The organism is Geobacter sp. OR-1, from assembly GCF_000813145.1.
GTDB lineage: Bacteria > Desulfobacterota > Desulfuromonadia > Geobacterales > DSM-12255 > Geoanaerobacter.
This window is the reverse complement of record NZ_BAZF01000002.1, coordinates 230685-286906: the sequence shown is the minus strand read 5'-3', so window position 1 is coordinate 286906 and position 56222 is coordinate 230685. Positions and strand designations below refer to the sequence as shown.

Here is a 56222-nt window from a genome sequence, read left to right as displayed (position 1 = left end):
TCATTTCTGTTCGTCAGGGCGAATGATTTAAGGTCTGGCGGCAATGTGCCGGTTCGATATGTTTTCATCGGTAATCTCCTTTCACTGGGGCAGACACGCCTCCATGAATGGAGATTTCCCATGGGGAGCGTGATGCCCCCTGGTGGGGTTGGTTCAGGCCGCTTGAGCTGCGAGCGGCGTGAATGGTTTGATTTCAAGTTTGACGAAACCGGCTTTTGGCTTCGTGACCTGGTCGAAGATATCCGGATAGTTTCTCTTGAGCTTGAAACTGTCGATCATTACCGACTCTGCCACTGATGTGACGTTGATCAGTATGCCGTCTGATGCACCTTTGAATGCGCCATCCGCAAAGGTGAGAATGTCGTTCTTCAGGATGTCCAGTCGGGTATCGAGAGCTTTTTTCTGTTCGTTCAGCACCAGGTACTTCCTGCCGGCTTCCAATATCTCACTTGGGAGATCCAGACCGACGGCATGGGAAGGACAACCGGTGCGAAACGGACAATAACCGCAGAGTATGCCCGGCTCAGTTCGAGGTGCACAATCGCCCCGCATTGCCGCAAGGATGTGCTGACCTTTTTCCATAAGCTGATTGAACACCAGCTTGTTAGGCGTATAGCTGTTGAATTCCCGGTATGTTCCCGCATTGAGGTCAACCACCAGAATTGATCCACCGATTTCCACCTCCGGATCGAGGGTGAGTTGCAGCAGGCCCATCTGGACATGCAGCTGATCCACCCATGATGCATAGGGTTCGTCGGGGATGCCGTCGGTCGACTTCATCTCCACAATGTGAAGCCGTTTAGTCTGCCGGTTCGCATAGAACAGAAAGTCAATATGACATCTGATCTCAGGAAACTGCGGATGCTTCACTTCGACTTCTTCATTGAAGAGGGCGCCGCCGGTCTTGAAGAACTCGGCATACATGGCTTGCGCAGCGTGGCCACGGGAAAAACGGAGTAGTGTCTTGATGTCATGACCTTTCGGAGACTGCTTACCGAGTGCTGCTTTACGCGGACAGCCAGCAATGTCGGAGGCTCCGACGTATATAGTTCGGTCACCAAGATGAGATGATTGTTTTTGCTGATGGGTCGGAATAGCCCGTCCCAGAAATGCAGCGAGTTTGCTCATGGCTATCTCCTTTCAGATCAGAAATGGAATCGCGCCGACTGCGGTGAGTAGCGAGCCGAAGATGACACCGGTAATGATCCGGGTGACGTCGATGCTGACCTGGAGGTTCATCTTGGGAGCATAGACCGGCACCTGATAGCCTTTGACAGTTACGTATTTGATGATGTGAGTATTCATGATCTTGTCTCCTGTCTGTGGGTTGTACCCGGCAGAGGAGACAAGACACCCCCGGTAGGGAGAAAGTCGTTGTCTCCCTGCAGAAGTAGGTTGTGAGTGAGGTTCAGTCTGGAACGTCAGGCGTTACCGGTACTGCCAGCATTTGCCTTTGCCGTCCCATTTGAAGCCGTGGTCTTTCAGCCATTGGCGGGCTGAAGAGTCGTTGAAGTCCGGGAAGGCGGAGATCTCCGATTCATCTGCGGAGAGTTCCATCCTGATCCCCTTGGCCGTCAGATACCCGATGATCTCGGAAGTCGAAACCGGTTCGGCTTCGTGAGATGTTTGGGAGCTGTCCGGTTTGGCAGTATGCGGAGTCCCGGAGGTGGTGCTGGTGCTGCCGGCACTGTTTCCTCCGTTGTTATCCGTCTGTCCGTAAAGGTCAGGATCTTCCTCGATATCCTGGGTGAAGATGTCCGAGGCGGCGGTTGAGGTAAGTACTGCATCCACTAATCCCCGCTTCTTGGCCATTTTCAGGCAAGTGTTGTAATAGTCCGCCGGATTGTCGTGTTCGACCTTTTCTCCCTGGCGGGCAATCATCCAGTTGCCGCTCTCATCCTTTTTTGCACTGAAGCCGCGTCCACCGATGATCTCTTGCGCCTTTGCCGGGTTCTCCTTGCGAAGATCCCAGTATTTGTTTGGCACTGGTCTGTTTGTCAGTTCTATCGGTCCGACACGGTAACGGTACTTGCTTTCCATTGTCGAACAGGAACCGACACCTGTACCGAGACGCTGGCCTGCCGGTGAGTAGAGCGTCACTTTGATGCGATACTCCCGATGGCCGAGATGCAGGTCGATGGTTTCCACATCCACGTCGTTTGCCAGTCTGAAGGTAAGCATGAGTTTTTCGGCGCCCGGTTTGAGAAGAACTGCTTTGTCTCCGCAGCCGGGAATGGTGCCGTAGTGCTCGCCTGATTTCATGACGTCACGCATGACGTACTGGATCAGGTTTACCTGGGCCTTCAGTTCACTGATGTTGACGGCGTGGTGAGTGAGGGATGATGCGGTGGGGTTGATGGGAATGATTTGAGCTGATGCATTCATCTTTCTGTCTCCTTTTCTGTGGGTTGTGTCCGACAGAGAAGACAGACCAATCCCTTTGGGGATTTGGTACTGTCTCCCCGTAGGACTGTTGCGTTGTGGTTACTGGTTGTTAGAACGGATCGGTGTCATCGTGCGGAATGTCCTCATGTGCCTGGCTGCTTGATGGCTGGTCGTCATTCCCGTCGGGAATGCTGCCATTTTTACTACCAAGCATAAGAAGCTTGTCGCCGATGATCTCGGTTGTGTAACGATCCTTACCGTCCCGATCTTGCCATTTGCGGGTCTTGAGTTTGCCGTCGAGATAGACACTCTTTCCTTTCGACAGGTACTCGCCAGCTACTTCTGCGAGACGTGCGTAGAGGACGATGTTGTGCCACTCGGTCCGGATCTCCCATTCGCCGCTTTTGGTTTTTACCTTCTCACTGGTCGCGAGTGAAAAACTTGCGACAGCGGTGCCTCCTGGTGTGTACCTGATTTCAGGATCACGTCCCAGGTTGCCAATGAGTTCTACGCGGTTCAAACTTGCCATACTGCCTCCTTGTTGGTTTTCCCGAAGCAAAGAGACAATGGTCTGTCCCGGAGGGAGAGAACAAGTGTCTCCCGGTCGGGATGTGGTGAAAGTATCCGCCGCTTAAAAAGCTTGTCGCGGAAGAGTAACAAAAAACCCACTCCGGCAAGTGCCAGAACGGGTCGTTATTCTTTATCAATATTTGATTTGCCAGGCAGAGTCCGAAAAGGACGTACCTGTACCTTGTATTTAAGTCGCTTTACCCAAACGACTATTCGGAAGGCATATGAGCCTGTACCGAAGTTCATCCGAAAAGGGGCAAATGCGGCCTGGTCTTTCCGAATAGTTCATCCCTGCCGGGGCGATTCTTCCTCGGGCTATCCGAAGAAGTTTGTCCGGTAGCATAAAGCTAGCGGAGTCTCTTTCTTTGAAAGAGTCTATAATGTTTGAATAGTTAACAATTAAACTAGAATGTGTCAATAGAATCATTATATGATAACTATCCTGAAACATGGAGAAAAGTATTGAAAGAAAACTAGCTGATCAGTCGACAGGAGCAGCGACTAGTTCGGAGTCGGTACCATTCCCAGTTTTACCCGGATTGATTTCACAATCTTTTCACAATTCGTTCATAATTGCTACATGGTCTCGTGTTATCTTTTCAAAAAATAGAATCAAATAGATCAAACTGATAAAGCAAGGATGCTTTTTCCCAAATGAATTTGAAAATGAGACGCATAACAGCATTCGCCCTGCTCCTGACAATCATGCTGGGATTGGTCACGGTCTGTCATGCCAACAATAGTAGCACTCATGATGCAAAAACATCCCTATCCTCTAGCCAGGCACAGGGCACGGAAAACCTTAATCAGGCTCATGGTGATTGTTGTCCCTCAGAGCCTGGAAAGTCACAATCTGACCATGGCTGCGGGCACGCTTGCCACGGTCTCTGCCATGCACCTCTTGTCGGTTCACCTGTTGTCTTTACCTTTGCATTGTCATTCAGCAGTCTCAAACCATCCGAGATTTCCTGTTATTTCCCCAAGGTCTATCTTCCCCTCTTTGTTCCACCTGATTCAGCACACGCCTGACATTCCTTTCCCTGTAACAAATTAAAAGTAAAGCCATCTAATTACGGTTGGTGTGTTTCTGCACATCATCGTGACTGGCAAATTGTCTGGAGGTTCCACCATGTCTTTAACAACACTGGTGCGCGGAACTGTTCTTTTCCTGTTGCTGTCGGCATTTGCCTGTCTGCCGGCACTGGCCGGACCCGTTCCACGCAGTATCAATGAAATAGTTGCACTGGCCTTGAAACATAGTGCCGAGCTGATTGCTTTGGAAAAGGAAGCGTCAGCAAAACAATCGTTGTCGATTCAAGCCGGTACGATCAGCAACCCGACTCTGGAGCTTCAAGGCGTCACCGGCAGCCTGACCGGCAGTCCGGAGGAACGTTCCGTGTCAATCGGAATCAATCAAGAACTACCCTTGAACAACAAGCTGCTATTACGAAGGGAAGTGATTCTGCGAGATGCGGAAGCAGCACACTATCAGCGGAATAACGCAGCACGTTTGCTACAGGATGAGATTATCGCCCTGACATTGGATTATTCACTCACTGCCAAACGTCAGGAACTTGCGGCCGAACTGGTAAAACTCAATCGCGAACTGGTCGTCGTAGCAGAAGAACGCTTCAAGGCGGGTGATATCCCTGAGCTGGATTTTAATCTTGCAAAGGTTGAGTTGGCGCGAGCCCAAACACGTTTATTGGAAGCAGAGAGGGATAAAGACCCACATCGGGTAAAAATAGCGTCATTGACCGGTCTGGAAGGAGCCGACATCAATCTGTCCGAAATGTTTATCTCTCCAAAACTTTCCCAAGGTGTGCAGGAACTGGTTAAACAGGCGCTAGTCTTTCGGCCTGACCTTCTGATGCTGGCCCGCGAACGTGAAAAGGCAGAAATTGAAGCACACCTGTCCGAAGCCGAAGCGCTCCCCAATCTCACAGCAGGACTCTTTGTCCAATGGCAGCGGGGCACAACCGAGATTGGAGGCATGTCATCGGTTAATAGTGACACCCAGTTAGGATTGCGCCTGTCCATGCCGATACCGGTATTCGATCGCAATCAGGGTGGAAGACATGCTGCGCGGGCACACCAGGATTCAGCCGATTCCCGAAAACTCGCCTTGGAAAGAAATATTACCGCTGAGGTTGAAGCAGCTGTTTCGCGGGTGACGGCATCGGAACGGATCCTCGCCATGTTTGAGCAAGGAATCATCCCGCAACTGACGGAGAATCTGAAGTTGACCCAGGAGGCCTACCGGATCGGCGAAGTAGGGATCCTCTCGGTCATAGATGAGCAGAAGAAATTCTTTGAGGTCAGCGACAGTTATTTAGTGGCTATATACGGCAGGCAAATGGCGTTCCTGAAACTGGAAACAGCAATGGCAACAGAACTAAGCGGAGGTATGCAGTGAACAAAAAAATAATAATAGGAATTATCATGGCTGTTGCCTTGGGCGGCGGCTTCCTTTATCGGTTCGCAAATCTCAAAAGCAGCAGTGAGCAATCTGAAAAAAAGGAAGCCGGCCACGGAGAAGAAAAAGCTGGTGAACATGAAGGCGGCAAGGAGAAAGAAGGGAAGGAAGGTCAAGATGAGCACAAAGAGTCGGGCAGCGTCAAGATGACCGCTGACATGCAGAAACAGAACGGGGTAGTCGTCGCCCCGGCAAAAAAACAGCGCCTTGGAGGCATGATCAACGCTACCGGTAAGGTGGAGGCAAATGCCGACCGGATCGCCCATGTCTCACCACGCATACCCGGAAAAATAGTCAGCGTCAAAGCCTCACTGGGCGATAGCGTTGCAGCAGGACAGTCATTAGCAACGCTGGACAGTGTCGAACTGGGTGAAGCAATTAATCGTTACCATCAATCAAGGACCAGGTTTGCCCTGGCGCAGACCAACATGGAACGGATTAAGGGGCTGGTGGCAAAGAAAATTGCTGCCCGCAAGGAGATTCTCCAGGCCGAGACGGAATTCAAAATAGCTCAAACAGAGTTGCAGACCGACGAAGATCGCTTGTCACTCTATGGGATCTCGACGGCCGACCATAGGGATGGACAGCGTAAAAGACCGCCACTTATGGTTCGCTCCCCCATTGGTGGCGTGATTACCGAGAAGCGTGCCATCGTTGGGGAACTCTCCGACCCATCCAAAAGCCTTTATACCGTTGCAGACCTTGCCACAGTCTGGGTGATGATTGACATCAACGAGAAGGATCTGGCCAAGGTTAGTAAGGGGCAGGCGGCAATTGTTACTGTCGGAGCCTTCCCGGAGCAAAAATTTCGTGGCCGGATCAATCACGTTGCCGATGTGCTGGAGCAGGCTACCCGTACAGTAAAGGCGCGGATCGAGGTTGGAAATCCGGGCCGGAAGCTGAAGCCGGAAATGTTTGCCACGGCGGAGTTGGTGCTGCCTGCCGACAGTGCCCCGGTACTTGCGGTTCCTGAAGATGCCCTGCAGGAGGTTGACGGCAAAAACGTGCTCTTCGTTGTAGATGACAAGGGAATCGAGTTCGAACCCCGCAAAGTGGAGCCGGGCCGCGTTGCAGGCGGCATGGTTGAGATTGTATCCGGGTTGAAGGAAGGTGAACGCTATGCCGCCAAGGGGGCGTTCATTTTGAAGTCGGAACTCAAAAAAGGCGAACTTGAGGGAGACGCACACTAATGCTCGAAAAACTAATTGGATACACCTTAAAGCAAAAAGGGATGGTCATATTCCTTGCGCTGCTGATTATCGTATGCGGATTGTATTCCTATCTGAGATTACCGATAGATGCTTTCCCGGACGTAACAAACATTCAGGTGGAAGTAATCAGCCATGCGGATGGCCTGTCAGCGATAGAGATCGAGCGGAATGTTACCTATCCGATCGAGATGGCAATGCGCGGCCTGCCGGACATCGAGCAGATGCGTTCCGTTACAAAATTCGGTCTCTCCATCGTGACGGTTGTTTTCAAGGACAATGTGGATATCTATTTTGCCCGGCAACTGGTGTTCGAGCGGTTGGCGGAAGCGCGTGAGAAGGTTCCCAAGGGTGTTGAAGTAGCCATGGGGCCTATCGGCACGGCGATGGGGGAAATCTACCAGTATACCCTTGAAGGGAAGATGCCTGATGACCCGCAGCAGAAGATAGCCTGGCTGACCAACATGAGAACTATTCAGGAATGGATTGTCACCCCTCAGTTGAAAACTGTTGCCGGAGTAAACGAGATAAACTCCTTCGGTGGCTATTTCAAACAGTACCAGGTGATAGTATCGCCAGAAAAGCTCGTAAAGTACGCCATAACAGTTGATGATGTGTATTCAGCCATTGGCAGCAACAACGAAAACGTTGGCGGCAATCTTCTTGAACGGGGGACAGACCAGTACATCGTCCGCGGGGTCGGATTGATAAAGGATCTCAACGACATTGAAAACATTGTCCTGAAATCCGCCGGTGGCACGCCAACGTACATTCGGGATGTGGCACAGGTCAAGGTCGGCGAAGCAGTGCGCATGGGCGCTGCCATGAAGGATGGCAAGGATGAATGCGTCGGCGGTATCGTCATGATGCTGCGCGGCGAAAACAGCCACGATGTCGTGCGCCGGGTTGCTGCCAAAGTAACGGAAATGAATGAAAATAATGTCCTGCCTGAAGGGATCAAGCTCGTTCCTTATTACGACAGGAGCGACATTGTCAAGGCGAGTGTCAGCACGGTCAATAAGGCATTGCTGGAAGGCTCCATTCTGGTGCTGATTGTTCTGTATCTCCTGCTGAACAGCATTCGGGGGAGCATCGTTGTTCTCATAGCGTTACCGCTCTCACTGCTGGCGACTTTCATTGTCATGAAACTCACCGGAATAACGGCAAACCTGATGTCTCTCGGAGGTCTGGCAATCTCCATCGGTATGATCATCGACACAACCATCATTCAGGTTGAAAACGTCCAGCGGCACCTGAGCGATGAGGGGGGGAAGCATCCCAGGTTAATGACTGTGCTCAAAGCGGTTATGGAGGTCAGAAAGCCGAGCATCTTCGGCGAGCTTATCATTGCGCTCACCTTTATCCCTATTCTCTCACTGGAAGGGATTGAAGGGAAGATGTTCACTCCGTTGGCAATAACCGTGGCAATTGCACTGCTCGCCTCACTCTTCCTTTCAATTTTCGTTATTCCGGTTCTCTGTATACTGTTTCTGAAACCGCACCCGGAAAAAGAGAGCTACATCATGAAGCATGCGAGCAGACTTTATCTGCCGCTGCTCGAATATGCCATGAACAGAAGGCAGATAGTTTTGACTGTTGCGGGGCTGCTTCTGGTTTCTTCGCTATTTCTGGTAACAAGGTTGGGAACGGAGTTTATCCCGATTATGGACGAAGGTTCTTTTGACATGGATATTGCCATGCTACCCGGTGTTTCTCTGGCCAAGGCGATGGGAGTAAATCAACTGGCAGCAGCAAAACTGAAGAAGTTCCCGGAGCTTGATACTATTGTAGGGCGAACCGGGCAGACCGGCGTGGCCCTTGACACCAGAGGCTCTGATAAAACAGGGTATGTGGGAATATTCAAACCAAAGAGCGAATGGAAACGGGATATATCCAAGGAAGAGCTGACTAACGAAATGCGCAAGTCGCTGGAATCTGTAGCAGGGATTACCTTCGGATTCAGCCAGCCGATTCAGTGCCGGATAGACGAACTGGTTGCCGGAACCCGTGCGCAGCTGATTCTCAAGCTGTTTGGTGAAGATATTGAAGTGCTGAGTGAAAAATCAGCTGAAATAGCCAAGGTTCTCTCCACAATAAAAGGTGGGACTGATCTTAGTGCGGAAAAAGTTACAGGGCAGCCATATCTGACCGTTAATATCGACAGATCGAAAATCGCCCGCTATGGACTGAATATCAGTGATGTTCAGAAGGTAATTGAAATTGCAGTAGCCGGAAAGGCTGCATCACAGCTGTACGAGGAAAATCGAAGCTTCGATATATCTGTCCGTTTGCCTGAAGAAAAAAGGAACTCTCTGGAAGCTATCAAGAACTTGATGATCACCACAAAAACCGGGATGAATGTACCGCTGGAACAGCTTGCCGATGTGAAAATGATCGAAGGGCCGGCTCAGATAAGCCGTCAGGATGGGGTGAGAAGGATCGGCATTGAGATGAATATCACTGGCAGGGATATAGGCAGTTTCGTTGCCGAGGCTAAACAGAAGATCAAAAATGGTGTCAAACTCCCTGCCGGATATTATATCACCTGGGGTGGCCAGTTCGAGAACCAGCAGAGGGCAATGAAGAGGCTGATGATCATCGGACCGGTTGCTGTTGGATTGATTCTGTTGCTGTTGTATCTCACCTTCAGATCGATCCGGCTGGCGCTGCTGGTAATTTCCAATCTCCCGTTTGCTTTGATCGGCGGAGTTTTCGCCCTCTTCATCTCCGGTCAATATCTGTCGGTGCCGGCGTCAGTCGGATTCGTCGTCCTGTTCGGGGTTGCCGTTCTGAACGGGCTTGTCCTGGTATCGCGCATTTCGCAACTGCGTGATGAAGGGCTTGAACTACAGGAAGCAATACGGAAAGGGAGCCTTGACCGGTTGCGTCCGGTACTGATGACCGCATCCATATCCATTTTCAGCCTGATACCGATGCTTCTCGCCGGCGGGGCAGGATCTGAAATCCAGAAGCCGCTGGCTACTGTTGTTGTCGGCGGGCTGGTGACCTCAACCTTTTTGACATTACTGATAATTCCTTCAGTGTACAGTTGGTTTGAAAGGCGAAAAGTTGAGGAAGAAATCTAAATACAGAAATCAGACGTAATGAAATTCAATCTCTTCGGGTCAATTCCTCGTAGCTCGCTTCGATGAGAGATGTCAAATACTTGTTAGAGTCCTCGCAGTTTGCTGCGGGGAAGTTCTTAGCTTGTTTACGCCACACTATATTGAAAGGAAATTACAGTCATGAATAAAACAATTCTGGTATTTTCGATGTTTATGAGTTTAGTTATTTTGGAAGGCTGTGCAGGCAATAAGAAGTTGGTTAATTCAATGAGCTTTAGCACTAGTCAGAGCGTTTTCCAGGAAATTAATGAAAACGCTTCGCCAGTTTCCGGCTACGTTGTCCTCCGTATCTATTCTTCCTTTAAGACGCACAAGCCCGGAATCTATTCAATAAAAGACGTTCATGGTACACAGGAATACACGCTTCTGGTGAATATTGATGGCCAAGCAATCACATTAAGAGGTCGAATTAGTGAAGAAAAAAGTGGTACTCGGCCCATGGGAGATCCTGAGGGAGGCGAAGGAGTTAGGTACATTTTTGAAAAGAAAATACGCCTCAAAACAGGAGTGCATAAACTTGTCATTGCGCTGCCCGTTGATGATCTCGTTGCAGAGAGAGAAGTGGATTTGCCAGAAGGAGAAAACAACTCGCTTACAGTTGAGCCAATATATGGAGCTGTTCCAGGGAAACCTCGACCTGGGACGTATGGGCTTTCAAGTTACAAGGAAGGAATAAAGTCATTTCGCTTATTGCTCAACGGGGAATAATTTCGCTTACCTCTCAATGATTTTCGGTTTGCGACGATTTATATAAAAATGAATAACAACGTTCGAGGCCAGAGTTAAAAAACAATGTGTAGGGGGAATTTATGATTTTATCAAGAGTATTGCCCTATTTTATCCTCGCAGGCTTTGTACTCTTAACCCGGCCTGGATTTGCGGAAGAGGTGAAAAAGATACAGGACAATTCATTTCTTCTGGAAGAGGCCTACAATCAGGAAGACGGTGTCATACAGCACATTCAGGTTTTTCAATACCTGAAAAAATCAAAAGATTGGAGCTATAAATTTACTCAGGAGTGGCCTGTTCCAAAACAGGCCCATCAGCTCTCTTACGATATACCGGTTAACCATGTGCATGAGGGGGACAATACCGGCATTGGCGATATACAGATGAACTATCGTTATCAGGCCATCTTCCAAGATAAAATAGCCTTGGCCCCACGTTTTTCACTCATTCTTCCCACCGGCGATTACAAGAAAGAGCTGGGGACTGACACAGTCGGTTATCAAGTGAACTTACCCCTAAGTGTAGAGCTTTCCGACAAGTTTGTTACTCACTGGAACATGGGCGCGACGTTTACTCCGGATGCAAAGGATGCCGCTGGTACCAAGTCAAATGTACGAGGATTCAATTATGGGGCAAGCTTGATTTATCTGGTAAATGAGAACTTTAACCTGATGCTTGAAACAGCAGGAACCACTACTGAAACAGTACCCCAACATGGAGTAACAACAACCGAAAGCACTTTTTTCATCAATCCGGGAGTGCGATTCGCGATCAACTTCAAATCAGGTTTGCAAGTTGTGCCTGGGTTATCAGTGCCAATTGGCATTGGGCCTTCGGAAGGAGAATATGGCGGACTCGTTTATCTTTCCTTCGAACATCCGTTGTTTTGACGGATTCAAAACTGATGGGGGGTAGCAGAAGTTTCTCCCCATCAGTTCAATGCCTGGGCAAACCGAAATCGCTTTCTTCCTTCCCTTATTATGTTTAAAGCCACTTTTCGAAAAGGGTTTGTAAACCCATGGGTGGCGTGTAATCCAAAGACATAAACTCACACATTTCCGCAATCAGCTGGTTGATCTCCTTCGCTCCGGACATCGAGGATTGCTGGTGGCTGTTTTGATTTTATTCGTTTCAGCAGTTCTTGGGGCTGCATTGGCGTTTTTCCTTCTATCGTTATTATGTCTTTCAATAATTTCAGATTAACTCAAAGTCCTCATAACATCACGCAAGGTTGATAGTTTGTACGGTTTCTGTATAAACCCGGCCAATCCTTTGCCGGCAAATTTCTGCGTAACCTCGTACTCACTGTAACCGCTGGACATGATCACCTTTACATCAGGGGTGAGCATCCTCAACTCACGAAATGTCTGTTCTCCGTCAAGGTGAGGCATGGTTAGGTCTAATATGACAACGTAGATGTCGTTTCGGCTCTTGAAGATATCAAGGGCTTCCTTCCCATCGCTGGCAGTGACAACTTCAAAACCCAACTCCTGCAACATTTCACGGCCTATGCCGCGAATCGTTTCCTCATCATCAGCTATCAGCACCACGCCTTTACCTTGCCAGGAGTCAGCGTGAGTTTCGGCATCGAACAGCTCGACCGGTTTGCTGCTGGCAGGAAGCAATATTTTGAAGCTGGTTCCCTTGCCAGATTCACTGTAAACCTTGATCGCCCCTTTATGGCCACGCACAATCCCTTGCACCGCAGCCATTCCCAAGCCTCTGCTTCGATGTTAACAGCATGGATAATCTCCAGGCCGGCAAGTTCCTGCGTCAGTTCATCCAGCGACATCAGCATATCGAGAGATTTCGGTCCACCGGTGTCGTAGGTAAGCTGTTCCTTGCTGAATGCTTCCAGCACAAAAACGCCACCGGACTTCAGCCCCCGCACAGCAGCTTGATGGAGCGGAATGCGGATGGCTGATGGTAGATGGCAATAAATGGCGATGATTCCGTTCCATTGCTCCGGTTCTATCTGAAACTGGCTTAGATCGGCATGTATCATTGTAATGGAGACACCCCGTTCCGCAGCGAATTTTTTAGCTTTGCGCAAAGCGACCTCTGACCCGTCAACACCTGTTACCTCATATCCCAGCGATGCCAGAAAAACGGCATTTCTCCCTTCACCCTCGGCAAGCGAGAGAATTTTCCCGGTCGGAATCTTGTCTACTATTGATACGAGAAAATCATTTGGAGCAGTACCGTAGGCAAAGCCCGGCTCGCTGTAACGTTCATCCCAGTTCATGGTTCTCAATGGCCCCCCAGTCAGTATACACACTATGATTTGTTATCTTGATTTCATGCAGCCTCTTGTCAAGAAACTTTATGTTCACGGAACAGCAGGCTACTGGAAACGACAAAAACGATTCCCACAAGAATTGCAGCCTTGCCATAGAGTGAAACCCCGGCCGATGTAGAAGCAATCCCCCATGATTGGGCGAGCGCTCCGCCAATGAACATTCCGATCACCACGAGACCTGCATCCGCATCACCCTCACCGGATTTGATCAATTGCCGGAACGGACAACCACCGATAATCACTGAAATCCATCCTACCAATCCCATGCCGAGGAAACTCCAGAGATAATCCAAGTGCGCACCCGGCTGTCCGTACAGGCTTGGGTGGAATCTGCCTGTCACTAAGCTCAGCGCGAGCGATGCCCCAATAAAGGCTAACAATCCCCAGACGGCAGATACCCTGAAACCCATGAGGAAGGTATCGCGGATGCTGCCGGTAATACAGAAACGGCTGCGCTGCGCGAGCACGCCGAGTCCGGTACCTGCCGCCAGTGCAATCATCCAGGGTGCGTGTTGTGCGGCGCTCCCTTTAGAGGAAAACAGCAGAAAGCCGGGTCGAGCCAGGAAAAATATCAGCAGAGATAGAAATAATACGGGTATAAGGTGACCGCTGTTTCCTTTACTGGTATTCGGAGTTGTCAACTCCACTCCCTTACCAAGTCCTTTAAGGCCAAACCAGACACCGGTAAGAAGGCCTAAAACACCGGCAACGGCGGTCAGATCGCCAGCTGTCAGTCGGAGGAAGAGTTTAATCGGGCAGCCGATGAAGACGGCGCAGCCAAAGATCATGAACATGCCCATGAAAAGCCGTGACAGAGGTACGCTTCCGCCTCGGGAGTTGAATTCTCGGAATAAAAGAGCACTGGCTGTCGATCCAAGAACGAATCCAATTAATTCGGGACGAAGATACTGCATGTTCGGGTTGTCGTGGAGGCCAAGAGCACCTGCGCTGTTTTCAATGAAACAGGAAACACAAATTCCGGAATTTTCCGGATTTCCCCATACTGACAACATGACGCCGAGTCCGCCGAGAAGGGCTCCAACTACCACTACGGTCCATAATTCTCTGCTGCGCATCATTTACTCACATCCTCCGGCAAGACGACTTTTAAGGTAGTTATTTTTCTGCACCAAAGTAGCAATGTTTGGATTTGCAGGACTGGCCGCAGCACGTTCATGGATACTTTTTGTTCCTTCATCCACAAGGCGTTGTATTTGTGGACGTCGTGACAAAGGACTTTTGTCATCCACATAATCTCCGTTGAGCTTGACTCCTTCAACAATTGAGGAAATCGCCTCATCCAGTGCCCCAGCGTCCCCTAAAATCTGACCCTTCAGGATATAGCCATGCGCCTCTCCGGGGTAGGTTCGGATGAGTTCGTTAAGTTTCAAGAGTGCCTCTTGCTGGTGTCCATTTGTTCTCAGATTTTCCACTGGCCCGAAGAGCTTGTTGATCAGTTCAACACGGGCACGGTAGGTCATTTCACGGTCCATAGCCTTGTTCAGTTCCTTGGAACCATTTTGCCCGGCGCTACTGGGAGCGTTTATGCTCAGGATGAAAGTGAGGGCAACAAGAGAAGCGAGGAGAACAAACCAGAGAAGTCTGTCAAATTTGTCACGTACCATATTCAAGCATCCTCAAACGTATTTTGCATGGCTTATACAATATTCCATGTTTTCAATCATGGTATTAAAAAGTGGAGAATCACGAAATTTGTCCGTGGTTCTCCACTGTCCAACATTTTACATCTCAGCAGGGATGAACATTTGCACTACCTACAACCTTTGGCGCAACATAGCCCCTTTTCATCCATCATCACCTCCTTTCGAATTGCAGTGAATCAGGAGGTTGTTACGGTTTTGCGATACCGGCATCCTCCATGAAATCCTTGGCATTGTCTCCCCGTAGATTTTCAGCAAGCCCAATCAGGCCGTCAGTAAGGTACTTGGCGTTGTATCCTTTGGTCCGCAAGTATGCCATGGCAATGGATGAACGATCCTTGTGGGGGCAGGCGGTAACGATGATCTTATCTTTCGGCAGTTCGCTCAGTCGCTTCGGCAGCTCATTCAATGGGATGTAAAGCCCGAAACCCATCTTCCAGGCTTTAGTCTCCTCCGGGAAACGGATATCCACCAGCACAGCTTTCTTTTCTGCCAACAGGGTAATCAGCTTCTTGCTGTCGATTTTCATGTCCGCACGGGTTTCGTAGTCAAATTTTGTTAAAAAGCTGTCGAAAGCCGATTCCTGTGCAGATGCCAGGGTGGCAACATTCATCAGGAACAGTAAACATAGTAAAGTTACTCTTTTCATAGGTTGCCTCCTCCTTCAGGGGCTGTCATTCCGGCTGCCTTGGCTTTATTAGCTTCACGGTTCATTTCTGTTGTTTGTGGCACTTCTAGCCGTATCATTCCATAAGAACGGTCTTCTTCCAGGATTTTATTGTTGCCTATATAATCCGGGACGGTATCAATATCCGGCCAGTCATTATCACTGTTGTATGTCTGATACCGCTTCGGGTCATTGACTTTTTTCGACGGCCTGAAGACTACATGCTCAGAACGGTGTACCGTATCCCATCGAGCATTTCCCTTCAGTGCTCCACCCGGTTTTATCTGCGCCTTGGTCAGTGCAGCTTTGCTGAAAGTATCCACAAAGCCTGTCCCATTCCATTCAAAATAGTTGTTCGCCCCTGAAAAAACATGAATAGAAGGGCCGAGAATTGGAAATGCCGGATAGAGCAGATATGGAGCTTTTCTGACATAGGTCGTATCTACCGGTTCATAGGCTGTCAATGCTCCCCATTCGAGCCAGGAACCGTCATAAACTCTGACATTATTAAATTTGCATACCTCATGCAGTATATAGAAATAAAACGTGGCCATTGTTCCGGTGTTGCAGTAGAGCACAATCGGCTTGCTACCATCAATACCCGCCTTGGCAAACAGGGTGCGCAGATCTTCAATGTTTTTGAAACGGTTCCCCTCTTTGACAAGTTCCTGCACCGACAGATTGTAGTTGCTATCCTTCACTAGGAGGGCACCTTTGATAATCCCTTCGAAAGAGGACCCTTTGGAGCTTAAAGGGAGCATCAGCGACTTGCCGGGGAAAAGGGCCTGGTTCGTTGCCAAATACGGATTGGGCATTTTTATTGTTGGGTTGGCCGCAGCTGAGAAAGGGGCGCGAGCCGCTTCATCGTTGCTGCTGACCGGATTGAACAGCATTTCGCTCAGGGTGAACACCTTATTATCTGACTGACGGGTATAAAATGCCCGCTTCGTATCGTAGAGAAACCCAGGTACCTGGAAGATATCCGGCACACCATCGCTGCCCGATTTCCCATCCACCGTCAGCTCATCTTTTAGGTAATAGTCGACTGGCGGCTGGCGGGTATCCAGAAGCACTACTTCACCGGTTGTCGTTTTACCGCTATCCACAAGAGCAAGCATTTCGCTAAGGCTGACCCTGCTATCGATGCGTCGTGTTCTGTTATCAGCTACGCTGATATTAGATGGAGTCACAGTCGACTGCTCCGTACCTTTTTTAAGAGAAAACCCCGCCTCGGCATAGGCTCTGGTTCCACCATCCAGCGTAAGAATGTTTTCAGTTGGAAAGCCCCAGTAATACATGGTCCACCAAAGACGAGACGCACAGCCAGTCCACGGATTCTGCTGGGAACTGACGAGCACGATAACGTCGTTTTTCTGGATGCCATGTTGCTGGAGCAGCTTGTCAATTGCGCTGCCGGTACCGATCTCGTGTTCCGCCTCCATAGGACCGTCATTACGGTCTTGTACCACAGAGCCTGCATGAGAAATAACCAGCCTTGCGCCGGGGATATGTCCCAACATTCCATCGCGAGCAAGTTCTTCAATCAACACTTGCTGGGGAGAATGCTCGCCGTACTTTCTTATCGCCTGTTCTTTCAGCTTCATCGCATCACCGGCAAACCAGGTATCTTTATCTGCCTTGGTAGGTACCACATCAAGGATCACAACCCGCTCCCCTTTTTCGGTGCGGTAACCGTTGTCAATCCACTTTTTCAATTGAATAGGTTCCAACAAGCTTTGGGGCTGGGATGCAGCCAACGAAGTGCTTCCCAGTGCAAACAGAAACAACGGAATCAGTACGATGTTTAACGTGCGGAAACAAAAAACATGCATGGGTATGGTTCCTTTTTTCTGAAGTACCTACTGGTGTGTAATGGTGTCAGTCGCCACTGAGGGCGTATTATGTTTACTCAGCCGCTTGGCCTGCTTTTTTACCCAGGCCGTCATATCCTCAAAGATCGTGTAGAAGATCGGCACATATAGCAGTGTCAGAAAAGTCGATAGCATCAACCCCCCGATTGCTACAACCGCCAGCGGTGAAAGCCTCTCCAGACCGATGGCCCGTTCCAGGGCGATGGGTACCATGCCAACCGCCGTGCCAAAGGCGGTCATGATGATTGGCCGGGTTCGGACTCGGACGCTGTCGGTCAATGCCTGTAGCGTCGTCGCTCCTTGTTCCTTTGCTACCTCGATGAAGTCAATCAAGAGGATCGAGTTTTTCACCACAATTCCCGCCAGCAATATCACCCCCATGAAGGCGGCAGTGGACTGTTGCCTGCCTGCCAACAGCAGTGACCAGACCGCACCAATCAGGGCCAGCGGGATAGCGGTCATGATGGTCAAAGGATGGATAAACGATTTAAAAGCAGGGATCAGCGAGAAATAGAGCAGCACCATGCCGATTCCCAAGGCCATGGTCAGCTGGGCAAAGTTGGTCTTGCCCTGCTTGGCGTCACCTTCTTGAGTGATCTTGTAGCCGGGTGGCAGTTTGATCCCCTTCAGTGACGCCATGACATTGTCCATGACATGCGAGAGGGCTGCCCGAGATTTGTAGCCGTAGATATCGATGCTGCTCTGCAGATCCTGACGGGTCAGAAAGGCCGGAACATAGCTTTGGCTCATGGTTCCCAGGGAGGCAAGAGGGATAGGTCCCATTGGGGTAGTTATCTTGATTGCGGCCAGCTTGTCGGGGCGGTCGCGGTACTGTTCCGACAGCCTGATTCGCACGGGGAAACCGTCTTCATTGGCCACCCGGAAGATGGAGGCGACTCCGCCTGAAAGCGCAGCTTGCGCCTGTGCCGCCACATCGCGGGGAGAAATGCCGAAGGCGGCGCAGCGCTCCTTGTCTGCCTTGAAGATGACCTCTTTTTTGTCCAGATCCCAGGTAAGGGATACGGATTCCAGTCCGGCTGTCTTTTGCAAGCGCTGCTTGACCTCTTTCCCAATTTCTGCAAGCACTTTTGGATCAGGACCAGTCACCATCACATCTATCGGGGCCTTAATGCTGGACATTGCGGTGGCACCGAATTCAAAGATATCCGCCGATTTTAGTCCGGGGATGGTAGAGAACTCCTTGCGCAGGTTGGCTTCAATCTGCCAGATGGACTGTTTGCGATGGAAGCGGTCCACCAGGTTGATGGTGATGTTGCCGATCTGCGGGTTTTTGCCGCTGCCAAAGGAGATCGTAGATGGCTCAGATCCCAGCACAGAGCTGATGGCCACCAAGCCTTCCTGTTTTTTGATGGTCTCTTCCATGCGAGAGAGGATAGCGTTGGTCTGGGACAGGGATGAGTTTGCATCTGACTCGAAGTTGATCTTGATGATGCCGGTGTCCATGGGGGGCTGGACACTCTGTCCCACTAGCGGCTTGGCGAACTTCATGGTCAGCACCAGCGCAATAAAGGCAACTGCCACAAACCAGAAGCGGTGTTTCAGCGCTGTTCCCAGCATTCCGGCGAACAGGTCGCGAATGCTGTTTACAAAGCGGTCGCTTCCTTTTTTGATGAACCGCTCGAAGCGGTTTTCGGTGGCGCCTTTTTTGAGGATGTAGGGGGCGAGAATCGGGATGATGGTTACCGACACAATGTAGGAGGCGACCAAGGCGATGGTTAGTGACAACGCCATGGGACGCAGCACGGTCTGGACATAGCCACCGATGAAGACAATCGGGATGATAACCACGATGGTGGCATAAGTTCCGGAGAAGATCGCCAACATGACCTCTTCGACACCTCCAGCCACCAGTTCGGTCAAGTCTCGTTGCGACTCGTGGTAGTGCCGCTCGATATTTTCAATGACCACAATAGCGTCATCCAGCAACATCCCGACCGCCAGGATCACGCCGGTTAGCGTTACCATATGGAATTCGAAGCCGAACATCCACATGAAGGCAAAGGTAATCAGGTAGGTAAAGGGAATGGCGATGGCACAGAGCAGCATAGTACGGATATTGGCCAGGAAGAGAAACAGCACAATAACGGTTATAATCACTGCGTCACGTAGCGCCTCCAGCATGTTGTCCACACTGCGCTGGATCAGATCCTTCTGGGTGTAGCTGACCTCGAAGTTGATAAAGGGGAAGCGGGCTGACAGTTTGGGCACGATTTCATCGGCGGCCTGGATGGTGTCCAGGGCATGGCCGTTTTGCCCGCGCAGAATGTTGATCCCAATCGCCTCCTTACCGTTACCGTGATAAGCAGATTGTGGCTCCTGCACCCCTGACTCCACCTTGGCCACATCTTTCAGGTGGATGACGCCGGTTTCGCGACGGGCAATCACCAAATCGGCCAGTTCTCCCACCTTTTTTGCTGAGCCTTCCGTCTTGAACAGGTACTGTCCGCCACGGTTCGTGATCATTCCCTGCGGGATGTTCTGATTCTGTGCCGTCACTGCCGCCATGATGTCCTGCAATCCGACGCCGAAACGGTTCAGTCGGTCCTGGTCAACGGTCACCAGAATTTCTGGCTGATACCCACCAAACACCTCGGCATTGGCAATTTCCGGATTGCGCAGCAACTCCTCCTTGATCTGGTTGTCAGCGAGTTCGCGCAGCTTTCTCAGATCAGCCGGCGAACCGGGCTTGGGGGAGAGTGCCAGAGTCATCACCGGTTGGGTCGCCTGGCTGATCTTGAAGATCTGCGGCGGACGTACCCCCTGGGGAAGACGGGCAGATATTTTGCTCAAGGCATTGGCCACGTCAGTGGCAGCAGCATCCAGACTCTTTGCATATTCGAACTCGGCGGTGACCACCGAGGCTTCGTCTTTGGAGGTGGAGGTTACCTTGCGTACCATGTCGATGGTAGCAACCTCCTTTTCAATCAACCGTGTGATGTCGCTTTCCACGTCACCTGCAGCCCCGCCAGGCATGACCGTAATCACGCTGATCTGGGGCCGATCCACATCGGGAAAGAGGTTGAACGGCATCTTCAGGTAGCCCATGACCCCGACGACGGACAACAGCAGCACCACGGAGAGTACCAAGTGTGGTCGCCGGATGTAGCGTTCGACAAACTTCATGGTTTGCCTCCGAGCGGTCCAGGTGCAGCTGGGGATGTAGACACAACCGCAGACTTAGCCGTGTCAGCCACACTCACCTTTGACCCTTCAGTAAGTGTCAGTAGCTTATTTTCTTGTCCCACCGCCACTTGTGCGCCTGCTTCAATGCCACCGCTGATTGCTGCGCTGCCATTGCCCATGCCCAGCAGTTTGATTGGGATGATTTTCACTGATCCATCCTTGACCTGATACACAAAAGTTCCTTGTCCCGTCTTGACGATTGACTGGCCAGGCACCTGCAGCCCCTCTACTGTTTTGGTGACGACGTCGAAGCCGACTGTGGCAGAAGATGGTAGATTGAACGGTGCCGAGCCAGTGAGAACCTCAACCGTTGCCAGCATATTTTTACCCAGCGCCGGATAGACCCGATTAACCTTTGCCGGCATGGTCTGACTGCCGTTGCCCAACATAACCTTGGTGCCAGGGCGGATGCCGGTTAGTTCCTCCTGGGGGACTTGAGCCAGAATCTTGTAGGAAGAAGTTTTTTCGACGGTCAAGATTGGCTTGCCCGGAGTAGCCTGGTCGCCCGGCTCAGTCCACCGTTTAGAGACTACGCCGCTGAACGGTGCGGTGATGCGGGCATATCCCGCCTGGGTTTTGGCTACGTTGGTATTCATGGCCTGCCCTTTGAGGTTTTCCTCGTAGGCATCAACCACCGCTTTGGCACCATCAAGGGTGGCACGGGAACGTTCCAACGCTTCTTTCGAGATGGCGCCGGCCTTGAATAGTGCCTCGTCTCGGCCATAGACCGATTTCTGGGTGGCATACGTACTCTGTGCCCCGGCCAGCCGCTGACGGGTGGCCAGTAGTTCGGCATTGACGGATACAGTCCGATCCTGCAGCTCGCGGTCATCAATGGTAACCAGTAATTCACCCTGACGCACCACGTCGCCTTCCCGCTTGGTGATGGAAAGGATACTGCCGGAGATGCGGGCCGAGAGGTCGCTTTTGGTAAACGGTTCGATACTTGCCAGGTAGTGTGAGGTTACCTCAATCTGGCCCTGTTTCACCGGCGCCACTTGCACGCTTGGTGCAGGGGCCTGTGGCTGGGGAAGATTATCAATCTTCTTTTGCTTGTTCTTGATGACAACTACACCGCCAACTATCAGGGCTACGGCAATCAGGATAACAATCAGTTTGCGTTTCATTTCAGGTATACCTCCATATCGCCGCTGGCCTTGTGCCAGTCAAGAATCGCGGTGTTGTAGTCAAACAGGGCTTGGGTGTAATTTGCTTCGGACTGGGACTCCGCCGCCTGAGCCAGCAGCAGGTCGGCCATGATACCGGCACCTGCCGTGTACTTCTCCTGCTCGATGCGGAACGATTCACGGGATTGTTCCACCGCTTGTTCCGTCGCCGAGATTCGCTTGCGGCTTTCCGTAAGCGAGGCCTGGGCAATACGCAAGTCAAGACGGATCTGGTTTTCCACCGCTTTCAGTTTCTGCTGTGCCCGTTCTTTCTGGAACTGTTCACGGTGGAGATCCGCATAGTTGGTTTTATCAAAAAGCGGCAGGCTGAGGGTTGCCCCAACAAACCAGACACCGTCGTTATATCCTGGAGTGAAACCGAACTGCTGCTGGTAGCCGGCTACGGCGTTGAGCGTCGGCATAAATTTGCCGAAGGCCAGCTTCCGGTTCAATTCTGCGTCATCAACCGCTTTATTGGAGAGCTGGAATCTGGGGTTGTTTCTGGCGAGCGTCAGACCGGCCTCAAAATCTGTCTGCAGGTCGGAGGGAGCTAGTTTGTCTGCCAATTGCAGCGGTAGGGTATCAGGGCCAACTGCTTCTCCCATTAAGGTTTGCAATGTGCTGCAGGTATTTTTCAATGCCTCGTTCAGGGCTAGTAAACGCTGCTCTTCGTTGACCTTTTGAACTTCCACCTTGAGCAGATCGACCCGAGCGATCCTCCCCAGTTCAAACAGCAGTTTTGCATTCTTCTGTTGTTCTTCAAGGGCTTTTACCGCTCTACTTGATGATTCCACTAATGCCTTTAACTGCAGGATCTTGTTGTATGTAGCTACCGTGTTAGCAATTAGTTCATTCCGGGTCAGAATGAAGCTGTCTTCCTGGACCCGTTGGCGCAACTCTGCAAGCCGAACACCATTCATCACCTGCCCCCCCTGGTATATGGGGATGGTGAGCACCGGTCCCAGGGATGCGTAACCGTCACTGAAATGGGCGGGTACCGTTGTTGATTGTGCGGGGATATAGGGGATAGGGTCCTGGCGTTGCATGATGTAAGCATCAAGAGAAATTCGCGGATAGTGGCGTCCAAAGGCGCTTTCAACTCCCTTCTCGGCGACTGCGATCCCAGTACGGGATTCAGCCAGATTTGGGTTGTTGGCCACGGCTCTACTGACTGATTCTTTTAACGAGAGAGGTTCAGCATGGGCGAGCATAGGGGAGACCAGCAAACAAAGCATTAAGGATCGGAGCATTTGTTGAATCAGAGATCTTTGCATAGAGTGTCCAATGTTTCTGATATATGTATGTGGTCATGCAGATATTGAAAAAGAGAGCGGCATACTAGTAGCCGCCCATGATTACTGCTGCGAATTAATGCTTAAAACGCCTGCCAGACAAACCACCCGCCCACCAGCATAACCACCGCTCCACTGACACGTTTGGACCAGAGGGCGAAATTGATGACTCCACGCGCTTTGACGAATGATTCGATGAAACCGGTGAAAGTTCCGGCAGCCAACATCAACAGGCAGTGGCCGATGGCGTAGGTGAAGAGGAGAGCAACTCCGTAGAGAACCTGCCCCTTGGTAGCAACAAAAGTCAGAATCACTACCAGTACCGGCGTGGCACAGGGTGAGGAGACAACTCCGAAGAAAAGCCCCAACAGAAATGAACCGACAATGCCACCCCTTTTAGGCTTGAAGTCACGCTTTACAGGAAGGCGAATTTCGTACAGACCCATCATCTGGCCACCCATCACCAGCGCTACTACCCCAGCGGCCACATACCACCAACCCCCCAGTGTGCCGAACATGGTTCCCAGCAGGCCGGCTGCCGCGCCGAAAGCGGTGAAGGTGAGTGAGAGCCCCAGGATAAAGGTCAGCGAATAGCGAAACGCCTTCCAGCGGTCTCCTTCGGAATAGCCGCCGACAAAGCCCACTACCAGAGGTATGGTGGCAAGTACACAGGGTGAGGCGGAGGAGACGACTCCTGCAAGAAAGACAGCGCCGAAAGCCAGCAACGGGTAGGCTGCAACGATCTGTTCGATGTTGTCGAGGAAGCTCACTTGAGCCCCGCAGCCTTCAGTTCCTTGACGATGTCCGGTTTGTCCATGAAGCCGATGTGACGCTTGACCTCTTTACCCTGAGCATTGAAGAAGATCTGGGTCGGGATCATCTGGACCTTGAATTTCTTCGCAGCAGCCTGATCCTCACGAACATCTATAAAGAGGACGCTGGCCTTCCCTTGGTACTCTTTCGACATCGATTCGAGAATGGGAGCCATCTGTTTGCAGGGGATGCAAGTGCGGGCGCCAAGGTCGAGAACCACCGGTTTACCTGATAGAAGCGCCCGGTTGACTACCGCATCGGTGGCGGCAGGGAGTTCGGCGTGCGCGAATCCGGCAAGCATAAGAGTAATGGCAAGCGTTGTTATGGACAGTTTCATTGTTGTTCCTTTCGAGAATTTGATGTCATCAATAATTGGCAACTCAAGTCTTTCAAAACTTCTGATATGGCGGCATATTAACGCGCTTGGCCATCTCCCGGATGACGTCATAGTCCTTGTCTGCTAGTTCTTCAAAACCATCTATCCAGGCCGCTTTCATTATCTTGACCCGTTCGCCGCTGATCTCAACTGTATCGGTCGGTTTAAGAGCCAATAATGCCTGGCGAACTTTCTCAACCAATTTGGGATCGGTGTTTTTTGCAGCGCCAAAGGTGCAGTAGGGGATAAGTGGGCTCTGTCCGAGAATGATAAAATCATCCGGCGAAATTTTACCTTCCCGCGTCATGATCTCCAGGTCGAGTATTGGTGCCGCTGCCGCATCTACTTCGCCATAAAGAACTTTGAATATAACTTTTTCATGCTTGTAGGAACCGTTCGGAATCGTCCAGTTCGCCAGATCCTTTTCGGGATCAATGCCGTTACGCAACATCAGGTCGTATTCTGCCATGTACCCGGTTGGTGCCAACATTGGACCAAAAGCGATCCGTTTGCCCCGAAGATCGCTCAGTTTCTTTATGCCACTGTCTTTGCGAGCGATTATTGTTCCTGCGGTACGAGACCCGAATTGCCCACGTTTTTCGGAAGCGAGCAGTATAAGGTCATAATGCTCCTTAAGCATGACGTAGAGAATAGAGTTTGAGTGGGTGAAGGCAAACTCTCCTGCCTTGAAACGTTTGTCAAAATCATTTGTGTCAACAGGCACAAATTCAAAATCAACGCCCGTCTTTTCCGAAAGATAGCGTGTCATAGGGAGGAAACGCCCGGTGGTTTCCTGCTCATTGTTGCAATTCATGTAACCGATTTTCATCTTTGGCCGGTTTTCGAGCTTCTCACAACCGGCGATGAAAGTAATTGGTAACAACATCGCTAAAAACATAAACGCAATGCGAGATAACCCGGCTTTGAATAAATAAGCCATTGTCAAAACATCCCCATGATCTCTGCCACTGATGCCAGCTTTCCGGAAAACTTTACCTGGCCGTCGATGACCAGTGCCGGTGTGCTCATGACCCCATACTTCATGATAGATGGGATGTCCTCAATCTTTACTACTTCGGCGCTCTTGCCACTTTCCTCCAAAGCCTTCTTCACGTTTTCGTAAAGCGTTTTACATTTAGCGCAGCCGGTTCCGAGTACTTCGATTTTCATGCCTGTGTTACCTCCTGGAGTAATGTTTGGTGGGGTTCTCTCCGCCGTTAGCAATTGGGTACCTTTTCAATCGATATGTGCCGAATTTCACGGGCAGCATGGTGCCTCCACAGCAGTCACAATGTTGCGGGCCACCTTCTATGACGACAAAAGCCTGATTTCCACAGTTCGGATGACAGACTGCATAACCAATTTCCAATTCCTTGGGCAGCGATGATTCTTCAGGTTCCTCATAGTCAATAGGTTCCGCACCGAAACAAGCCATGGTCCGTAAATGGTTGAGAAAGAGACGCCTGTGGCACTTTTCGTCAGTCAACTGTGCAAAGCGTTGTCGAATGGCCTCTAAAAGGGGCTCCAGCTCGAAGAATGTCGGACATGTATTCGGTGTTTTAGAAGGCACGGCAGAAGATCTCCTCATCCAATATGTAGAAACTCAGCTGGATATATATGAGTTAAGCAACTGCATGATTTCCTTGCTGCAACAGCGCTTTCGAGGACTCATTTCCTTGCATCGCCCTAATGTGCAGGCACCGGTCATTTTTCGTATATCATCTATAGAAACCGCGCCATTCTGAATAGCCTCAATGATGGACTTTTTACTGATATTGCTGCACCAACAGACTGTTTCAGCCATTGGCGCATAAAGAATATTCTCGGTGTACAGTGTCTCCATAGTTTCCTCAGTACTCTGCCGGCGATTAAACACCATGGGAAATCATTGTTTCCATTCGATACATCTGCTCATGATTAACACAACAGATACAGGCCGCCCCAGTTGAGCGTCCTGTATCTGTATGCAGACGAGCTTGCACAACCACAAATGATCGTTGACTTACTTGAGGATACCTTTGTCCTTCATTTTATCGCAGGGGTTACGCCTCATTACCGGTGGTGTAATACCTTTTTCCTTGGCACGTTCTGCCATCTGCTTGTGATGTTCGTCTACGTACTCCTTGCAGGCGTTATAGTCGGTAAAACTGCGCAGCTTGGTCTGATGCTCTGTCCGCTCTTCGGGTGTCATCAGTTGCCAACCATAGGTGTTGTTCTGATTTCCCTGCCAGCGCCATGGCTTGGCCATGGCTGAGGACACAAAAATTGCGGCGACAAGGATTGCAATCACTGCGGAAGTAATTGTTTTCATGTTGGTTCTCCTTTCGAGCACATTAATGCCCTTGCTCAGTAAATTGATCTGATTCTACCGTTTGCCTTGTGGACGATAACCACGTCACGAACGGTCCCGTTATTGTCAAGCAGTTCGGCTCTGAAAAATCGCGGACGTTCATCCATGGCGCCGATATGAAGGTCGTGGCCTTCAATAAACTTTTCGATGATCCTTCGTGCTTCATTTACCGTCTTAACGGAAACCTTTGCGCCATAGCAACCGCACTTCCCGTCTTGAATGTAGCCGCCAAATGGTATAGGCGATATGGCGTCATCGGCAAAAACAGGTGCAGTCACCAAGGCTGCGGAAATCAGATAGATTGTTAATATTTCCCTTGGTTTATTCATGATATGGCACTCGGCTCGATAGTATAGTTACATGAGTCTGTTGCATCTGATTTTCCGGGACTAACGAGATCAGGGCATTTCAGCCAGGGCCTTCAGTTCTGCCTCACTCAGACCAACTTGATTTGCTTTAATAACCTGTTGAAATGCTGAAGGCCCAGGAAGTCCATGTTTGTTGGCAAGAGCTCCGATTTTTCCCTGCAAGTCGATGACTTCATGGGCAAGGACCTTGATTTTGGCCGCGTCAGCTGGTTGTTTCATGGTTTCACCAATTAACTCCAACTTTTTGACAGTCGCTTCCCCTCGCAATCCTGCGCTTTCCTGCTGAAACTGAATAATCTGTTCCTTGCTGAATGATTCTGTTGAAGCTAGACCCTGTTGAGGGCAGAGAGCCCCTGCCGCAAGCATTCCTGCTGCTACGATTGTCACTGCGATCATCTTTTTCATAACTGTTCTCCTTCCGTTGGATAATGTTGATGCAAGAGAACAGTAACAATGAAGAGTGATGTCATTATGCGTAAAATGTGAAGATATTATGAAATCAGCTTGGCAAAAAAACCCTGAAGTATGCGCCGTGATCAGAATTGTTCCCGGCGGTCATTGTTCCGCCATGTGCTTCGACCAATTCCTTGACAATTGCCAGGCCGATCCCCATTCCGTGCGGAAAACCACTATAGAACCGCTCGAATATGAAGGGGAGGTCTTCTTCCCGAATACCGCAGCCGGAATCTTCGACACTGATGGCAATACCACTGTCGCTCAGTTCACTACGGACAATTACTTGGCCAACACCGTCCACTGCCTTGACTGCGTTGCCGATGAGGTTGAACATGATCTGACTCAAACTGTCAGGATCAGCAACAACCATGGCTCCATCGGCCACGTCGAGCGAAAAGGCCACCTCTTGGGCAGATAATACAAAGCGTTCCACTATAGGTTCCATAAAGCTGCGGAACCTGACCGGCTGTTTCTTTAGGCTCATTGAACTCGCCTCGGCCTGACTCAGGTCATCCAGTGCGCCAAGTACGCCCCGAAAACGATCCATTTCTCCCATAAGTGCGGTCAATCGTTCTGTGTCGGCCGGAACCATCCCGTCGGCCATCTGCTCAACCTGCAGACGCATGACGGTTAGGGGGGTGCGGAGTTCATGGGCCGCATTGGTCAAGAGTCTCTTGCGGAGTGTTTCCTGGGCATCCAGGGCGTTCGCCATTCTGTTGAAGGTTTCGGCCATGGCTTTGAACTCCCGTGTCCCATAAACCGGCACCCGTGCACTGGCCTCACCTCCCTGCAATGCTTCTGCAGCCTTGGTAAGCCGATCAACAGGAGCAGTTATTCTTCGAGAAAGAATTATGCTCAGCAGAACCGTGAGGCTGCCTACTGCTAGGAGTGAAAAGAGCAGCAGACGATTGCTTCGTGCAACAAACAGATGCTCTTTGGCAGCACTGGTGTAGACTATGTCCAATTGACCGATCTCTTTGCCGTGATGGAAAAGAGGGTATGGCGTGCTGGTGCTGAAGTCAGAAACAATGTGTCCTTTGGCATATGAGAAGACCAATTTTTTCATTTTTGACGACATCTGTTCCACTGCTTGCTGAATGTCGATTACCTGATGGTTCTCCATGTCGTTAACACGTACGGCAAGGCCCATCATGTAAGCCAGAACTACATCATCTGCCAGAGCAGACGGGGCCCATTTGCCATTTGTAGCGTATTCTTCCTCCAGACGAGCCATCACCCAGTAGCTGCGATCCTCAAGGCGGCCACTGATAAAGGAGTGAAAGTCTCTCACGATCAGTTCTCGTACCAACAGTCCCGAGGAAAGTCCTGCCAGGGCTATCAGGAGTAACAGGGCCAGCAGCCGTGACTTTAGTGTATCAAGTATCTTTAACGCCATTGAAGCGGTACCCCACACCATAGACCGACTCGATATAGACCGGGTTTTTCGACCGGTCGCCAATCTTGTGGCGGATATTTTTGATATGCGCGTCGATGCAGCGATCATAGCCCTCGCATGTGTAGCCCAGCACTTTTTCCAGCAGCTCTTCGCGACTGAAAACCTTACCCGGCGTAGAGGCGATCCGCAGAAGCATTTTAAACTCGGTTGCCGAAAGCTCGACCGGGGTGCCGGCCATAATCACCTGATAGCATTCCGGGTCGAGGATCAATGCCTTGCCATTGAAGCTCAGTTTGCCAGTAGTGGTATCGGCGGGAACTTCGGCAGTCCGTTTGAGCGCAACCTTTACTCGAAAGACCAATTCACGGGCACTGAACGGTTTGACCACATAGTCGTCCGCGCCAAGCGAGAAACCGATCAGACGTTGCTCCTCTGAAGATTTTGCGGTGAGCATAATGACCGGAATGTCTCCAAGCCGTTTCAATTCCTGACAGACCAACTCACCAGGAACATCAGGGAGTGACAGGTCTAGCACCACCAGCATGGGAGATTCTTTTCGGGCGTGATCCAACGCATGCTGTCCTCGTTCGTGATGACTCACATGATATCCCGCCTCGGTCAGGTAGGATGTCACTACCTCGGCAATCGATATGTCGTCTTCGACGAGAAGAATATAGTCTGTTGGCGGCATTTTTATTCCTCAGTGCCGATGTCCACAGGCAATACGCGGTTGATGGTTGAGTTCCTTGATGACCGGGCCATTGGCGCAACTACGGCACTCCATCTGGATTGTTGTATGGGTGATATGAAACTGCTCCTGCAGCCTATATTCAATAGCATGAAGTATTGCTGTCCGGTCTATTTCGCTGTCTGTGTCGATGTCTACGTGAACCGACAAAGACAGAATATGTGAGCAGACCGTCCAGATATTGAGATGATGGACATCCTGAACACCATCAACAGTACGGATTGCTTCAGCAACATCTTTCAACTCTAAACCTCGCGGCGTCCCTTCCATTAGGATATGCACCGAATCGCGCAGCACACGTCCGGCTCCGGTTAGGATCAATAGTCCTATCGCGGCGGAAATTAGCGCATCCAGGAGATACCAGCTGGTGTAATACATGATGATGCCGCCAACGATGACGCCGACAGATGCCGCCGCATCGCCAATAACGTGCAGAAATGCGCTTTTTACATTCAGATCATCAAGAGAATGGCTGTGAAGCGCCTTTGCAGCCAGCAGATTCATAACCAGGCCAATGACTGCCACAATTAACATCGGCAGACTTTTTACTGTTTCAGGTGCAGCGAAGCGTATCCATGATTCATATAGGATGGCCAGCGCCATCACAAAAACAGTCAGTCCGTTGATGAAAGATGCAAATACTTCTGAGCGGTGAAATCCGAAGGTATGGCGTTCCGAAGCAGGTATTGAGGAGAGTTTAATAGCCGCCAGAGAAAGTATTAGTGCAAACAGATCCAGAAAGACATGCGCAGCATCAGATAACAGCGCCAGTGAGTTGGTCCAGAAACCACCGACAACTTCTGCTGCCAGGGTTATTGCCGTAAGGATAATGGCAAAGACGAGTCGCCGGGAGATGTTGCTGTTGATCCCTGTCATGGCGTTTCTGTCCGACTGCAACTACAATTGCATGAGCAGTTCATCCCTTTTGCCTTTGCGAAAGATTCCTTCCCTTCTTTGAACGTCAGCCATGCAATTAGAATGGCTCCGATGGAGTCCAGACTGCCGATTCCAGTCAACTCATAGCCAACGCTTGCTGCCATCAATACGAGTGACAGATAGAGACATGCGCGTGAACAGGCAGCATCAGCCAGAATGGCAGGAGATTTGAGCGTCTTGCCAACCGTTGTCTTCTGACGGATCAGAACCCACATGAACGAGATTGAGACCACCGAGACAACGATGCCCCAGACTGTTGTCTCCGGCTTGTGACTCTGATAAAGGTTGAGTCCTGCCGTCAGAATCAAACCGATTGTCAGAACGTAGAAGGCGGATCCGGTGATACGCAGTGCACGCTGCTCGAATTCGTCCCTGGTCTCATTGCCATTGGCACGAATCCTCCGTAGCATGTGCCAGACACCGATTGCAGAAATCACCTCGATGAAGGAATCCACGCCAAAGCCGAACAGTGCCAGCGTTTCATCTGCAACCCCGAGCCATATCGAAACAACCCCTTCTGCCAGATTATAGAAAATCGTAAACAGGGCCAGCAGACTCGCATATCTGTAGTTTCGCTCTTTCATGCCTGATTGTATCCTTTACAGAATCGCATTGAACAGATACCCGACAATGACGATTGCCGTAGCCACGATCCCGAAGAAGGTCGCCAGCAGCGGTTTCTTCAGGACATTGCTGAGAATGACAGCCTCAGGCAATGACAGTGCTGTTACTGCCATCATAAATGCCAGCACAGTGCCGATAGCCATCCCCTTGGCTGTTAGCGCCTGCACGATCGGGATAACTCCGGCGGCATTGCTGTACAGGGGAACACCAAGCGCCACTGCCACCGGCACAGCGAACGGGTTGTCCCGACCGGCCCATTTGGCAAGGAAATCCTGCGGCACATACCCGTGAATAAAAGCACCGATGCCGACACCAACCACTACATATGGCCAGATCTTCTTTAACAGCCCGAGAGTGTATTCACGTGCGTAATCGAACTTTTCACGCCACGACATGATCTTGATCTCACTGTTGCCAACCTGCATCTCCCAGACGTAATCCTGCACGTACTTTTCCATCTTCAACTTACCAATGACAATGCCTGCGACAATGGCAACCAAGAGGCCGGTACCGATATAGATCAAGGCGATCTTCCAGCCGAACAGCCCCCAGAGCATTATCAGCGCAACTTCATTGACCATTGGCGATGAGATCAGAAAGGAGAACGTTACTCCCAGCGGAACTCCGGATTCAACGAAACCGATAAACAGCGGTACCGCAGAACAGGAGCAGAACGGAGTGACGATGCCAAGCAGCGCAGCCATCACATTGCCAACATACTCGCGCTTGTGTGAGAGGATTCGCTTGGTCCGCTCAGGAGGGAAAGAGGTGCGTATGATAGCAACCAGATAAATGATGGTGGTGAGCAGCAGAAATATCTTTAGTGTGTCGTAGATAAAGAAGTCGAGCGCTTCGCCTGAGCGTGTACCGGGAACGAGACCAAAGAGGTTGAATACAATGTAATCGGCGAAACTTTTAAGCATGAAAACTCCATGAGCCTTTGATTATTTACTCACTTAATGAGACAAAAAAATTTACTTTTGGTCGAGTCCGAGTGCTTTGTATGCAGCCAGCCGTATCAAGTCAGCGGGTATCTCTTCGTGTATCTCGCCTTCGTACGCGACTGTCCGGCAAGTGGTTTCCGAGCCGGTCATGCAGGAGCAGGACGAGCAGTGGCTTTCATCCGCTGCGGCATTGTCAAGAACCTCTTCCAGCGGTACTCCGTTAAACAGTACCAGGTTCGATTGCACCATCTGTTCTTCTGGCAGTTTCGTTTCGATGAAAGCGACGGTGATCCCCTTGCCAGCAAGTTCATTGGTCAGTTCTGCCATGACCTCTTTGACCGACGAGCCGGTTGCTGTGCAACGGTCACAGGTAGCCCCGTCCTTGTCGTAATGCCGCCATTCGATGGTCAGTTCTTCCATGGCAATCTACTCCTTTACACAGCTTTCAACAGTTTGTGTCGTTCCGATATCTCCTGCTTTACAATCAGAGTGACCATATCAACTACATCAAGAATCTCCGGATGCTTGATGGCATAATAGATCTTCAGCCCATCCTTGCGACGGGAAAGAACACCTGCAGAAAGCATCATGCTCAGGTGCCGGGAGGTATTGGATTGCTCCTCGCTGATGGCTGGGAAAATCTCACAAACGCAGCGCTCGCCGCCACGCAGAAAGTCAATGATCTTAAGACGGGTCGGCTGAGCCAGGGCCTTCAAAATATCAGCACGGAAATCAACAAGGTCTTTCATAGGCATCCTTTCATGTAATGACTATATAATCATATAGTGCTTGAGTGTCGGTTTGTCAAATCTTTTTAGCGCAAATGGGTCGCCCGGTTCGAGGTGTATGTGTGATTTTCTTTCGGCAGGGGGTAAGTATTAGATGAACAGCTGATATAGCTCTGATGGGATACCCCAGCGGCTGTCACTAAGCCGCTGGGGTAAGATGGGGGATGATCAAAAGTCAGTTCCAGTTATACATGGCCAGCGGAGCCTTCGGGTCTTCTACCCAGTCCTGCAGGGAGTCGTCATACATACGGACGTTCGTGTAACCCAGGACATTTGTGAGAACATAGACAAAACCGGCAGACAGACGACCGCTGTCGCAGTATAGGATCATGTCCTTTGTCTTGTCTTTTCCAACTACACCTACTGCCATGGCTTCAATTTCTGGAACGTCGCGGAGGGTGCCATCCTTCTTGAAGAGCCATGCTGATGGTAACAGCACTGCACCGGGAATCTTGCCCGGTCTTTTTACATGGGGAACCTTGCTGGCGCCGAAATAGTATTCAGGAAGTCTTGAATCGACCAGCAGTGACTTGCCGGCAGTGACATCGGTTTTGTAGGCCATCATGTTTTTCTGGAACTTGATGGATATATTTGTTGGCGCAATCTTAACCATATCGGTTGCCATCGGTTTCTTATCAGCAACCCACTTGTTCATGCCGCCGTCAAGAAACGCTGCCTGTTTGATTCCTGCATACTGGAGAGTCCAGGCGACCCGTGGAGCATTGACCTGGTCAGGGATGGTATCGATTTTACCAACCACAACGACCATGGTATTTTCTCCGATTCCTGCACTGCGGACTACGTCCTGAAGGTCTTCCAGATCCGGCACCTGGTTGTCCATTGGTTTGACAGTTATGGCCCAACTACCATAAAACGCGTTTACAGCACCTGGAACATGGCCGGCTTTATACTCTTCCAGCTTTCTAATATCAATAATACGGAGGTTGGGGTTGGTAAGGTTTTGTTCCAGCCATTCGGTTGTAACAATGGCAGGCAGCGACGCCCCCCAAACCGGTATGGCACACAGTACCAGCAATATTAGAATAAGCAGACCTGATTTCTTCATGCTATCTCCTTTACTTGAGTGGTTTGGGCTCGCGAATGAGCTCCTCGTTGGCCTTTGATCCGCCTTTTATAAGAATTTCCTTGGTCAGAAAGCTAGTTTTTTCAACGTGGCAGGTATCACACGACCTGGTACGGTCGGTTCGTTTTTTGATATTGTGAGGGGATGTGTCCCAGTAATTGGGCAGAGCATCAAATTTTTCCATCTTGACCCCCGACTCTGCAAAGGTGTCGCGTACGGTCGGGATGATCCTGAGTGTGGTGACGGTTTTCTTGTCACGAGGATTAAGTCCGAGGATAAAGCCGGGGGTTGATGTAGCCCCTTTACCTTCATGACAGTTGGTGCAGTTGCGATAGCCACCTGATGAGTGACACGCCACACAACTCAGTTTTCCATTATGCGCAGCGTGAGCCTCTTTAGCCTTGTCACTCTTATCACTGCCAACCGGATGACACTTCTGGCAGGAAGGGCGCTCTTTGATCTCCTTACGATTTGTCTGGATGGTGCCATCGCCGTGAGACTCACTCTGTTTGTGGCAATCAAGACAGATCATCCCCTTCTGGTAATGGACATCAGGAGTGCCGCCATATTCACCGGTAAACTCGGGATAAACACGACCACCGTGGCAGAGTGCGCAGGTCTTTCCTTCATCTCGCCGGACAAATGTATGCCCTTTGATTAAACCGATGTTTAGGCCACCGATAACCGGAACCTTAACATGGCAATCGCCACAGGCTGCATGGCAGCTGTTGCAGGCTTTCGTAAAAACCTTCTCGTTGAACAGTTTCCCTTCGGCAGTTCCCATTCTTCCCTGAATGCCGTGCTTGAGCCCTGCAGTCGTATAATGCAGCGAGTTCTTGAAGTTTTTTGCAATTGCCTCATGGCAACGGCCACAAACAGCCAGGTTGTCTGAAGGCCGCTTAACTAAACCCTTGTGGGCTGCAACCTTGTCCAGTGCCTTTTCATCACCCTTATGACAGGACGAACACCCTTCTTCAAAATGGGGGTCTTTCGCTATAACAGCCTTATCGACTACGAACCCCTTGTAATACTGCTCCGCCGAAACTGGCGGAGGTTTCCCAGCTCAGCCTTCGCCTTCGCCTTCTAGCGGTGGAATAAAGGTGACAAGAACCTTCATCTTTGCATCATCAGCATGGCAGGTGATGCAACCGCTTTGGCCGGCTGCATAAGCTGTCGTACAGAGCATTCCGAAAAGTACGACTGCAAGAGCCAACTTATTCAGCATTGTTTTCAAAGCAAATCTCCTTTCTATGAAGTGGTGACGGTGAAAAATCTTTTATCACATGTGTTTTGAGATTGTTCGGCTCAGGAGTTATTAACTTTAGATCTTTAAAAAAATATCATAGTAATCGTATGTATTCGAGATGGTTCTGTCGTGACCCGTGTTAAATTTCAGATTCAGCTCTCAGTCTTGCTTCGCCGACCGAGTGACCGGCTTCACCTCCTCAGTATCTGACTCATTGAGGCCAACACCAGCCAGTATCGCCTCAATCTCTTCGATGATCTCCTCTTGCCGGGCTATATTCTGTTTCCTCTGCAACTCGTCGACACGTCTCTCTATGCGGTGCGATGCGCCCTCAATGTGATTGAGCCGGTAACGGCTTTCTGACATGAGGGAACGGTGGAACAGTTCGGTTATCGCTGCCAGCAGGTGCTGCTCCATCAACTGGGCATAGAATACTGATGGTGCAATATTCAGATGAGGGGCAACGTTGTCAGATGGTACAGGCCTGCCAGTAGGCCCGACTAAGGGGGCAAGAGTCCTGACTTCGACGATTCCGCTGTCCGGGTCATGGTAGAGAGCGGATAACCGAAGAGGGTTGTGGTCGCTATCGGCACGAATGAGCAGAGCGTTGATAGCATCCATGACCCGATAAATAACCTGCCCGATTTCCTCGACAGCATGGGGGCCATCCAGATGCGTGTCCACCTGCAATCTGCCCGCAAGTTTGGCTCCGACGGAGATCATGTGTGATGTGCCGTTGTCATGCTCAGGTTGTGGCAGTGCTGCGAGCAGGAGGTCGTTGAAGTCACCGCAGAGACCACGCTGTGAACCAACCAGCAGCAGCACCTTCGTTTCCTGCGAAGACCGTTGCGGGGGCGGAAACCAGGTCATAAAATCAGAGGCTGTATCCTCAAGGCTTGTCACCATCTCCCGTTGGGCGACAAGAATTCGGGAGAGTTTACCGGCCTCCATCATGGCCAGGTTTTTCATAACCCCGAGAATGGTGTCGATATCACTCAGGGAGCGCAAACGCCGTTGAAGTTCACGCCGCCCGGCCATCTGCCCCACCATGATCAGCCAACGCTTCCATAACAAGTTCGCGCCATCTCTCCCGGCTGCTTTCCAGGGCACATCCCCCTTCCTTAGCAGCAGCCCTGAGACGCTTCATCAGATACGGAATTTCTTCCGGCGTCTTGCCGTCCAGAAGCCCTTCATTGAAGGCAATGAGCCAAGTCAGTTGGTACTCAACCGGTAGTGGCGCACGCCGCTCCTGCCGGAGCAGTTCCCTCAGCACCTTGCCACGCCTGATCCTGGCCTCGACCGAAGCCTCAAGACGTGCGCCGAACCTGGTGAACACTTCCAATTCCAGAAACTGGAGGTAGTCAAGTTTCATTCGTCCGACATCTTCTTTGACTCTTTGGTGCTGGGCCTTGCCACCGATGCGCGATACGGAACGGGTGATGTCGATGGCCGGAAGAAAGCCTGCGGCGAAGAGTTCCTGATCGAGATAGATCTGCCCGTCGGTAATCGAGATCAGGTTGGTGGGTATATAGGCGGCCAGTTCACCCTGCTGGATCTCGATGATTGGCAACGCAGTCATGCTTCCGCCTCCGTGGCTTGCGTCAAGTACGGTGGAGCGCTCCAGCAGGCGTGCGTGAAGGTAAAAAATGTCACCGGGATAGGCCTCACGCCCTGGCGGTCGCCGCAGCAGCAGAGAGATCTCACGATAGGTCTGGGCGTGCAGGGAGAGGTCGTCATACACGATCAGAGTATCCTTCCCCTGCTTCATCCACTCTTCGGCGATGGCGCATCCGGCAAAGGGGGCCAGGTATTTGAGGCCGGGGAGTTCAAACGCCTCGGCAACAACAACGGATGTATGCGCAAGCGCCCCGGTTGTACGCAATGTCTCGACAATGTTGACCGCCTTGGAACGCTTCTGACCGATCAGAACGTAGATGCAGTGAACGCCGCTGCCGTGCTGGCTGATGATTGCGTCAAGCGCCAGGGAACTCTTCCCGGTGGATGACCCGCCGATAATCAACTGGCGCTGCCCCTTGCCGATCGGGATCATGGTGTCGATCATGGTTGTTCCGCTGTAGAGGGGGGCATTAACAAAGGTACGCGCCAGAATCGACGGCGACGGCCCGAAGATCTCACGGCGTGTGCAGTTAACCGGAGCCGGCAGACCATCGAGCGGATGGCCCAATGGATCCACGACTCTTCCAAGCAGTGGGTCGCCCACGGGAACCGTCGGTCTGGCACCGGACAGCAGCGCTCCGGTTCCGGCGGTGAGGCGGTCGGTCTGTTTGAGCAGTATGGCGCCTACCAGTTCTTTGCCCAGATGGAAGACCAGCGCCCGGCTGCCATCTTCCAGGGCGATGACATCATCGAGAGCCGCTGAGGGAAGGCAGCGAATCCATGCCACACCATCACCCACGGCAACGACCATCCCACGCTCCTTGACACGGGTTGCCGGTTGATATCCCGTAAGCCTTGCCTCCAGGTCTGCAAGTGGCGAGGTCAGTACAGGAGATGATGATGCTGGCATGGTTTCAGTCGCCATTTATTCCACCCTGAAAGAAGGAAAGTTCATCCTTGAGGTTGGCAGAGAGGTTCCATGGGCCGGTGTTCACGCGGATTCCGGCCAGAAGCGCTTCATTGACACTGAAACTGAACTGTTTGGCAGCAGGAAAGACCTCACGGAAACGTACTTCAAAATGTTGTGATGAATCATCAGGAAGCGGATAGGCGCTTGCCACACGAACCACGGAGTCTACCCTGCCGAGCGATTCAACTATGGAACGATGCTGCTCATCGGGAAGTGCCGCCAGGTCTTCAAGCAGCATATCCATGAGTTGCTTTCCCAGTTCCGGAGTGGCGATGCGGCTCAGCAAATGTGCTGCAAACCGACCAGCATGGGCGATGGCACGTTCTTCACTCAGGCGGACCCGTTCCTCGACCTGGCGCTCTTCCGCGATCCGGGCCTTGTCGCGCATTCCGTCGAGTTCTTGATCCAGGTCGGCTGTCAGACGTTGACGCTCAGCCGCAATCTCGGTCTGCAACTGGCGGCGCAACTCCGTTTTCTCTGCATCCCATGTAGCCAGACGTCCGTGATAGGTCTGGCTCAGTTCGGTCGCTTCGGTGCGGATCCGCTCAGCCTCTGAACGCATCTGATCCATGGCTGCCAGCCGTTTGGCGATGACCGCCTGGACCGGTTTATACAGTAGCCGGTTCATAATCCAGACGAGGATCATGAAATTGACAACTTCCATCAGGAAGGTGGTCAGGTCGAGTTCCATGGGGTTCCTCCGCTATTTGAGGAGGTATTCAAGCAAGGGATTCCGGAAGAGCACAATCAGCACAATCACCAGACAGTAGATGGCCAGGGATTCAATCATGGCAAGACCGATGAAGAGTGTCCTGCTCAGTGATTTCTCGGCTTCCGGCTGGCGGGCCAGGGATTCCAGGGCGGTGCAGATCGCTTTGCCCATGGCGTTTGCTGGCGCAATAATCCCGACGGACATGGCGATCACCGCCACTACCGTCGATGCGAGTACAAACCAGGATATCGGGGTCATATTTATTCCTCCTTCAGGGGCTGCCTGGCTTCCAGCGTCTGGATAGCGCCGGCGATATACATCAGAGCCAGCATGCCGAAGATATAGGCCTGAACTATTGCCTCAACGATATGAAGCATGAGCAGCGGTATGGGTGCGAAAAGACCGGCCACCAGGAGCACCATAAATGCGGCCATCTCCAGACTCATCATGTTGCCGAACAGACGTACGGCCAGAGCCAGCGTCCGGGTAACTTCGGCAATGATATGAAACGGCAGCAGGATGGGGCTTGGCGAAAGATAGTGCTTCAGGTATCGGCGCAGCCCCTCGATTCGTATGCCGAACCAGTGAACAGAGCAAAAGACCAGCAGCGCCAGGGCGGTTGTGACAGAGATATTCCCTGTGGGAGAATGGACACCGGGAATCAGGCTGGAGAGATTGGCGACTCCGATGAAGAGCCAGAGCGTCGCCACAAATGGAAACACAGAGTCGGCCCGGCGTGGCAATACCTCATACACTGCAGAGTGAATCGCCTGTACGACCCCCTCGACGGCAATCTGAAGAGGGCCGGGATCGATGGTAAGCCTACGGGAGAGGAACCATGCGGTAAGGATAAAAACAGCCATGATCCCCCAGGTGGTGACGACAGCCGTACTTATCCCTACAGGTCCCAGGTAGAACAGTGCGTGCGTACCATCCAGCATAACTACTCCTTTACCAGCAGGTACACGTTGACCACGCCGATGACGAGCCCCAGGAAGAGACACGACAGCGTCCAGCGGACGGAGTAGCCGGCAACCATGCCGTCTATCCAGCGGCCCAGATAGGCACCGCCGACCACCGGCAGCACCAGGAGCAGTCCCAGTGTACCCATATAGAGCGACTGACCCAGTACAGTCGGCTTTTCCTTCTGGGCCCGGATAAGGCGCTTAACCCGCTGCTCAACCTGTTGTGTCAGGTTGTCATCGTCACGTTTGTTGTCATTACTCATGGCTACCCCGCTCGATCTCCCTCAGTCGCCGGAGCATCTCCTCCTCCAGGCGGTGCAGACTTTCACGAATGCCTCCCAAAGCCTCCTGGTCGGCTCTCTGGAGTTCTGACAGCATCGTTCCGATACGGCCTAATTCAGTGTCATGCAGATAACGCCGGGTGCAGAGCGTGAAATGGTCGCCGCCACCAGCGAGAATGCCGCCGGGAAGCGCCAGGTAATGCCAGTCGTCGTCAACAGTCCGAAACCTGGCCAGGCCAACGCTCAGCGCCGTCATCATCCGGGCATGACCGGGCAGGATGCCAAAACTGCCCGAAGCGTCCTCGCCGACAAAACTGGTGACATTGTCGAACCGTGCGGAACCGGTCGAATGCCGCAATTGGAGGGTCATTGTTTTCATGGCCGTGGCCTCCCCATGGCGCCGCGCATGTAGCATTCTTCTTCAGTCGTGGCGTCGTATGCACCGGACAGGAATCGCTCGCAATCGGACAGGGTTTCCTCCAACGGGACGGCGACACCTTTCATGCCTGCATGCTCGGCGGTCACATGGAACGGCTGGGTGAGATAGCGCTGGAGTTTGCGAGCCCGCAACACAACCAGGCGGTCATGTTCGGATAGTTCCTGAATGCCGAGCATGGCGATCACATCCTCCAGTTCCCGGTACCGCGCCAGGTGCTCTCGCACCCCTTCTGCTACCGAGTAGTGACGGTCTCCCAGAATGTAACGGTCCATGAGACTGGTAGTTGATTGGAGCGGGTCAACAGCGGGATAGATCCCTTTCGCAGCCTGGGAGCGGGACAGGATAACCATGGAGTCGAGATGTCCGAGGATGGCATTGACAGCCGGATCGGTCATGTCGTCAGCCGGCACATAAACAGCCTGTACCGAGGTGAGAGCGCCGGCGCGGGTTGATATGATCCGGTCTTCCAGTTCAGCCACCTCGCTCATGAGGGTCGGCTGGTACCCCACGGTGGCAGGGATTCGTCCGAGCAGCCCGGAGATTTCACTCCCGGCCTGGGCGAACCGGAACACATTGTCCATGAGAAACAGCACTTCCTTGCCGAGGGTGTCCCGAAGGTATTCAGCGTAGGTAAGTGCTGAGAGACCGACCCGAAAACGTATGCCGGGAGACTCGTCCATCTGCCCCAGAACGATCAGGCTGTTCGGCATGACTCCGGCGTCGCGCATCTCGTGCCACAGTTCATGTCCCTCCCTGATCCGTTCACCCACGCCGGCAAATACCGACACCCCCTGGTGAAGCGCTACGATGGCGTGCATGAATTCCATGATCAGCACGGTCTTGCCAACACCGGCGCCACCGAAGAGACCGGTTTTCCCGCCACGAACAAAGGGGCTGAGGAGATCGATTACCTTGATGCCGGTTTCCAGAATTCCGGTGGATGATGTGGTTTCGTGAAAGGGCGCCGGGTGGGCGTGAATGGGGCGGTGTTCTACATCGGGAAGGGGCGGGCCTCCGTCAAGCGGTGCACCGAAGGCATCAAGAAGCCGGCCCAGGCAGGCTTGTGATACCGGAACTGAGAGGGGGGCGCCGCTGTCATATACGCGCATACCGCGTTGCAATCCGGCAGGGTTTTCGAGGGTGATGGCCCGGATCTGTTCGCGGTCAAGATGCTGGTAGACCTCGAAGGTATAGGCCGGGTCTCTGCCACGGGTAACAAGGGCTTGGCGCAGAGGTGGCAATGGGTTGCAGCGAATGAGGACGACAGGGCCGTGTACCTCAACGATACTGCCAATTTCTCCCCCTGTTATGTCAGCATCAACTTCCACGGCTGTTACCCCACATGTCGTTACCTTGGGACACCTGACAACTTTTCCTTGATGAATGAAGCGAACTCCTTCTCGTCAGGGAAGGATATGGCCTCTGTCGGACAGAGCCTAGAGCAGGTGCGGCACTCGACCACGCAGTTGTAAGGATGCTTTACGACAGTCTTTACAGTAGCCTCAACATACTCCAGAACGTCATTCTTGCAGAACTCAATACAGGCTTTGCAGCCGATGCATTTTTCAGCGTCTATAGACGGAAACCATGGAATCTCTTCTCTCGGAATGCCGCGCCATTCTTTCATAATTCATCCTCCTGTATCTTCGGGAACGAGGACGGCAAGTAATAACCCGCTTCGGACTTACCGTAAAATTCCCTTCACGATCACGTCCACAGCCTCATCCGGAGTCAGTCCGTGCGCCATAAGAGTTTCCATCTGGCGTAGATCAACAGTCCCGATGGCTGCCTCGTGAGTCACCTTGGCCAAGGGGTTCGTGACATTTACCACGGGTACCGCACTGGCAACGGCACGGTCCCGTACCAGTTCCATACAGTCAACATGTCCTCTGGCACCTGCCGCATTCCCTTCGGTGATATTGGTAACTACAGCAGTCGCTTCATCTGTCAGGGCAATACGAGTCTTGATAATACTGCGGGCGTTGTCTCCATCAAGAGAGACCGACTCCCTGATAGTGATTTGGTCACTACTTGAACCGAGAACCCGGGCGGTCAACTCAGTAATACTATCTTCGGCGGCATGGACAGAGACATTGAAGTCCAACATTCCAACTCTCCCCGTGGTGAGTGTGAAGTCGCCCCGATATCGACCATTGCTACCGATGGTTACGGAGGAGCGGGGAATAACGGTAGTGCCACCGAATGGACCATGGAAGTGGATCTCTCGATAATCGAGTTCTGCGCCCTCGCCGATTTCCACAGTGGCCTCCATTTCGTGCCGGACTTCCTCGGCACGCGGAAATAGACAGTGGGCCATGAGCATGGCAGAAGCATTACGTTCAAGTCTGAGATCCATTCGGATTGTCTGAAGTCCCTGCGGATGGACGACCCCGAAACAGAGATGGACAGGGCGCTCAATCCGCACTCCTTCACGTACCAGGACAGTCGCGGCGATTCCTGTAGCGGTCTCCTGAGTCACGAGCTCCAGCCCCGGGACCGTTTTGGCACTCAGGACGGTGTTGCCCTCCACCACCAGGTGAGCGGTGTCGGATGCTTCCAGGACGCTGCGATCCTCCCCTGTTTCCTGCAGTGCATTGAGCAGAGATTCAATCGCCGGCATAATCGCACTCCCAGCTATTACATACCGCACAACGGCGTTCCCGATAACGGTCTGCAACTGTTTCAGGTGGCCCCGTACAGATAATCCTTCCACCACAGAGAAGAGATGCCCTGTCCGCTATGCGTGCTATTTCGTCCCGATGCGTGATGAGAAGAACCGCTGCCCCTGAGGCCCTGAGTGACTCGATAACTTTAATTATCTCACTGGTAGAGAGCATGTCGATTCCCGAGTCAGGCTCATCAAGCAGTGCCAGTTGTGGGCTAATGGCGAGTATGGAGGCAAGTTCGATACGTTTGCGCTCGCCTCCAGATAGGGCCTTGTCCACCTGCCTGTCGAGATAAGTGCGGGGTTCCAGTCCCACCATGGTAAGGCAGGTGTCAGCAGTAACCTCGGAGGGTTTAAGTGACAGGTATTCGCGTACCGAAAGCCCCTCGAACCTGGCTGGTTCCTGCCAGGCCATGGTAATCCCTTGTGTGGCGCGCTCGTGGATTTCAAGATCATTGATGCGGTGTCCCGCAAAGAGTATCTCGCCCTCCGTGGCGCGACAACTGCCACACCCCATGATCAAACAAGCCAAGGTACTCTTTCCGGTGCCGTTAGTGCCAATGAGCGCATGGACCTCTCCTGTGTTGATAGAGAGGCAGAGGTCATCGATGATCTTACGACCACCAGCTAGGTACGTCAGATTATTCACTTCCAGCAGTTTTGCCACCTGTTACTCCATATCATCTTTTGCCGAGGAATTTAAGGACGACATCCCTGACCGTTACACTCAATCGACCGGGGTCTGCGGCAAGATCCCAAGTGCCAGTGATTTTCTCCCACGTTATATTGCCGCTCTGATTTGTTCGGATAACGACAAGTTCATTTGGGCCAATGTTATAGTCCGATGCAAAATGGACGTTCTCCTGATGGTCGATGTTTATGGAGCGCCACGTTAATCTACCGGTTGCCAAGTCATCGGAGAATTCTGACTTGAGCGTTCCTTCTGCCACTGTTTCGATAAAAAGACACGTCTCACATCGCACCGTGCCGTGAAAGTAGTAGACCATTACCTGAGTATCGACTGGCCTGGGCACATCAGCCAAACAGGTGTCCACTGGGGATAGTACCAGTAGCACCAGTAGCGTCGAAATGAGGAATGGCAATACTCGGCTCGTAAGGGACAAAAATATTCTTTCGTTTGCAGGCATGGTCACGGATTATTCGCCACCATTCCTTTTATGGCAGCTACCGCCTCTTCAGTTGTCTTGTTCCTGATGTCGAGTGGGATATGCATCGCCTTGTCGAAGCCAATCGCATCGAAGGCGTCCCGGAACATCTTGCATTGCATCTGTGGATCGCAGGCCGCGACATAGAGTTTCTCCGTCTCTCCACCGGAGAGAAGTACTTTCAGGAACTCTTCGCCGTCGCTGACACAGAGCTGGGGATGGAGGCAGACGTAATCGAAGATCTTCTCACGGCGCACATCGGACAGCACACCAAAGATGTCCATTTTGGTGAAACTGGGACAGGTGCCCTGGCAGACACAGAGTATGAACCCTTTTTTTTTCATGGCAGGCCTCGCTTACTTATTTATTTAAACAAGATATCATGAATATATCACTATTTACTCATTGAGCATGTAAAAAAATTAGAGATCGTTACTCAAAGATCAGAGAATGGAACAGAAAGTAGGAAATCTTTTTTGGGGGGGTGTTTGTGGGGGATTATACAAAGAGCAACTTGAAACCGGCAATGGTAAGCACAACGGATAATGTTCTGATAACGCGAGCGTTGGGCATTCTGTAACTACCGAAGAATGAACCTACTATACCACCAGTAATTGCTGTAACCGCAAGTAGCGGTGCAAAACCTGGAATCGACTGAAGACTGCTGAGGTGACCGAGAAGTCCGGCTGTGGAGTTGACCAGGATGAACAGCGCTGCGACAGCTGATGTTTCTCGTGCTTTTCCCCACTTGAGCATTATGAAGAGAGGGCTGAGAAATATGCCGCCTCCCACGCCGGTCAGCCCAGACAATAGTCCAAGCACAGCCCCGACAGACAAGGCCACCGGCATCGAAGGATGTCTTACCTCTGAACCATCATCTTTAGAATGGAAAAAGAGTCGGCAGGCTGAAGCCAGTAGAATGAGTCCCACCAGTGGCTTATAAATGTGAGGTGGCAGGTTCAGATAGCCGCCAATGAAACTGCAAGGGATCGACGTTATCGCGAAAGGCCAGAACAGCCGCCAAGAGAAATGGCCAGCGCGAGTGAAGGAGAAGGTGGCCACAGTCGCAACCAGGATGTTCAAAATCAAGGCAGTGGGTTTGAAGGCCGACGGTGCCACGCTGAACAAGGCCAATGCAGCGATGTATCCCGACGCGCCGCCATGGCCAACACTTGAGTAGAGTATGGCCACTACCAAGACACAAATCAACAGGGGTATCAGAAGCGAAAGGGTCACTGCAGAACCTCTATTGCATCGTCCGGCTTAACTATACCTCCATGCAGCACCTTGACAAAGATCCCTTCCTTGGGCATGACGCAATCACCAGCCTGATGATAGATGGCGCAGCGGGTGTGGCATTCCTTGCCGATCTGGGTCACCTCCAGCAGGGCCTCACCAACGGTCAGCCGCGATCCGACCGGGAGCGCTGGCAAATCGATCCCCTGGGTGGTGATGTTCTCGGCAAAATCTCCGGCGTCGACTCTTAGCCCGAGAGCTTGCATTTTCCGGATACTCTCAATGGCGAGCAGACTTACTTGCCGGTGCCACTCACCTGCATGGGCATCGCCGATGATGCCGTGATTTTCACGCACCTCGACAAGTTCGACAGATGTCTTCCGTTCTCCCTTGTTCCTGCTTATGCACACTGCCACAACCTTCCCCTGTCGCATCATCATCCTCCAATTCCGGACATGGTAATCTGCCGTTGCCTGTCGCTGCCTTCGGCAAGTCTGTGTCGGTCGGGTTTCCCGGCCACGGTTCGGCAGAGGGCCTCGCGGAGCGTGGTGTCATCACCACCGGCAAGTATAGGCCGGAGGTCGATTGTTCCGCGGTCGAAGAGGCAGCTTTTTGCTATGCCACGAGAGGTTACCCGGATTCGGTTGCAGTCGCCGCAGAAATGGCAGGAAACAGGGGTGATTACCCCTACCAGCCCGGCTGCCCCGGCAATCCTTTGGTAGCGCGCAGGGCCGGCAAGATTTTCTGAAGCCTCGTCCGTCATCGTGAACCGGCGCGACAGCCTCGCCAGGATCTCCGCACCGGGCACTACGGTCGCTCCCCACCCCGGCTCCGCCAGAGTCGGCATATACTCGATAAAGCGCACCCGCCATGGACGATCCAGGGTGAGAGCTGCGAACTCCTCAATTTCATCGTCGTTGACTCCGCGCATTACAACCACGTTGATCTTGACGAACCGGAATCCGGCAGACTCGGCGGCTTCAATCCCGGCCAAAACTTGACGAAGATCACCACCACGGGTGATTGCCGCGAAGGTTTGCGGCCTCAGGGAATCGAGACTGATATTGAGACTTTCCACTCCTGTATTACGTAGCGAGGCCGCCATCTCGGGGAGCATCACGCCGTTGGTGGTGAGCACCAGCCGTCGAAGGCCGGGAATCGCCGCCAGTTGTCGCAGAAAGTCGATGATCCCTCGCCGAACCAGCGGTTCTCCCCCGGTCACCCGTATCTTTTCCACGCCGATTTCTACTGCGGCGCGGGCGATTCGGAGCAGCTCCTCGTAACTCAGGATGTCGTCATGGCCCACCTTGAGTGTTCCATCGGCAGGCATGCAGTACCGGCAGCGCAGGTTGCAACGGTCGGTCACTGAGAGCCGGAGGTAGTTTATGCGCCTTCCATGAGGGTCAAGCAACGACATCGCCGACACATCCCAACTCAAACCAGCGATCCAGCAGAAGGACTTCCACTTCATCTCCCGGTTTGTGCAGGGCTTCAGGAGCAAGTTTGATCAGGCCGTTTCCCTGAATCAACGATGAAAGTCGTCCGGAACTCTGATTGCCGGTGGTGGAAACCAGATAACGACCTTCATGCACGGTGACAATTCCCCGCACCAGGTGGGGGCGCTTCCCCTTGTTTGTCACCGGCTCCTGCAGAAGCGCCTTGACCTTCGACCGGAAGATACGGAGGTGCCCCATTGCTTTGAGAAGCGAAGGCCGCACGAACAGTTCAAAGGAGACCATGGCGGCAACCGGATTCCCGGGCAGGGCGAATACCGGCTTCCCATCCAGAATAGCGAATGCCAGGGGTTTCCCCGGCTTCATGTTCACTTTCCAGAAGGTGACACTGCCGCCCAGTTGTTCGATTGCCATCTTGACGAAATCCCTGTCCCCAACTGACACGCCGCCGGTGATGACTAGGATATCGGCATTCAGGCCGGACTTGATCTTTTCACAGGTGGCGTCCAAAGTATCCGGGGCGATTCCGAGCAGGACCGGGTCCCCCCCTGCGTCCAGTACTTGGGCGGCCAGACTGTAGCTGTTGCTGTTGATGATCTTGCCCGGTGCCGGTGTCGCTCCGGGCTCCAGGAGCTCGTCACCGGTGGCGAGGATGGCGACCCTGGCTCGACGATAAACGGCCAGGGACGTCGTTCCCATGGCCGAGAGCATACCGATTTCCTGTGGTCTGAGGAGCGTGCTGGCAGGTATGACAACATTTCCGTGCCGGATGTCCTCCCCCTGTTTGCGAATGTGCGAGCCGGCCTTGACTGACGAGGTGAGGCAAATCCATTCGCCATCCTCTTTCACATCCTCGATGGGTACGACGGTGTCGCAATCGGGTGGAACCGGGGCACCGGTCATGATCCTCACAGCTTCACCCGGAGGCACTGGGATGGTCCGCACTTCTCCCGCCGGTAGAAATCCGGTCATCCGTAGTCTATTGCTGGTGAGAGTTGCATGGGAGAAAGCGAACCCATCCATGGCAGAATTGTCTGCAGCCGGAATGTCCCAGGGTGCGATATGATCCTCTGGAGTTACTCTATTCAGCCCTTGAAGCACTGAAACCTTTTCCGTCTCCAGCGGGGGGATATATTCCAATATGGTCTGTTGCGCTTGCTCGATGCTGACCATCTATAAATACCTCCTTAATAGTCTCAGAAGTCGAGTTCCATAAATTTCCGATTCACTGTTTCGTTGAACCCTTGTCGTAGGATGTCGAACTTTTCCAGAAACATTTCCGCCTGTGGGGTTAGAGTGGATTCACCGCCGCCTGGTCCACCCTTCAGGCGGTTCACCAGAGGGAACCCCAGTCGCTTTTCCATAGCATCGATGTAGGTCCACGCCTTGCGGTAGGTGATCCCCATCGCCTTTGCTGCGGCGTTTATGGAGCCGTTCTTCTGCACCAGCCGCAACAGTTCTTCCCGTCCCTGACCGAACACCGGCTCGCCGTTAATTTCCAGCCAGATCTTGGAACGTACCTGAATTACCGATCCGGGGGCGCTCATTTCAGGAAGCTTTGTTCGATGAAGTCGGCAACCTGGGGTGGATCGTTGAGATCGAGCACCGGCACGTCCAGGTCCAGTTGTTCGTCACTGGCTACCGCCACTAATGTCGGGTCGAACTCTTCACCACGGCAGAGAAGGCTCGCACTCCGCTCTTTGCGGTGGAGTTCGATCTTCGGCATGGAGCTCTTCTTGAACCCCTCAGTAAGCACGATATCCACGTCGGTGAAATAGGTAGAGAGAATTTCCTCGATGGCTGGCGCTTCGGCGTGTTTCTTCACCATGGCCAGCTTCTCGGGAGATGAGATCAGCATGGTGTCGGCACCAGCGGCAGTCAACCGGTAACTGTCCTTGCCCGGATGATCGATGTCGAAGCGGTGGGCGTCGTGTTTGACGACCCCAACTCTGTATCCACGTTCTTTGAGACGGGCGATGACCTTTTCCAACAGGGTAGTTTTGCCGGTGCCCGATTTTGCCACGAAAGAAACCGCATTTACGGTCATAGCTTTCCTCCTATTTCTGCAAATTCATCCGGGGTGTTTATGTTCAGAAAAGCCCTTCCGGCCTTATCGATATGAGCCAGTTCTTCATCGGAGACGTATCTGACCTTGACCTGGGGATACCAGGCGTAGGCGCAGAACTCACCGGCTTCCAGAAGGGCTTTAATCGGTCCAAGACAGCTTTTCGAGTAAAGTGCGAAGAGGGGTTCGTAACCGTGCTCTATGCTTGGCACCACAGCGTCGACGCCATCCCTCAAGGAACAGAGATGACGGAGAATGTCGGCGTTAGGGAATGGGAGGTCGCAGGAAGAAACGAAGACGTACTCGGTTGCCGCATGAAAGAGGCCGGTGTAGAGACCTCCCAGGGAACTGCCGGGGTAGATGTCCGGCACGACCAGCAGATTGTAGGCAGCAAAGCGTTCTTCCCGGTCCCCAACCAGAACGATCCGGTCGAAGCTCTCGCGGAAAACCTCCAATACGCGTTCGAAGAGCGGTTTGCCCGCAACATCCAGGAACGCCTTGTCCCGCCCCATGCGACGGCTCTTCCCGCCAATCAGGATGACGCCGGTTATGTCATATTCCAGAGGTTTAGTCATTGCAGCGATTGGTACGGCTCCTATTAATCCTATTTCTCTTCATCCTTGGGATTTATGTGCTTGGGCTCTTCTTCTGCGGCCTTCTTGAAGCTTCTGATCGCGCCGCCAAGTGAAGCACCCAGTTGAGGGAGTTTGCCAGGACCAAAGATCACCAGCATGATGACAAGAATGATAACGAGTTCCGGCATGCCGAATCCGAACATGTGAAGCCTCCAATAGGCTGTTCTGTGAAGCTCTGAAATTGTAGAGCTGGTTATACCAAAAACGCATAACGCCAAACAACAAATTTCTCGCTTAACGGTCTTTATACGGCTGGTTGTAAGTTCATTACTCGCCTGAATCTGTCCTGCTCAGAGAGTTGCGCCTGTTCAAATAGCCACGGGCAAGGATTTCCATCGGGTGAAAGACTGGATAGGGCAACGCGTGATTGAACTGCAACCGGCAACTCATGCAGTCAGTAATTATCGACTGAGGAGCAAGTTCTCGGATTTTATCCATCAGGGAACTGCCTAACTCAAGTGATTTTTCGTGGAAGCCGGTCTTATAACCGAAATTACCCCCCATACCGCAACAGTACATCCCTTCCACTCGTTCAATGGTTATCCCTGGAATCAGCGTTAGAAGATCCGGGTACGGACTACCGATCTTCTGTTCTCTCTGGTGGCAGGGGGCAAAGTAGACCATTCGTTCAGGGATGTGAGCGAACCGGGTATCTAAGCGGCCATCGGAATGTAGCCGGGCCAGATACTCACCGGCATCAAAAAGATGCTCGGCCAGATCGATGCGGTTCATGGGGTCAAGTGAAGAAAAATAGCCGTCATCCGTCAGAATGTCCTTATACATGGATTTTTTGAGCACCTTGAATCTTGTACGGCCTTGCGGTGATTTCGGAACTTTAAGTTCATCCTCTCCGGCATTGACCGACCTCTGATATGCTTCTGAATAGTAGGCCCTTTCCTTAAGAAGAACCTTCATAAGATAGCCACAGGTAGGGCAGGAGCAGACCAGATCATCACCTGCCTGAAGCGATTCCAGCAGATTTCCCATGTTGGCTTGGACCCGCCGTAGCGTGGTATTACGGTCGCCCTCAACAAGGTGCGGCATACCGCAGCATTCTTGTGGCGGCACGTACACATTAACGCCGTTGTGCTCCAAAACCTCTACCGTTGCCTGTCCTATTTGTGGGAAGAGGTAGCCAGCGGAACAACCCGCAAAATAGGCTACGTTATGACTATTATCCCTTCTGGAGGTCAAACCTTTCTGCGCTGTCCATTGGAAAAAATTCTGCTCCGGGATTTTGATAAGTTGCCGCTTGGGATGGATATGAGCCACCTTTCGCAGCAGGAAACCAACAGCTTTATTCGACGTTAGTGCGTTAATCAGTTTCGGGAAGGTTTCGCATAAACGGGCGAGGCGTGGAACATCAGTAAGTATCCTGACCGCCAGAGACAGTCCTTCCCGGTCGATATAGCGACTCTTTGCTTCCATCAGATCGGCGGCAATTTTGGGACAAGGACAAAGGCCACAGAGAGTACAGAGTTCAACCAGGCTTCGCAACTCCGCCTCAGTAATGGGAATGCCACTTTCCTTTTCCCTGTCCCAGAGTCTATAGAACTCAGGGAAAAACAGGCATGTCTCTTCCATGAGGTAACGGCAGGTGTCGCAGTCACCGCACAACTCTACGACACTTCGGATTATCTCATGTGAGCTCTTGTGTTCACATGAATTCGGTACATCCAAGACATCACCTCTCCAATTACAGTTTCAAATTATACTCCAGGTGTTCGTAATCGATAGTAGGCTGCAAAGAAGGGGCGATTATGGTTGTCTCTTCAGCCAATTAAAGTCATGGAAGGCCCCTTGAGAGTCAAGACCTCGTATCCGATAATATTTTTGTAATTCCTCGTCAAACCTTGCTCGGTCGATCGGAGGTACTTTGATCCCTTCACCGCTTGAACCGGCCTCTTCGAAGAACCGCTCAGGCAAATTGTCGTCTGCTATTGTAAAACCGTTTGTGCCGTTGTAGAAACGTTCTGTCATGCATATCCGATTGCCGATCTCAATCAGCGACTGCGGAGAGTATTCTAACCCGGTGGTTGCGCTCAGCAGTCCGGCATACTCTTCGAGGGTCGCACCGAAAAAAGAGAACTTGCAGGCAACCAGTGAGTCTACTGCTGCATTTGCATCCTCTGCGATCTTGATGATTCTCGCTTTTCCGGAGAAGGAAAAACGGTCAGTGGGCACCGGCTTACGCAGGATCTCGTGAGAAATAGTGTAGGCACGCAGGTGGCACCCCCCACGATTGCTGGTGCAGTAGGCAAGCGCCATGCCATAGGCGCCGCGAGGGTCGTAGGCGGGAAGTTCAAGGGACTTTACGCTGATGGAGAGCTCCGGGCGTCCAAGCTCTACGGCCAAGCGCCTCGAACCAAGCGCCAGCAGCTCGCCTGCACCACGCCTGAATGCGGTGTCTTCCAGCAGACCCGGCAGCTCTTCGGCATCAGGGAAACGCCCCAATGCCTCACCCCATGCTGAGATGGTGGCGGCGGCGGAGATGGTGTCCATGCCGAGCTCGTTGCACAGGGTATTTGCTTTGACAATGGAGGCAAGATCAGCAATTCCGTTCAATCCGCCGAAATGAGAGACTGTTTCGTACTCCGGCAGATGCTCCCCATTCGGGGTGCTCTTCTTGCACTGGATCGGACAGCCGTAGCAGCCATCCTTCTTTGCCTCGTAATCCCGATTTATCTTCGGACCGGAGTAGTTGCCAGATTCTTCAAAAACTGTTTTGGTGAAGTTCTCAGTGGGGGCCATCCTCCTTTGCCTCATGATATCGACTAACGCCGGAGTGCCAAACCTGGCGATACCCAGTTCGCCGAATATGACCGGAGAAGCATTGAAAAGTCTCATGACGTCGCTTCGTGCACGATCGAAATGTGAAGGATCAGCAACAGTAACCTTTGCATCGCCGTTAACAGCAATTGCCTTCAGCCCCTTGGCCCCCATCAGGGCACCAAGGCCACCACGCCCAAGCGAGTTGCCTTCTCCCATCATGATGTTGGCGTAAAGGACACCATTCTCACCAGCAGGGCCTATTGCTGCGACGCTTCCACGATCAGCCAGCGACGCGACTGTTTCTTTGATCGACTTCCCCCAGAGGTATTTAGCCGGGTTGAGCTCAACACTCTCCCCTTGTACAGAAAGGACTACAGGAGTTGAACTGCGGCCGGTTATCCTTATTGCATCAAGTCCGGCTGCTTTCAATCGCCATGCAAAGCGTCCGCCTGCCGAGCAATCAAAGATAGTGCCGGTAAGTGGCGATCTGGATATTACAGAGAGCCTTGCAGAAGTGGGCGCTTGTGTGCCACATAGCGGACCAACGGCAAAGACCAATTGCATATTGCAATCGAACGGGGCAAGGGAATAATAATCCCGCATCAATCGTACACCAAGCCCACGTCCACCCAGATACAGGTGCAGGAAGTCGACGGGGATATTCTCACGCCATATTCGACCAGACGTCAGGTCTACATTGAGCATTTTTCCTGTCCAACCGGTCATATCGCCTTATGAAACTCCTTGCATTGGTACGAAGTCCGCATTAGCTTGGATTCAATGAAGCCTTACTCTTCTTATTCACGCGCTGTGCTCGTCGTGAACACCAAACGACTTCAATGCCTCACAAACTTTACTTTCCGAGGATTCTGACTTTGTTGCAAGGACATCGGCGGAAAACTTCCGCATGGCGCTCATGGCGCCTTTTTCCACCATATGACCCATTTCAATTGCTTCACGTATAGTATCATCTTCAATGCCCATTTCACGAGCTTTTCCAACGTGCCAGGTGAGGCAGGGTTGGCAGTGCGCTCCTACCGATGCGCCGATAGCAATAAGTTCCTTTGTTCGTTCATCCATGGTGTTACCTCCCTTTCTCGGTAGAATTCACCCTTACACAGGTCAAAAAAACAAAATAATGACTTTGGAGTATTTGTCAGCTTAATCATTGCTAATCGATAACACTGTGCACAATAAATCAACATGACAACATCTTCTTCATTTCCAGTATGTTCCCACCATTTGCTTTTTTGTAAACAACCGAATCCATCAACGACTTGATGATAAATATTCCACGTCCCGATTCATCAAGACTGCCTGAAATTAAGTCAGGAGTGGGAATTGTATCCAGATCAAAACCCTGTCCACTATCATAAACTTTGATTGAAAGTTCCTTGTCGGAAACCTTGATAATAATCTTTACAGACATTTCACGGTCATCGGCATTTGCATGTTTAATTGCATTCACTACAGCCTCTGTTGTAACTACATTTATGATATTGGCATCGGATTCATTTTTTTCCGATAACGGGCATATTCCCTTTATCAAATTTTCGCTTATTTGGCCTATAAGGCTCAAATAGCGGGTTTGATTTGGTACCTTAATCTGTATTTCTATACCGTTATCCTTTTTATCCACGATTCACCACCTCAACAGGAATTATTTACATTTAAAAGCTTTCCTTGACTAATTACTTTCGTCCTGACGGTTACGACTTTTGCACCATGAAACTGAACTCTGCTGTTGTGCTGCTCAAACGCTGAGGATCATGGCTTCGTTCTACAAATCTAAATCCATCCTCTCTGTCGATAATGAGAAGTGTTGTGAAACAGGTTCCATAAGTCCTGCTAGTCATGAATATCGAAGAGAGAAAACGCTCCCGCTTGATCCCGACACCGGTATCAGGCAACGTATCATCAGGGAAAGGAGTCTCATCTGCCAACGCTGAAAAATACTCTTCCGAGGCGTCAGGATTTTTGTTGAGAATAGCCAGGAGTCTTTCCTTGGCGGCGGTCACCTTTGGCCACGGAGTGTCGAGCAGATGATTGCTTAGTCCATGGATTCCTGATGATACAATGTTTTCAGTCTCACCTCGGTTGGAATAGTAGTACATGCCGGAATGATCCCCAAAAAGAAGGTTGAACCCTTCGTAGCGGTGGCTTCTTGTTTTGAGGTTTTCCAGATACTCTGGCGGAGACATATTGCCAGACAGGTACTCAGCAACAAGCAAACCTCGTGACGGCGGATTCTCGACATGCCATTTCGTGTCACGATAATTGGTTGCCGCCGCCAGTCGCCCTGTTGTCGTCACCCCCAGCCACGTTCCCCCTGATTGTAAATCCCGGCCAGCTAAAATCGAAGGATTATCAGGCCAATATCCAGCGGAAATTGTCTTGCGCTCGAAATACTCGTCACGGTTTGCAGCGAGGACAAGACGGTATTTCGGATGGCATTCAAGTGCAAAAACGATGAGGCACATATTTTATCCTGATGAAAGAGTTCGTTGACAGTCACAGAAATTTTCAACCAGGTTTCTTCCTCTTTTTTTGGCTGAATACATGGCTTCATCAGCTCGTTTGATAATACTTTCACCTGTATCGCCAAACTCAAACTGGCTAACGCCGAAGCTACAGGTAACACTGCCTACTATTGTAAAGCGATGTTGATCAACAGCACTCCGGATTTTCTCGGCGAGTTCGCATCCCGCATCGACGTCATTGTTATGCGCTAGAATGACAAACTCTTCTCCACCAAAGCGTGCGAAGATATCTGCCTCGCGAATCAAACTGGCAACAAGTTGGGTTAGCTCACGTAATACGCTGTCTCCGGCTTCGTGCCCATATTTGTCGTTGATCTCCTTGAAGTAATCGATGTCAAAGAAAATGAGCACCAGCGGAACGCCATAACGCTTTGATTCCTGAATTTCCAATTGAAGCAGTTCCAAAAATCTACGTCGGTTGAAGATGCCGGTCATAGAGTCGGTGGCAGCCTGAAATTCAAGCAGATCATTCACTCGCCGCAGTTCGTTTTCAGCCAAATTGCACTCTTGGCTTCGGCGCTTTATCATTGTGGCCCCAATGTACAGACAAATAAGGCCGCCAAGCCAGATGACCGCGTGAGTTGCACAGAGCAAACCCGTTTGCTTCATCATAATGTTCACTATAAGTGATACGGAAATAACAAATGTCCAAAAACAAACAAGAACCTGTGAATACACAATGGTCTTGGTAATGTGTAATTGATGGAATATTTTTATCGGCATGCTGTTGTTCCAAATTGGCAATAGCTGAGGGTTGCATATGTCTGCAACCCTCAGGGCAGAACACCATAGGCATAACTGCATCTCAAGGTTTTACGCTGCCTTGATCTGTATTTTGTGCGGTTTTGCCGCCTCTTTCTTAGGAAGCTGCAGGGTCAGAATTCCGAATTCGAATTCTGCTTTAACTTTGTTTAAGTCCAGTGCTTCCGGGATGGTGAACTGGCGATAATATGGAGCCAGATCGAATTCGGTATATACAGGCTGACCAGGCATACTGCGTGATGCCGGCGCGTTTATAGTCAGAACCCCATTGTCCACATTGATATCGACGGTCTCTTTAGCGGCACCGGGGATATCGGCGGTCAAAGTCAACCCATTTTCTGTCTCTATGATATTGACCGATGGTTTGATGTAACGTTCGCTGGCCCTGGTTTCCTCGCGAGTATGGACACTTTTATCCTCATTGCGTACAGTTATATTTTTGTCTGCCATGATGATAGCCTCCTTTCATCGTGAAGCGTTTTAAGTATGGGTGACATCTGGTTACGAAAGTTTGATGTCAATTTTTTTCGGTTTTGCATGTTCGGCCTTGGCAAGGCAAATGCTTAATATGCCATCAATGCACTCGGCTTCAATCTTGTTTGGGTCGATATCAGCCGGCAGTTCGAGTGTTCTTGAGAACGTTCCTGAACAAAGTTCGCACCTATGCACAATCTGACCTTTCTGTTCCTCAAACGGTTTCCGCTCGCCACTGATGGTGATGGTATCTCTCAGCACAGTAAGGTCGATCTGTTTCGGATTGACTCCGGGTACGAGCGCATTAACATATACATGCTCTTTGTCTTCACTTATGTTGATAAGAGGAAAACGTAGTGAAGTCCCCTGTGAGAGGAATGTGGTTCCAAGTGGACGAATTAAGCCATAACCCTGGAATGCCTGGTTGATTTCCCTGCGTAAATTGTCCATTTCTCTCAAAAAATCCAAACTTCTCATGTTGATTACCTCCTTCCTTGTTTTAGGTGTTTTCCACAGAAAATTCAGACAAGGTCATGCGTGTAGCGACCTTACTCCATTTCAAGCCCTTGATTGTGGCTTCACCTCCTTTAGGGCCGTTGTGTAGAATATTTATCCAGAGATCAATGATCGAATAACATTTTCAGCCCTCCCATGACCCCCAAACCGGCCAGCAGAGCGGCTGTTTGT

At 51.5% G+C, this 56222-nt stretch carries 67 protein-coding genes (2 of these 67 cut by a window edge); 5 read left to right on the top strand and 62 right to left on the bottom strand.

The window, feature by feature from the left end; all coding sequences use genetic code 11:
- The 5 genes from OR1_RS03110 to OR1_RS03095 all read right to left on the bottom strand — a co-directional run.
- A protein-coding gene (locus OR1_RS03110) for a hypothetical protein (protein WP_041969878.1) crosses the window boundary here: on the bottom strand, positions 1-68 show its start. Its footprint begins 133 nt before the window's first position; the window shows 68 of its 201 coding nt (coding positions 1-68); the start codon lies at positions 66-68; the stop codon falls past the left edge of the window.
- Positions 69-153: 85 nt separating this feature from the next.
- Positions 154-1128 carry a PD-(D/E)XK nuclease family protein gene (locus OR1_RS03105; protein WP_041969876.1) on the bottom strand — a complete coding sequence of 325 codons (975 nt, stop codon included), beginning with the start codon at positions 1126-1128 and terminating at the stop codon, positions 154-156.
- 12 nt (positions 1129-1140) lie between these two features.
- Complete coding sequence (locus OR1_RS22445) at positions 1141-1305, bottom strand: hypothetical protein (RefSeq protein WP_152609789.1); 165 nt, start codon at positions 1303-1305, stop codon at positions 1141-1143.
- 123 nt (positions 1306-1428) lie between these two features.
- A complete protein-coding gene (locus tag OR1_RS03100) occupies positions 1429-2385 on the bottom strand; it encodes a hypothetical protein (protein WP_041969874.1) in 957 nt (318 codons plus the stop codon).
- Between the two features lie 109 nt (positions 2386-2494).
- On the bottom strand, positions 2495-2914 hold the full coding sequence (locus OR1_RS03095; protein WP_041969873.1) for a single-stranded DNA-binding protein: 420 nt from the start codon (positions 2912-2914) through the stop codon (positions 2495-2497).
- 1170 nt (positions 2915-4084) lie between these two features.
- Between OR1_RS03095 and OR1_RS03090 the strand changes: the two genes are divergently transcribed.
- The 5 genes from OR1_RS03090 (at position 4085) to OR1_RS03070 (ending at position 11383) form a co-directional block, all read left to right on the top strand.
- Complete coding sequence (locus OR1_RS03090) at positions 4085-5371, top strand: TolC family protein (protein ID WP_052440219.1); 1287 nt, start codon at positions 4085-4087, stop codon at positions 5369-5371.
- Complete coding sequence (locus OR1_RS03085) at positions 5368-6621, top strand: efflux RND transporter periplasmic adaptor subunit (protein WP_041969872.1); 1254 nt, start codon at positions 5368-5370, stop codon at positions 6619-6621. The genes OR1_RS03090 and OR1_RS03085 overlap by 4 nt, the downstream gene beginning before the upstream one ends.
- Positions 6621-9725 (top strand): efflux RND transporter permease subunit, encoded by a 3105-nt coding sequence (locus OR1_RS03080; protein WP_041969871.1) that lies wholly within the window; start codon positions 6621-6623, stop codon positions 9723-9725. The genes OR1_RS03085 and OR1_RS03080 overlap by 1 nt, the downstream gene beginning before the upstream one ends.
- 159 nt (positions 9726-9884) lie before the next feature.
- Entirely contained in the window at positions 9885-10472 is a 588-nt protein-coding gene (locus OR1_RS03075; RefSeq protein WP_041969869.1) for a hypothetical protein, read from the top strand.
- A 101-nt stretch (positions 10473-10573) separates the two neighbouring features.
- Positions 10574-11383 carry a transporter gene (locus tag OR1_RS03070; protein ID WP_052440218.1) on the top strand — a complete coding sequence of 270 codons (810 nt, stop codon included), beginning with the start codon at positions 10574-10576 and terminating at the stop codon, positions 11381-11383.
- Positions 11384-11692: 309 nt separating this feature from the next.
- On the opposite strand, the gene OR1_RS03065 is transcribed toward OR1_RS03070, so the two are convergent.
- The 57 genes from OR1_RS03065 to OR1_RS02790 form a co-directional block, all read right to left on the bottom strand.
- Positions 11693-12043, bottom strand: coding sequence for a response regulator (locus tag OR1_RS03065; RefSeq protein WP_160295205.1), 351 nt, complete (start codon positions 12041-12043; stop codon positions 11693-11695).
- Positions 12034-12738: a bifunctional 2-polyprenyl-6-hydroxyphenol methylase/3-demethylubiquinol 3-O-methyltransferase UbiG gene (locus tag OR1_RS23180; protein WP_082002787.1), complete on the bottom strand. Its 705-nt coding sequence runs from the start codon at positions 12736-12738 to the stop codon at positions 12034-12036. The genes OR1_RS03065 and OR1_RS23180 overlap by 10 nt, the downstream gene beginning before the upstream one ends.
- 68 nt (positions 12739-12806) lie before the next feature.
- Positions 12807-13871 carry a YedE family putative selenium transporter gene (gene yedE / locus OR1_RS03055; protein WP_041969867.1) on the bottom strand — a complete coding sequence of 355 codons (1065 nt, stop codon included), beginning with the start codon at positions 13869-13871 and terminating at the stop codon, positions 12807-12809.
- Positions 13872-14417 carry a M48 family metallopeptidase gene (locus OR1_RS03050; protein ID WP_041969865.1) on the bottom strand — a complete coding sequence of 182 codons (546 nt, stop codon included), beginning with the start codon at positions 14415-14417 and terminating at the stop codon, positions 13872-13874. It abuts the gene before it with no gap.
- A gap of 226 nt (positions 14418-14643) precedes the next feature.
- On the bottom strand, positions 14644-15102 hold the full coding sequence (locus OR1_RS03045; RefSeq protein WP_041969864.1) for a rhodanese-like domain-containing protein: 459 nt from the start codon (positions 15100-15102) through the stop codon (positions 14644-14646).
- Positions 15099-16877, bottom strand: a complete 1779-nt coding sequence (locus tag OR1_RS03040; protein ID WP_160295204.1) for a sulfurtransferase — start codon at positions 16875-16877, stop codon at positions 15099-15101. The genes OR1_RS03045 and OR1_RS03040 overlap by 4 nt, the downstream gene beginning before the upstream one ends.
- Positions 16878-16979: 102 nt before the next feature.
- Positions 16980-20135, bottom strand: coding sequence for an efflux RND transporter permease subunit (locus OR1_RS03035; RefSeq protein WP_041969860.1), 3156 nt, complete (start codon positions 20133-20135; stop codon positions 16980-16982).
- Positions 20132-21322, bottom strand: a complete 1191-nt coding sequence (locus OR1_RS03030) for an efflux RND transporter periplasmic adaptor subunit (RefSeq protein ID WP_041969859.1) — start codon at positions 21320-21322, stop codon at positions 20132-20134. The genes OR1_RS03035 and OR1_RS03030 overlap by 4 nt, the downstream gene beginning before the upstream one ends.
- Positions 21319-22635, bottom strand: coding sequence for a TolC family protein (locus tag OR1_RS03025; RefSeq protein WP_082002779.1), 1317 nt, complete (start codon positions 22633-22635; stop codon positions 21319-21321). The genes OR1_RS03030 and OR1_RS03025 overlap by 4 nt, the downstream gene beginning before the upstream one ends.
- A 101-nt stretch (positions 22636-22736) precedes the next feature.
- Positions 22737-23423, bottom strand: coding sequence for a cytochrome c biogenesis CcdA family protein (locus OR1_RS03020; RefSeq protein WP_041969856.1), 687 nt, complete (start codon positions 23421-23423; stop codon positions 22737-22739).
- On the bottom strand, positions 23420-23803 hold the full coding sequence (locus OR1_RS03015; RefSeq protein ID WP_041969855.1) for a co-chaperone YbbN: 384 nt from the start codon (positions 23801-23803) through the stop codon (positions 23420-23422). Before OR1_RS03015 ends, OR1_RS03020 begins: the two co-directional genes overlap by 4 nt.
- Before the next feature lie 52 nt (positions 23804-23855).
- Positions 23856-24782: a phosphate/phosphite/phosphonate ABC transporter substrate-binding protein gene (locus OR1_RS03010; RefSeq protein ID WP_237754208.1), complete on the bottom strand. Its 927-nt coding sequence runs from the start codon at positions 24780-24782 to the stop codon at positions 23856-23858.
- A 2-nt stretch (positions 24783-24784) separates the two neighbouring features.
- A complete protein-coding gene (locus OR1_RS03005; protein ID WP_041969854.1) occupies positions 24785-25012 on the bottom strand; it encodes a thioredoxin family protein in 228 nt (75 codons plus the stop codon).
- 433 nt (positions 25013-25445) lie between these two features.
- Positions 25446-25646: a (2Fe-2S)-binding protein gene (locus OR1_RS03000; RefSeq protein ID WP_041970041.1), complete on the bottom strand. Its 201-nt coding sequence runs from the start codon at positions 25644-25646 to the stop codon at positions 25446-25448.
- Between the two features lie 198 nt (positions 25647-25844).
- Positions 25845-26153 (bottom strand): hypothetical protein, encoded by a 309-nt coding sequence (locus OR1_RS02995; protein ID WP_041969853.1) that lies wholly within the window; start codon positions 26151-26153, stop codon positions 25845-25847.
- A gap of 35 nt (positions 26154-26188) precedes the next feature.
- On the bottom strand, positions 26189-26521 hold the full coding sequence (locus tag OR1_RS02990; protein ID WP_041969852.1) for a hypothetical protein: 333 nt from the start codon (positions 26519-26521) through the stop codon (positions 26189-26191).
- A gap of 69 nt (positions 26522-26590) precedes the next feature.
- The gene (locus OR1_RS02985; protein ID WP_041969851.1) at positions 26591-26965 is read right to left on the bottom strand and encodes a hypothetical protein; all 375 of its coding nucleotides are present in this window, start codon (positions 26963-26965) and stop codon (positions 26591-26593) included.
- Positions 26966-27059: 94 nt separating this feature from the next.
- Entirely contained in the window at positions 27060-28412 is a 1353-nt protein-coding gene (locus OR1_RS02980; protein ID WP_041969850.1) for a HAMP domain-containing sensor histidine kinase, read from the bottom strand.
- Complete coding sequence (locus OR1_RS02975) at positions 28393-29103, bottom strand: response regulator transcription factor (RefSeq protein ID WP_041969849.1); 711 nt, start codon at positions 29101-29103, stop codon at positions 28393-28395. Before OR1_RS02975 ends, OR1_RS02980 begins: the two co-directional genes overlap by 20 nt.
- A 9-nt stretch (positions 29104-29112) precedes the next feature.
- Complete coding sequence (locus OR1_RS02970) at positions 29113-30036, bottom strand: cation diffusion facilitator family transporter (protein ID WP_041969848.1); 924 nt, start codon at positions 30034-30036, stop codon at positions 29113-29115.
- Positions 30033-30680 carry a cation transporter gene (locus OR1_RS02965; protein WP_041969846.1) on the bottom strand — a complete coding sequence of 216 codons (648 nt, stop codon included), beginning with the start codon at positions 30678-30680 and terminating at the stop codon, positions 30033-30035. The genes OR1_RS02970 and OR1_RS02965 overlap by 4 nt, the downstream gene beginning before the upstream one ends.
- A gap of 15 nt (positions 30681-30695) precedes the next feature.
- Complete coding sequence (locus tag OR1_RS02960; protein ID WP_041969845.1) at positions 30696-31643, bottom strand: permease; 948 nt, start codon at positions 31641-31643, stop codon at positions 30696-30698.
- Between the two features lie 51 nt (positions 31644-31694).
- A complete protein-coding gene (locus tag OR1_RS02955; RefSeq protein ID WP_041969844.1) occupies positions 31695-32084 on the bottom strand; it encodes a DUF2703 domain-containing protein in 390 nt (129 codons plus the stop codon).
- Positions 32085-32098: 14 nt separating this feature from the next.
- Complete coding sequence (locus OR1_RS02950; protein WP_041969843.1) at positions 32099-32413, bottom strand: metalloregulator ArsR/SmtB family transcription factor; 315 nt, start codon at positions 32411-32413, stop codon at positions 32099-32101.
- Positions 32414-32627: 214 nt separating this feature from the next.
- The gene (locus OR1_RS02945) at positions 32628-33518 is read right to left on the bottom strand and encodes a sulfurtransferase (protein ID WP_041969842.1); all 891 of its coding nucleotides are present in this window, start codon (positions 33516-33518) and stop codon (positions 32628-32630) included.
- 10 nt (positions 33519-33528) lie between these two features.
- Positions 33529-34320 (bottom strand): cytochrome c3 family protein, encoded by a 792-nt coding sequence (locus OR1_RS02940; protein WP_041969841.1) that lies wholly within the window; start codon positions 34318-34320, stop codon positions 33529-33531.
- A 279-nt stretch (positions 34321-34599) separates the two neighbouring features.
- Positions 34600-34770: a hypothetical protein gene (locus OR1_RS22230; RefSeq protein WP_160295203.1), complete on the bottom strand. Its 171-nt coding sequence runs from the start codon at positions 34768-34770 to the stop codon at positions 34600-34602.
- Between the two features lie 171 nt (positions 34771-34941).
- Entirely contained in the window at positions 34942-35820 is an 879-nt protein-coding gene (locus tag OR1_RS02935) for a F0F1 ATP synthase subunit gamma (RefSeq protein WP_041969840.1), read from the bottom strand.
- Positions 35804-37324 (bottom strand): F0F1 ATP synthase subunit alpha, encoded by a 1521-nt coding sequence (locus tag OR1_RS02930; RefSeq protein WP_237754207.1) that lies wholly within the window; start codon positions 37322-37324, stop codon positions 35804-35806. The genes OR1_RS02935 and OR1_RS02930 overlap by 17 nt, the downstream gene beginning before the upstream one ends.
- Entirely contained in the window at positions 37314-38060 is a 747-nt protein-coding gene (locus OR1_RS02925) for a hypothetical protein (RefSeq protein WP_041969839.1), read from the bottom strand. The genes OR1_RS02930 and OR1_RS02925 overlap by 11 nt, the downstream gene beginning before the upstream one ends.
- A gap of 12 nt (positions 38061-38072) precedes the next feature.
- The gene (atpE, locus tag OR1_RS02920) at positions 38073-38339 is read right to left on the bottom strand and encodes an ATP synthase F0 subunit C (protein ID WP_041969838.1); all 267 of its coding nucleotides are present in this window, start codon (positions 38337-38339) and stop codon (positions 38073-38075) included.
- Positions 38340-38341: 2 nt separating this feature from the next.
- Entirely contained in the window at positions 38342-39022 is a 681-nt protein-coding gene (locus tag OR1_RS02915) for a F0F1 ATP synthase subunit A (RefSeq protein WP_041969837.1), read from the bottom strand.
- A 2-nt stretch (positions 39023-39024) separates the two neighbouring features.
- Positions 39025-39309 carry an AtpZ/AtpI family protein gene (locus OR1_RS02910; protein WP_041969836.1) on the bottom strand — a complete coding sequence of 95 codons (285 nt, stop codon included), beginning with the start codon at positions 39307-39309 and terminating at the stop codon, positions 39025-39027.
- A complete protein-coding gene (locus OR1_RS02905) occupies positions 39302-39706 on the bottom strand; it encodes a F0F1 ATP synthase subunit epsilon (protein WP_041969835.1) in 405 nt (134 codons plus the stop codon). The genes OR1_RS02910 and OR1_RS02905 overlap by 8 nt, the downstream gene beginning before the upstream one ends.
- Positions 39703-41094, bottom strand: coding sequence for a F0F1 ATP synthase subunit beta (gene atpD / locus OR1_RS02900; RefSeq protein WP_041969834.1), 1392 nt, complete (start codon positions 41092-41094; stop codon positions 39703-39705). Before atpD ends, OR1_RS02905 begins: the two co-directional genes overlap by 4 nt.
- 20 nt (positions 41095-41114) lie before the next feature.
- Positions 41115-41393 (bottom strand): ferredoxin family protein, encoded by a 279-nt coding sequence (locus OR1_RS02895; RefSeq protein WP_041969833.1) that lies wholly within the window; start codon positions 41391-41393, stop codon positions 41115-41117.
- Between the two features lie 57 nt (positions 41394-41450).
- Positions 41451-42386 (bottom strand): SufD family Fe-S cluster assembly protein, encoded by a 936-nt coding sequence (locus OR1_RS02890; protein ID WP_041969832.1) that lies wholly within the window; start codon positions 42384-42386, stop codon positions 41451-41453.
- The gene (locus tag OR1_RS02885) at positions 42373-43098 is read right to left on the bottom strand and encodes an ATP-binding cassette domain-containing protein (protein WP_202812028.1); all 726 of its coding nucleotides are present in this window, start codon (positions 43096-43098) and stop codon (positions 42373-42375) included. Before OR1_RS02885 ends, OR1_RS02890 begins: the two co-directional genes overlap by 14 nt.
- Positions 43099-43111: 13 nt before the next feature.
- Positions 43112-43438: a nitrophenyl compound nitroreductase subunit ArsF family protein gene (locus OR1_RS23175; RefSeq protein ID WP_370543324.1), complete on the bottom strand. Its 327-nt coding sequence runs from the start codon at positions 43436-43438 to the stop codon at positions 43112-43114.
- 143 nt (positions 43439-43581) lie between these two features.
- Positions 43582-43941 carry a hypothetical protein gene (locus OR1_RS02875; protein WP_041969829.1) on the bottom strand — a complete coding sequence of 120 codons (360 nt, stop codon included), beginning with the start codon at positions 43939-43941 and terminating at the stop codon, positions 43582-43584.
- 154 nt (positions 43942-44095) lie between these two features.
- Positions 44096-44833, bottom strand: a complete 738-nt coding sequence (locus OR1_RS02870; RefSeq protein WP_041969827.1) for a sulfite exporter TauE/SafE family protein — start codon at positions 44831-44833, stop codon at positions 44096-44098.
- Positions 44830-45267: an MOSC domain-containing protein gene (locus OR1_RS02865; protein WP_041970037.1), complete on the bottom strand. Its 438-nt coding sequence runs from the start codon at positions 45265-45267 to the stop codon at positions 44830-44832. Before OR1_RS02865 ends, OR1_RS02870 begins: the two co-directional genes overlap by 4 nt.
- Before the next feature lie 2 nt (positions 45268-45269).
- Positions 45270-46250: a GTP 3',8-cyclase MoaA gene (gene moaA, locus OR1_RS02860; protein WP_041969825.1), complete on the bottom strand. Its 981-nt coding sequence runs from the start codon at positions 46248-46250 to the stop codon at positions 45270-45272.
- A complete protein-coding gene (glp, locus tag OR1_RS02855; protein ID WP_041969824.1) occupies positions 46237-47460 on the bottom strand; it encodes a gephyrin-like molybdotransferase Glp in 1224 nt (407 codons plus the stop codon). The genes moaA and glp overlap by 14 nt, the downstream gene beginning before the upstream one ends.
- Positions 47461-47483: 23 nt before the next feature.
- The gene (locus OR1_RS02850) at positions 47484-47834 is read right to left on the bottom strand and encodes a winged helix-turn-helix domain-containing protein (protein ID WP_041969823.1); all 351 of its coding nucleotides are present in this window, start codon (positions 47832-47834) and stop codon (positions 47484-47486) included.
- Entirely contained in the window at positions 47831-48334 is a 504-nt protein-coding gene (gene mobB / locus OR1_RS02845) for a molybdopterin-guanine dinucleotide biosynthesis protein B (protein ID WP_041969821.1), read from the bottom strand. The genes OR1_RS02850 and mobB overlap by 4 nt, the downstream gene beginning before the upstream one ends.
- A complete protein-coding gene (locus OR1_RS02840) occupies positions 48331-48927 on the bottom strand; it encodes a molybdenum cofactor guanylyltransferase (protein ID WP_041969820.1) in 597 nt (198 codons plus the stop codon). The genes mobB and OR1_RS02840 overlap by 4 nt, the downstream gene beginning before the upstream one ends.
- Before the next feature lie 29 nt (positions 48928-48956).
- Positions 48957-49130 carry a twin-arginine translocase TatA/TatE family subunit gene (locus OR1_RS02835; RefSeq protein WP_041969819.1) on the bottom strand — a complete coding sequence of 58 codons (174 nt, stop codon included), beginning with the start codon at positions 49128-49130 and terminating at the stop codon, positions 48957-48959.
- A gap of 124 nt (positions 49131-49254) precedes the next feature.
- Complete coding sequence (locus OR1_RS02830) at positions 49255-50484, bottom strand: heterodisulfide reductase-related iron-sulfur binding cluster (RefSeq protein ID WP_237754206.1); 1230 nt, start codon at positions 50482-50484, stop codon at positions 49255-49257.
- A gap of 261 nt (positions 50485-50745) precedes the next feature.
- Positions 50746-52485 carry an aldehyde ferredoxin oxidoreductase family protein gene (locus tag OR1_RS02825; RefSeq protein ID WP_041969816.1) on the bottom strand — a complete coding sequence of 580 codons (1740 nt, stop codon included), beginning with the start codon at positions 52483-52485 and terminating at the stop codon, positions 50746-50748.
- A gap of 75 nt (positions 52486-52560) precedes the next feature.
- Positions 52561-52839, bottom strand: a complete 279-nt coding sequence (locus tag OR1_RS02820; RefSeq protein WP_041969814.1) for a carboxymuconolactone decarboxylase family protein — start codon at positions 52837-52839, stop codon at positions 52561-52563.
- Positions 52840-52957: 118 nt separating this feature from the next.
- Positions 52958-53398 carry an ATP-binding protein gene (locus tag OR1_RS02815; protein WP_041969813.1) on the bottom strand — a complete coding sequence of 147 codons (441 nt, stop codon included), beginning with the start codon at positions 53396-53398 and terminating at the stop codon, positions 52958-52960.
- 70 nt (positions 53399-53468) lie between these two features.
- Entirely contained in the window at positions 53469-54239 is a 771-nt protein-coding gene (locus tag OR1_RS02810) for an NRDE family protein (protein ID WP_041969812.1), read from the bottom strand.
- 3 nt (positions 54240-54242) lie between these two features.
- Positions 54243-55022 carry a GGDEF domain-containing protein gene (locus OR1_RS02805; protein WP_052440217.1) on the bottom strand — a complete coding sequence of 260 codons (780 nt, stop codon included), beginning with the start codon at positions 55020-55022 and terminating at the stop codon, positions 54243-54245.
- A 90-nt stretch (positions 55023-55112) separates the two neighbouring features.
- Positions 55113-55511: an Hsp20/alpha crystallin family protein gene (locus OR1_RS02800; RefSeq protein WP_041969810.1), complete on the bottom strand. Its 399-nt coding sequence runs from the start codon at positions 55509-55511 to the stop codon at positions 55113-55115.
- A 51-nt stretch (positions 55512-55562) separates the two neighbouring features.
- Complete coding sequence (locus OR1_RS02795) at positions 55563-56012, bottom strand: Hsp20/alpha crystallin family protein (protein WP_041969809.1); 450 nt, start codon at positions 56010-56012, stop codon at positions 55563-55565.
- A gap of 143 nt (positions 56013-56155) precedes the next feature.
- Positions 56156-56222 carry the 3' end of a ZIP family metal transporter gene (locus OR1_RS02790; protein WP_041969808.1) on the bottom strand. Its footprint extends 674 nt past the window's final position, so 67 of the gene's 741 nt are visible here — the last part of the coding sequence; its start codon lies beyond the right edge, outside the window; the stop codon is at positions 56156-56158.

Coding starts and splice junctions, on each gene's coding strand:
- OR1_RS02835 (WP_041969819.1), bottom strand. CDS start 49,130: ATGTTCGGATTCGGCATGCCGGAACTCGTTATCATTCTTGTCATCATG.
- OR1_RS02970 (WP_041969848.1), bottom strand. CDS start 30,036: ATGACAGGGATCAACAGCAACATCTCCCGGCGACTCGTCTTTGCCATT.
- OR1_RS02990 (WP_041969852.1), bottom strand. CDS start 26,521: ATGAATAAACCAAGGGAAATATTAACAATCTATCTGATTTCCGCAGCC.
- OR1_RS23180 (WP_082002787.1), bottom strand. CDS start 12,738: ATGAACTGGGATGAACGTTACAGCGAGCCGGGCTTTGCCTACGGTACT.
- OR1_RS02795 (WP_041969809.1), bottom strand. CDS start 56,012: ATGAGAAGTTTGGATTTTTTGAGAGAAATGGACAATTTACGCAGGGAA.
- OR1_RS02965 (WP_041969846.1), bottom strand. CDS start 30,680: ATGAAAGAGCGAAACTACAGATATGCGAGTCTGCTGGCCCTGTTTACG.
- OR1_RS03035 (WP_041969860.1), bottom strand. CDS start 20,135: ATGAAGTTTGTCGAACGCTACATCCGGCGACCACACTTGGTACTCTCC.
- OR1_RS02910 (WP_041969836.1), bottom strand. CDS start 39,309: ATGAGTAATGACAACAAACGTGACGATGACAACCTGACACAACAGGTT.
- OR1_RS02925 (WP_041969839.1), bottom strand. CDS start 38,060: ATGGAACTCGACCTGACCACCTTCCTGATGGAAGTTGTCAATTTCATG.
- moaA (WP_041969825.1), bottom strand. CDS start 46,250: ATGTCGTTGCTTGACCCTCATGGAAGGCGCATAAACTACCTCCGGCTC.
- OR1_RS02825 (WP_041969816.1), bottom strand. CDS start 52,485: ATGACCGGTTGGACAGGAAAAATGCTCAATGTAGACCTGACGTCTGGT.
- OR1_RS02975 (WP_041969849.1), bottom strand. CDS start 29,103: ATGCCGCCAACAGACTATATTCTTCTCGTCGAAGACGACATATCGATT.
- OR1_RS02800 (WP_041969810.1), bottom strand. CDS start 55,511: ATGGCAGACAAAAATATAACTGTACGCAATGAGGATAAAAGTGTCCAT.
- OR1_RS03015 (WP_041969855.1), bottom strand. CDS start 23,803: ATGAAACTGTCCATAACAACGCTTGCCATTACTCTTATGCTTGCCGGA.
- OR1_RS23175 (WP_370543324.1), bottom strand. CDS start 43,438: ATGGTCTACTACTTTCACGGCACGGTGCGATGTGAGACGTGTCTTTTT.
- OR1_RS02865 (WP_041970037.1), bottom strand. CDS start 45,267: ATGCGACAGGGGAAGGTTGTGGCAGTGTGCATAAGCAGGAACAAGGGA.
- yedE (WP_041969867.1), bottom strand. CDS start 13,871: ATGATGCGCAGCAGAGAATTATGGACCGTAGTGGTAGTTGGAGCCCTT.
- OR1_RS02890 (WP_041969832.1), bottom strand. CDS start 42,386: ATGCCGGCGATTGAATCTCTGCTCAATGCACTGCAGGAAACAGGGGAG.
- OR1_RS02840 (WP_041969820.1), bottom strand. CDS start 48,927: ATGACTAAACCTCTGGAATATGACATAACCGGCGTCATCCTGATTGGC.
- OR1_RS02810 (WP_041969812.1), bottom strand. CDS start 54,239: ATGTGCCTCATCGTTTTTGCACTTGAATGCCATCCGAAATACCGTCTT.
- OR1_RS03000 (WP_041970041.1), bottom strand. CDS start 25,646: ATGGCTGAAACAGTCTGTTGGTGCAGCAATATCAGTAAAAAGTCCATC.
- OR1_RS02805 (WP_052440217.1), bottom strand. CDS start 55,022: ATGCCGATAAAAATATTCCATCAATTACACATTACCAAGACCATTGTG.
- OR1_RS22445 (WP_152609789.1), bottom strand. CDS start 1,305: ATGAATACTCACATCATCAAATACGTAACTGTCAAAGGCTATCAGGTG.
- OR1_RS03010 (WP_237754208.1), bottom strand. CDS start 24,782: ATGGCTTATTTATTCAAAGCCGGGTTATCTCGCATTGCGTTTATGTTT.
- OR1_RS02955 (WP_041969844.1), bottom strand. CDS start 32,084: ATGGAAGAACTGACCATCGAATGGCGGCATTACGACAAGGACGGGGCT.
- OR1_RS03095 (WP_041969873.1), bottom strand. CDS start 2,914: ATGGCAAGTTTGAACCGCGTAGAACTCATTGGCAACCTGGGACGTGAT.
- OR1_RS02960 (WP_041969845.1), bottom strand. CDS start 31,643: ATGCTTAAAAGTTTCGCCGATTACATTGTATTCAACCTCTTTGGTCTC.
- OR1_RS03030 (WP_041969859.1), bottom strand. CDS start 21,322: ATGAAACGCAAACTGATTGTTATCCTGATTGCCGTAGCCCTGATAGTT.
- atpE (WP_041969838.1), bottom strand. CDS start 38,339: ATGACCCCGATATCCTGGTTTGTACTCGCATCGACGGTAGTGGCGGTG.
- OR1_RS03050 (WP_041969865.1), bottom strand. CDS start 14,417: ATGGTACGTGACAAATTTGACAGACTTCTCTGGTTTGTTCTCCTCGCT.
- OR1_RS03080 (WP_041969871.1), top strand. CDS start 6,621: ATGCTCGAAAAACTAATTGGATACACCTTAAAGCAAAAAGGGATGGTC.
- OR1_RS02935 (WP_041969840.1), bottom strand. CDS start 35,820: ATGGCCGGGCGGCGTGAACTTCAACGGCGTTTGCGCTCCCTGAGTGAT.
- OR1_RS02930 (WP_237754207.1), bottom strand. CDS start 37,324: ATGGCGACTGAAACCATGCCAGCATCATCATCTCCTGTACTGACCTCG.
- OR1_RS02980 (WP_041969850.1), bottom strand. CDS start 28,412: ATGGCGTTAAAGATACTTGATACACTAAAGTCACGGCTGCTGGCCCTG.
- OR1_RS03025 (WP_082002779.1), bottom strand. CDS start 22,635: ATGCAAAGATCTCTGATTCAACAAATGCTCCGATCCTTAATGCTTTGT.
- OR1_RS02875 (WP_041969829.1), bottom strand. CDS start 43,941: ATGAAAAAAAAAGGGTTCATACTCTGTGTCTGCCAGGGCACCTGTCCC.
- mobB (WP_041969821.1), bottom strand. CDS start 48,334: ATGACCGTAAATGCGGTTTCTTTCGTGGCAAAATCGGGCACCGGCAAA.
- OR1_RS02915 (WP_041969837.1), bottom strand. CDS start 39,022: ATGCTGGATGGTACGCACGCACTGTTCTACCTGGGACCTGTAGGGATA.
- OR1_RS03090 (WP_052440219.1), top strand. CDS start 4,085: ATGTCTTTAACAACACTGGTGCGCGGAACTGTTCTTTTCCTGTTGCTG.
- OR1_RS03070 (WP_052440218.1), top strand. CDS start 10,574: ATGATTTTATCAAGAGTATTGCCCTATTTTATCCTCGCAGGCTTTGTA.
- OR1_RS02995 (WP_041969853.1), bottom strand. CDS start 26,153: ATGAAAACAATTACTTCCGCAGTGATTGCAATCCTTGTCGCCGCAATT.
- OR1_RS03045 (WP_041969864.1), bottom strand. CDS start 15,102: ATGAAAAGAGTAACTTTACTATGTTTACTGTTCCTGATGAATGTTGCC.
- OR1_RS02945 (WP_041969842.1), bottom strand. CDS start 33,518: ATGAAGAAATCAGGTCTGCTTATTCTAATATTGCTGGTACTGTGTGCC.
- OR1_RS02895 (WP_041969833.1), bottom strand. CDS start 41,393: ATGAAAGAATGGCGCGGCATTCCGAGAGAAGAGATTCCATGGTTTCCG.
- OR1_RS02850 (WP_041969823.1), bottom strand. CDS start 47,834: ATGAGCGCCCCCGGATCGGTAATTCAGGTACGTTCCAAGATCTGGCTG.
- glp (WP_041969824.1), bottom strand. CDS start 47,460: ATGGTCAGCATCGAGCAAGCGCAACAGACCATATTGGAATATATCCCC.
- OR1_RS02940 (WP_041969841.1), bottom strand. CDS start 34,320: ATGGGAACTGCCGAAGGGAAACTGTTCAACGAGAAGGTTTTTACGAAA.
- OR1_RS02905 (WP_041969835.1), bottom strand. CDS start 39,706: ATGAAAACAATGACCCTCCAATTGCGGCATTCGACCGGTTCCGCACGG.
- OR1_RS03100 (WP_041969874.1), bottom strand. CDS start 2,385: ATGAATGCATCAGCTCAAATCATTCCCATCAACCCCACCGCATCATCC.
- OR1_RS03075 (WP_041969869.1), top strand. CDS start 9,885: ATGAATAAAACAATTCTGGTATTTTCGATGTTTATGAGTTTAGTTATT.
- OR1_RS02820 (WP_041969814.1), bottom strand. CDS start 52,839: ATGGATGAACGAACAAAGGAACTTATTGCTATCGGCGCATCGGTAGGA.
- OR1_RS03105 (WP_041969876.1), bottom strand. CDS start 1,128: ATGAGCAAACTCGCTGCATTTCTGGGACGGGCTATTCCGACCCATCAG.
- OR1_RS02985 (WP_041969851.1), bottom strand. CDS start 26,965: ATGAAAAAGATGATCGCAGTGACAATCGTAGCAGCAGGAATGCTTGCG.
- OR1_RS03005 (WP_041969854.1), bottom strand. CDS start 25,012: ATGAAAATCGAAGTACTCGGAACCGGCTGCGCTAAATGTAAAACGCTT.
- OR1_RS02950 (WP_041969843.1), bottom strand. CDS start 32,413: ATGAAAGACCTTGTTGATTTCCGTGCTGATATTTTGAAGGCCCTGGCT.